This is a genomic window from Streptomyces sp. NPDC003027, assembly GCF_053591435.1.
Map to the genome: position 1 here is coordinate 111,480 of NZ_JBSFTU010000002.1, position 55,418 is coordinate 166,897.

General features: G+C 71.9%; 58 protein-coding genes (2 of these 58 cut by a window edge). 22 read left to right on the plus strand and 36 right to left on the minus strand.

Annotated features, from left to right (window positions below; all coding sequences use genetic code 11):
* Window positions 1-445, minus strand: partial view of a hypothetical protein gene (locus ACWDX6_RS02230; protein ID WP_451483046.1) — the 5' end (the start) only. It extends 680 nt beyond the left edge of the window; only the first 445 of its 1,125 coding nucleotides appear in the window; its start codon is at window positions 443-445; the stop codon falls past the left edge of the window.
* Between the two features lie 314 nt (window positions 446-759).
* On the opposite strand from ACWDX6_RS02230, the gene ACWDX6_RS02235 reads away from it, so the two are divergent.
* Complete coding sequence (locus ACWDX6_RS02235) at window positions 760-1,581, plus strand: endonuclease domain-containing protein (RefSeq protein ID WP_451483047.1); 822 nt, start codon at window positions 760-762, stop codon at window positions 1,579-1,581.
* A 20-nt stretch (window positions 1,582-1,601) separates the two neighbouring features.
* The gene (locus ACWDX6_RS02240) at window positions 1,602-1,910 is read left to right on the plus strand and encodes a hypothetical protein (RefSeq protein ID WP_451483048.1); all 309 of its coding nucleotides are present in this window, start codon (window positions 1,602-1,604) and stop codon (window positions 1,908-1,910) included.
* A gap of 47 nt (window positions 1,911-1,957) precedes the next feature.
* Here the strand turns inward: ACWDX6_RS02240 and ACWDX6_RS02245 are convergent, their stop codons facing one another.
* The 14 genes from ACWDX6_RS02245 to ACWDX6_RS02310 form a co-directional block, all read right to left on the minus strand.
* Entirely contained in the window at window positions 1,958-2,566 is a 609-nt protein-coding gene (locus ACWDX6_RS02245; RefSeq protein WP_451483049.1) for an OmpA family protein, read from the minus strand.
* Window positions 2,567-2,579: 13 nt separating this feature from the next.
* On the minus strand, window positions 2,580-3,161 hold the full coding sequence (locus tag ACWDX6_RS02250) for a hypothetical protein (protein ID WP_451483050.1): 582 nt from the start codon (window positions 3,159-3,161) through the stop codon (window positions 2,580-2,582).
* A gap of 21 nt (window positions 3,162-3,182) precedes the next feature.
* Window positions 3,183-3,833 (minus strand): pilus assembly protein TadG-related protein, encoded by a 651-nt coding sequence (locus tag ACWDX6_RS02255; protein WP_451483051.1) that lies wholly within the window; start codon window positions 3,831-3,833, stop codon window positions 3,183-3,185.
* Window positions 3,830-4,057, minus strand: a complete 228-nt coding sequence (locus ACWDX6_RS02260) for a Flp family type IVb pilin (protein WP_451483052.1) — start codon at window positions 4,055-4,057, stop codon at window positions 3,830-3,832. The genes ACWDX6_RS02255 and ACWDX6_RS02260 overlap by 4 nt, the downstream gene beginning before the upstream one ends.
* Window positions 4,058-4,165: 108 nt before the next feature.
* Window positions 4,166-4,876, minus strand: coding sequence for a response regulator (locus ACWDX6_RS02265; protein WP_451483053.1), 711 nt, complete (start codon window positions 4,874-4,876; stop codon window positions 4,166-4,168).
* Entirely contained in the window at window positions 4,873-6,132 is a 1,260-nt protein-coding gene (locus ACWDX6_RS02270; protein WP_451483054.1) for a sensor histidine kinase, read from the minus strand. The genes ACWDX6_RS02265 and ACWDX6_RS02270 overlap by 4 nt, the downstream gene beginning before the upstream one ends.
* A 124-nt stretch (window positions 6,133-6,256) precedes the next feature.
* Window positions 6,257-7,144, minus strand: coding sequence for a DUF5936 domain-containing protein (locus ACWDX6_RS02275; protein ID WP_451483055.1), 888 nt, complete (start codon window positions 7,142-7,144; stop codon window positions 6,257-6,259).
* Window positions 7,145-7,159: 15 nt separating this feature from the next.
* Complete coding sequence (locus ACWDX6_RS02280; RefSeq protein ID WP_451483056.1) at window positions 7,160-8,101, minus strand: type II secretion system F family protein; 942 nt, start codon at window positions 8,099-8,101, stop codon at window positions 7,160-7,162.
* A gap of 15 nt (window positions 8,102-8,116) precedes the next feature.
* Window positions 8,117-9,457 (minus strand): CpaF family protein, encoded by a 1,341-nt coding sequence (locus ACWDX6_RS02285; RefSeq protein WP_451483057.1) that lies wholly within the window; start codon window positions 9,455-9,457, stop codon window positions 8,117-8,119.
* On the minus strand, window positions 9,454-10,050 hold the full coding sequence (locus ACWDX6_RS02290) for a TadE/TadG family type IV pilus assembly protein (RefSeq protein WP_451483058.1): 597 nt from the start codon (window positions 10,048-10,050) through the stop codon (window positions 9,454-9,456). Before ACWDX6_RS02290 ends, ACWDX6_RS02285 begins: the two co-directional genes overlap by 4 nt.
* Window positions 10,047-10,433, minus strand: a complete 387-nt coding sequence (locus ACWDX6_RS02295; protein WP_451483059.1) for a TadE/TadG family type IV pilus assembly protein — start codon at window positions 10,431-10,433, stop codon at window positions 10,047-10,049. The genes ACWDX6_RS02290 and ACWDX6_RS02295 overlap by 4 nt, the downstream gene beginning before the upstream one ends.
* Before the next feature lie 3 nt (window positions 10,434-10,436).
* On the minus strand, window positions 10,437-11,741 hold the full coding sequence (locus tag ACWDX6_RS02300) for an AAA family ATPase (RefSeq protein WP_451483060.1): 1,305 nt from the start codon (window positions 11,739-11,741) through the stop codon (window positions 10,437-10,439).
* 7 nt (window positions 11,742-11,748) lie between these two features.
* Window positions 11,749-12,456, minus strand: coding sequence for a Flp pilus assembly protein CpaB (cpaB, locus tag ACWDX6_RS02305; protein ID WP_451483061.1), 708 nt, complete (start codon window positions 12,454-12,456; stop codon window positions 11,749-11,751).
* A 189-nt stretch (window positions 12,457-12,645) separates the two neighbouring features.
* Complete coding sequence (locus tag ACWDX6_RS02310) at window positions 12,646-13,500, minus strand: hypothetical protein (protein WP_451483062.1); 855 nt, start codon at window positions 13,498-13,500, stop codon at window positions 12,646-12,648.
* A gap of 359 nt (window positions 13,501-13,859) precedes the next feature.
* Between ACWDX6_RS02310 and ACWDX6_RS02315 the strand changes: the two genes are divergently transcribed.
* Both ACWDX6_RS02315 and cpt read left to right on the plus strand, forming a co-directional pair.
* Entirely contained in the window at window positions 13,860-15,563 is a 1,704-nt protein-coding gene (locus ACWDX6_RS02315) for a chitinase (protein WP_451483063.1), read from the plus strand.
* A 124-nt stretch (window positions 15,564-15,687) separates the two neighbouring features.
* Window positions 15,688-16,221, plus strand: coding sequence for a chloramphenicol phosphotransferase CPT (gene cpt, locus ACWDX6_RS02320; protein ID WP_451483064.1), 534 nt, complete (start codon window positions 15,688-15,690; stop codon window positions 16,219-16,221).
* A 32-nt stretch (window positions 16,222-16,253) separates the two neighbouring features.
* On the opposite strand, the gene ACWDX6_RS02325 is transcribed toward cpt, so the two are convergent.
* Window positions 16,254-16,436: a hypothetical protein gene (locus ACWDX6_RS02325; protein WP_451483248.1), complete on the minus strand. Its 183-nt coding sequence runs from the start codon at window positions 16,434-16,436 to the stop codon at window positions 16,254-16,256.
* A 402-nt stretch (window positions 16,437-16,838) separates the two neighbouring features.
* Between ACWDX6_RS02325 and ACWDX6_RS02330 the strand changes: the two genes are divergently transcribed.
* Both ACWDX6_RS02330 and ACWDX6_RS02335 read left to right on the plus strand, forming a co-directional pair.
* Window positions 16,839-18,182 (plus strand): M14 family metallopeptidase, encoded by a 1,344-nt coding sequence (locus ACWDX6_RS02330; protein ID WP_451483065.1) that lies wholly within the window; start codon window positions 16,839-16,841, stop codon window positions 18,180-18,182.
* A 150-nt stretch (window positions 18,183-18,332) separates the two neighbouring features.
* On the plus strand, window positions 18,333-19,187 hold the full coding sequence (locus tag ACWDX6_RS02335) for a TIGR04222 domain-containing membrane protein (RefSeq protein ID WP_451483066.1): 855 nt from the start codon (window positions 18,333-18,335) through the stop codon (window positions 19,185-19,187).
* Window positions 19,188-19,227: 40 nt separating this feature from the next.
* On the opposite strand, the gene ACWDX6_RS02340 is transcribed toward ACWDX6_RS02335, so the two are convergent.
* The 4 genes from ACWDX6_RS02340 to ACWDX6_RS02355 form a co-directional block, all read right to left on the minus strand.
* The gene (locus tag ACWDX6_RS02340) at window positions 19,228-20,661 is read right to left on the minus strand and encodes a GntP family permease (RefSeq protein WP_451483067.1); all 1,434 of its coding nucleotides are present in this window, start codon (window positions 20,659-20,661) and stop codon (window positions 19,228-19,230) included.
* Window positions 20,662-20,887: 226 nt separating this feature from the next.
* Window positions 20,888-21,298 carry a RidA family protein gene (locus ACWDX6_RS02345; protein ID WP_451483068.1) on the minus strand — a complete coding sequence of 137 codons (411 nt, stop codon included), beginning with the start codon at window positions 21,296-21,298 and terminating at the stop codon, window positions 20,888-20,890.
* Entirely contained in the window at window positions 21,295-22,044 is a 750-nt protein-coding gene (locus tag ACWDX6_RS02350; protein ID WP_451483069.1) for an IclR family transcriptional regulator, read from the minus strand. Before ACWDX6_RS02350 ends, ACWDX6_RS02345 begins: the two co-directional genes overlap by 4 nt.
* On the minus strand, window positions 22,041-23,195 hold the full coding sequence (locus ACWDX6_RS02355; RefSeq protein WP_451483070.1) for a sugar kinase: 1,155 nt from the start codon (window positions 23,193-23,195) through the stop codon (window positions 22,041-22,043). The genes ACWDX6_RS02350 and ACWDX6_RS02355 overlap by 4 nt, the downstream gene beginning before the upstream one ends.
* Before the next feature lie 150 nt (window positions 23,196-23,345).
* Here ACWDX6_RS02355 and ACWDX6_RS02360 point away from each other — a divergent pair, with 150 nt between their 5' ends.
* Together ACWDX6_RS02360 and ACWDX6_RS02365 are read left to right on the plus strand one after the other, a co-directional pair.
* Window positions 23,346-24,617, plus strand: a complete 1,272-nt coding sequence (locus ACWDX6_RS02360) for an alanine racemase (RefSeq protein WP_451483071.1) — start codon at window positions 23,346-23,348, stop codon at window positions 24,615-24,617.
* Window positions 24,618-24,627: 10 nt separating this feature from the next.
* Window positions 24,628-26,253, plus strand: a complete 1,626-nt coding sequence (locus tag ACWDX6_RS02365) for an N-acyl-D-amino-acid deacylase family protein (protein WP_451483072.1) — start codon at window positions 24,628-24,630, stop codon at window positions 26,251-26,253.
* Between the two features lie 122 nt (window positions 26,254-26,375).
* Here ACWDX6_RS02365 and mptB read toward each other — a convergent pair whose 3' ends face one another.
* A complete protein-coding gene (gene mptB / locus ACWDX6_RS02370) occupies window positions 26,376-27,758 on the minus strand; it encodes a polyprenol phosphomannose-dependent alpha 1,6 mannosyltransferase MptB (RefSeq protein WP_451483073.1) in 1,383 nt (460 codons plus the stop codon).
* A gap of 186 nt (window positions 27,759-27,944) precedes the next feature.
* Here mptB and ACWDX6_RS02375 point away from each other — a divergent pair, with 186 nt between their 5' ends.
* Together ACWDX6_RS02375 and ACWDX6_RS02380 are read left to right on the plus strand one after the other, a co-directional pair.
* Window positions 27,945-29,156 (plus strand): pyridoxal phosphate-dependent aminotransferase, encoded by a 1,212-nt coding sequence (locus ACWDX6_RS02375; RefSeq protein WP_451483074.1) that lies wholly within the window; start codon window positions 27,945-27,947, stop codon window positions 29,154-29,156.
* Between the two features lie 80 nt (window positions 29,157-29,236).
* Window positions 29,237-29,629: an SCO4983 family protein gene (locus ACWDX6_RS02380; RefSeq protein WP_451483237.1), complete on the plus strand. Its 393-nt coding sequence runs from the start codon at window positions 29,237-29,239 to the stop codon at window positions 29,627-29,629.
* Window positions 29,630-29,805: 176 nt separating this feature from the next.
* Here the strand turns inward: ACWDX6_RS02380 and ACWDX6_RS02385 are convergent, their stop codons facing one another.
* Window positions 29,806-31,638 carry a phosphoenolpyruvate carboxykinase (GTP) gene (locus ACWDX6_RS02385; RefSeq protein ID WP_451483075.1) on the minus strand — a complete coding sequence of 611 codons (1,833 nt, stop codon included), beginning with the start codon at window positions 31,636-31,638 and terminating at the stop codon, window positions 29,806-29,808.
* Window positions 31,639-31,845: 207 nt separating this feature from the next.
* Between ACWDX6_RS02385 and trhA the strand changes: the two genes are divergently transcribed.
* Both trhA and ACWDX6_RS02395 read left to right on the plus strand, forming a co-directional pair.
* Complete coding sequence (trhA, locus tag ACWDX6_RS02390; RefSeq protein WP_451483076.1) at window positions 31,846-32,520, plus strand: PAQR family membrane homeostasis protein TrhA; 675 nt, start codon at window positions 31,846-31,848, stop codon at window positions 32,518-32,520.
* An 8-nt stretch (window positions 32,521-32,528) separates the two neighbouring features.
* Entirely contained in the window at window positions 32,529-33,152 is a 624-nt protein-coding gene (locus tag ACWDX6_RS02395; RefSeq protein WP_451483077.1) for a TetR/AcrR family transcriptional regulator, read from the plus strand.
* Here ACWDX6_RS02395 and ACWDX6_RS02400 read toward each other — a convergent pair.
* The 4 genes from ACWDX6_RS02400 to ACWDX6_RS02415 form a co-directional block, all read right to left on the minus strand.
* Entirely contained in the window at window positions 33,118-33,663 is a 546-nt protein-coding gene (locus tag ACWDX6_RS02400; protein WP_451483078.1) for a glycosyl hydrolase, read from the minus strand. The genes ACWDX6_RS02395 and ACWDX6_RS02400 overlap by 35 nt on opposite strands.
* 72 nt (window positions 33,664-33,735) lie before the next feature.
* Complete coding sequence (locus ACWDX6_RS02405) at window positions 33,736-34,134, minus strand: hypothetical protein (protein ID WP_451483079.1); 399 nt, start codon at window positions 34,132-34,134, stop codon at window positions 33,736-33,738.
* A 1-nt stretch (window position 34,135) separates the two neighbouring features.
* Window positions 34,136-34,783, minus strand: coding sequence for a vitamin K epoxide reductase family protein (locus ACWDX6_RS02410; protein WP_451483080.1), 648 nt, complete (start codon window positions 34,781-34,783; stop codon window positions 34,136-34,138).
* Window positions 34,784-34,803: 20 nt separating this feature from the next.
* Window positions 34,804-35,307: a DUF5949 family protein gene (locus tag ACWDX6_RS02415; protein WP_451483081.1), complete on the minus strand. Its 504-nt coding sequence runs from the start codon at window positions 35,305-35,307 to the stop codon at window positions 34,804-34,806.
* A gap of 150 nt (window positions 35,308-35,457) precedes the next feature.
* Here ACWDX6_RS02415 and ACWDX6_RS02420 point away from each other — a divergent pair, with 150 nt between their 5' ends.
* Window positions 35,458-35,889, plus strand: a complete 432-nt coding sequence (locus ACWDX6_RS02420; RefSeq protein WP_451483082.1) for a tyrosinase family oxidase copper chaperone — start codon at window positions 35,458-35,460, stop codon at window positions 35,887-35,889.
* Window positions 35,873-36,739, plus strand: coding sequence for a tyrosinase family protein (locus tag ACWDX6_RS02425; RefSeq protein ID WP_451483083.1), 867 nt, complete (start codon window positions 35,873-35,875; stop codon window positions 36,737-36,739). Before ACWDX6_RS02420 ends, ACWDX6_RS02425 begins: the two co-directional genes overlap by 17 nt.
* Before the next feature lie 65 nt (window positions 36,740-36,804).
* Here ACWDX6_RS02425 and ACWDX6_RS02430 read toward each other — a convergent pair whose 3' ends face one another.
* From ACWDX6_RS02430 to ACWDX6_RS02450, 5 genes are all read right to left on the minus strand, one after another.
* A complete protein-coding gene (locus ACWDX6_RS02430; RefSeq protein ID WP_451483084.1) occupies window positions 36,805-37,074 on the minus strand; it encodes a chaplin in 270 nt (89 codons plus the stop codon).
* A gap of 289 nt (window positions 37,075-37,363) precedes the next feature.
* Window positions 37,364-37,852, minus strand: coding sequence for a hypothetical protein (locus tag ACWDX6_RS02435; RefSeq protein WP_451483085.1), 489 nt, complete (start codon window positions 37,850-37,852; stop codon window positions 37,364-37,366).
* Between the two features lie 190 nt (window positions 37,853-38,042).
* Window positions 38,043-38,861, minus strand: coding sequence for a hypothetical protein (locus tag ACWDX6_RS02440; RefSeq protein ID WP_451483086.1), 819 nt, complete (start codon window positions 38,859-38,861; stop codon window positions 38,043-38,045).
* Between the two features lie 417 nt (window positions 38,862-39,278).
* Window positions 39,279-39,560 carry a hypothetical protein gene (locus ACWDX6_RS02445; protein ID WP_451483087.1) on the minus strand — a complete coding sequence of 94 codons (282 nt, stop codon included), beginning with the start codon at window positions 39,558-39,560 and terminating at the stop codon, window positions 39,279-39,281.
* A 424-nt stretch (window positions 39,561-39,984) separates the two neighbouring features.
* A complete protein-coding gene (locus tag ACWDX6_RS02450; RefSeq protein ID WP_451483088.1) occupies window positions 39,985-40,227 on the minus strand; it encodes a chaplin in 243 nt (80 codons plus the stop codon).
* A 500-nt stretch (window positions 40,228-40,727) separates the two neighbouring features.
* Here ACWDX6_RS02450 and ACWDX6_RS02455 point away from each other — a divergent pair, with 500 nt between their 5' ends.
* The 8 genes from ACWDX6_RS02455 (at window position 40,728) to ACWDX6_RS02490 (ending at window position 50,225) form a co-directional block, all read left to right on the plus strand.
* Complete coding sequence (locus tag ACWDX6_RS02455; RefSeq protein WP_451483089.1) at window positions 40,728-41,888, plus strand: glycosyltransferase; 1,161 nt, start codon at window positions 40,728-40,730, stop codon at window positions 41,886-41,888.
* Window positions 41,885-43,339, plus strand: coding sequence for a sugar transferase (locus ACWDX6_RS02460; RefSeq protein WP_451483090.1), 1,455 nt, complete (start codon window positions 41,885-41,887; stop codon window positions 43,337-43,339). The genes ACWDX6_RS02455 and ACWDX6_RS02460 overlap by 4 nt, the downstream gene beginning before the upstream one ends.
* Entirely contained in the window at window positions 43,339-44,652 is a 1,314-nt protein-coding gene (locus tag ACWDX6_RS02465) for an O-antigen ligase family protein (RefSeq protein ID WP_451483091.1), read from the plus strand. Before ACWDX6_RS02460 ends, ACWDX6_RS02465 begins: the two co-directional genes overlap by 1 nt.
* Before the next feature lie 226 nt (window positions 44,653-44,878).
* Window positions 44,879-46,543 (plus strand): murein biosynthesis integral membrane protein MurJ, encoded by a 1,665-nt coding sequence (murJ, locus tag ACWDX6_RS02470; protein WP_451483092.1) that lies wholly within the window; start codon window positions 44,879-44,881, stop codon window positions 46,541-46,543.
* On the plus strand, window positions 46,452-47,261 hold the full coding sequence (locus tag ACWDX6_RS02475) for a polysaccharide deacetylase family protein (RefSeq protein ID WP_451483093.1): 810 nt from the start codon (window positions 46,452-46,454) through the stop codon (window positions 47,259-47,261). Before murJ ends, ACWDX6_RS02475 begins: the two co-directional genes overlap by 92 nt.
* Window positions 47,258-48,391 (plus strand): glycosyltransferase, encoded by a 1,134-nt coding sequence (locus ACWDX6_RS02480; protein WP_451483094.1) that lies wholly within the window; start codon window positions 47,258-47,260, stop codon window positions 48,389-48,391. Before ACWDX6_RS02475 ends, ACWDX6_RS02480 begins: the two co-directional genes overlap by 4 nt.
* Window positions 48,392-48,399: 8 nt before the next feature.
* Window positions 48,400-49,077, plus strand: a complete 678-nt coding sequence (locus ACWDX6_RS02485; RefSeq protein WP_451483095.1) for a lipopolysaccharide biosynthesis protein — start codon at window positions 48,400-48,402, stop codon at window positions 49,075-49,077.
* Complete coding sequence (locus ACWDX6_RS02490; RefSeq protein WP_451483096.1) at window positions 49,074-50,225, plus strand: GNAT family N-acetyltransferase; 1,152 nt, start codon at window positions 49,074-49,076, stop codon at window positions 50,223-50,225. Before ACWDX6_RS02485 ends, ACWDX6_RS02490 begins: the two co-directional genes overlap by 4 nt.
* A 33-nt stretch (window positions 50,226-50,258) precedes the next feature.
* Here ACWDX6_RS02490 and ACWDX6_RS02495 read toward each other — a convergent pair whose 3' ends face one another.
* The 5 genes from ACWDX6_RS02495 to ACWDX6_RS02515 form a co-directional block, all read right to left on the minus strand.
* On the minus strand, window positions 50,259-51,791 hold the full coding sequence (locus ACWDX6_RS02495) for a glycoside hydrolase family 26 protein (RefSeq protein ID WP_451483097.1): 1,533 nt from the start codon (window positions 51,789-51,791) through the stop codon (window positions 50,259-50,261).
* Between the two features lie 206 nt (window positions 51,792-51,997).
* Window positions 51,998-52,228 carry a chaplin gene (locus ACWDX6_RS02500; protein WP_451483238.1) on the minus strand — a complete coding sequence of 77 codons (231 nt, stop codon included), beginning with the start codon at window positions 52,226-52,228 and terminating at the stop codon, window positions 51,998-52,000.
* 228 nt (window positions 52,229-52,456) lie between these two features.
* Window positions 52,457-52,675: a hypothetical protein gene (locus ACWDX6_RS02505; protein ID WP_451483098.1), complete on the minus strand. Its 219-nt coding sequence runs from the start codon at window positions 52,673-52,675 to the stop codon at window positions 52,457-52,459.
* A gap of 229 nt (window positions 52,676-52,904) precedes the next feature.
* Window positions 52,905-54,944 (minus strand): thioredoxin domain-containing protein, encoded by a 2,040-nt coding sequence (locus ACWDX6_RS02510; protein ID WP_451483099.1) that lies wholly within the window; start codon window positions 54,942-54,944, stop codon window positions 52,905-52,907.
* A gap of 140 nt (window positions 54,945-55,084) precedes the next feature.
* On the minus strand, window positions 55,085-55,418 hold the 3' portion of the coding sequence (locus ACWDX6_RS02515) for a rodlin (RefSeq protein ID WP_451483100.1). It continues 56 nt past the right edge of the window; 334 of the gene's 390 nt are visible here — the last part of the coding sequence; its start codon lies off the right edge, out of view; its stop codon occupies window positions 55,085-55,087.

Consider the following 55,418-nt stretch of genomic DNA (forward strand, 5'->3'; position numbering starts at 1 on the left):
CGGTCGGGTACACGCCCCACAGGACGGCGAGGCTGATCCCGGCGGGGCGGCCCGCGATGTGTGTGCCGACGGCGCAGAGGCCCCATGCGGCGGCGAGTGACGCGGTCCAGGAGACGAGGAGGCCGGCGGTGGCGGCGTCGACGGGGAGGGCGGCGGACAGGGCCCGTTCGAGGAGGGGGAAGAGGGGGAAGAAGGCGAGGTCGGAGTGGACGCTGCCGTTGGGCAGGGTGACCTGGTGGCCGTAGCCGTGCTCGGCGATCCTGACGTACCAGACGGAGTCCCAGCGTCCGCTCAGCCGGTGCAGTCCGTCCTTGCCGGTGACGGCGGCGGCGATGCCGAGGACCGCGAGGCCCAGAAGGCGGGTGGCGGCGTAGCCGCCGAGCGCGGGCCAGGGGACGGCCACGAGGGCGGGCCACCGCCGTGCGGTTGGCTGAGCTGGGGACATGCGCTCGATTATGTCCGGGCCTGTCCACAGCTCCGAGGGCGGGCGACAGCTCCGAGGGCGGGCGACGAGAGCGGGTTGTCCACAGGGGATGCGGACAGCCCCTCGTTGGTGGACCGTTGGGGCATGAAGGGGGGCGGGGGACGTGGAGGGGGGCGGGGGACGTGGAGGACTTGGTGCGGACGGCCCGGGGCGGGGTGCTCCTGACCGAATGGGCGTATGCGGCCGGCTGGCCACCGGGGAGGCTGCGGGGACGGCTGCGGGGCGAGGGATGGCAGCGGATCTGCCGGGGGGCGTGGGCCGTTCCGGGAAAGGAGGTGGACTGGAAGGTCCGGGCGAGGGCGGTCCAGCTGCGACGGCCGGGGTGGGTGTGCAGCCACAGGACGGCGGCGGCGCTGCACCGCGTCGAGGTCCTGAACGGCGGCGCCTTGAACGGCGGCGTCCTGAACCGTGGCGGCGCGGAAGGGGAGGAAGGGGAGGAAGGGCGAGTTCTGGAGTTCACGATGCTGCGGCGGGGAGGCTGCGGGGCCTCCGCCAGGGCCGGCCTGCGCGTCCACACGACGGTGCTCCTCACCGAACGGGACGTGTCCGTACGGGCAGGGCTGCGGGTGACGACCCCGGCGCGGACGGTCGGCGACCTGATGCGGTGCGGCAGCCGTGAGGAGGGCGTGGTCGTGGCGGACTCCGCGCTGTCCCGCCGCACCGTCCGGGGCGTCCGCCGCGAACCGCTGGTCCGCCCCGACGATCTGGCGACCCAGCTGTCCCGCCGCCTCCCGGGCGCGCCCCGGGCACGGGCCATGCTGCCCCTGACCGACCCGGCGGCCGGCTCTCCCGCCGAGACGATCGCCCGCCTCCGCATGCGGGACGCGGGTCTCCACCCGGAGTCCCAGCCACTCCTCCACACCGCCTCCGGCCGCCCCCTGCGCCCCGACTTCCTCTTCCGCGAGGCGGGCCTGGTCGTCGAGATCGAGGGCTACGCCTTCCACGGCACCCGCCACGCCCACGCCCGCGACATCGACCGATTCAACGCCCTCGCGGAATGCCCGTCGGTCCGCCGGATCCTGCGCTTCACGGCCACGGAGGTCTTCCACCACCCGGACCGCATGATCGCCAGGATCCGGGCGGTACTGGCGACGTAGGCAGTGCCGGTTCGCCACGCATGGAGCACCACGCCAAAATCTCCGGCACGGCCGTCGTCCTGGCACTGGCCCTCCCGGTGGGCCTCTACCTCCTCATGGTCTCTCTGCTGCACAGCCTCCCGCTGTCCGCGGCCGACCCCTTCCAGCTGCTTCTGATCTCCCTCACCCTCGCCGTGCTGCTCGCCGCGGTCCTGCTGGCAGCCGCCGGCGTGGCCGTCGCGGTGTGTCTGCTCGTGATCACGCTCGTGCCGTTCGTCACCGTGATCGGCTACGAGACGATCGGCCACCGTCACCAACAGCGAATGCTGAGGAGATTCGGTACGCGGTAAGCAGGGCACCGCCCGCACCAGGCATCACAGCAGACCGTCAACTCGCATCAGTCGTCTGTCGTGCGGGGGAAGGAGATCTCCACGCGGCGGTTCTTCGTACGGCCCTCCTCCGTGCGGTTGTCGGCGATGGGGTAGTCCTCGCTGTACCCGCGGATGTCGAACGTCTTCCCAGGGTCGAGAGTCTTGGCCAACTCCTGCTGCACGGCGTTGGCCCGCTGCTTGGAGAGCTTGAGGCCGTGCTCGTACGTCCCGAGGTTGTCGGTGAACCCGAAGACCCGGACCTTGCTGGAGTGCTGCTGGTTGATCTCGGCGGCGATGGCGGCGATACGCGCGGCGGCGGCGCTGCTGAGCTTGGCGCTGTCCTTGCCGAACAGCACCTCGGCCTGGAGGGCGAACGTGACGTCCACGTTGGTGTCCTCCCGCCGCTGTTCACCACCCTCCTCCTCGACGATCTGCTTGATGTCGAGCACCTTGGCGGGCGCGAGGGTGGCCCCGTCGGGAAGCATGAGCTCGGGCGAGTTCGGGTCGATCGGAGGTGGCGGGGAGGAGCTGGAGGTGGAGTTGGGCGGGTCGTCGGCGAGGGCGGGGCCGGCGGTGAGCGTCGCCGCGAGGAGGGTGACGGCGGCGAGGGTGGCGAGGCGGTGGGGAGTCGTCATGGCGGCGCGCCCGTCAGGAGAGCTTGATGGTGCCGGGGCGGAAGGTGGGCAGCTGGAACGTGACTTCGGTGGTGGTGGGGGGTGGGGCGGGGAACTGCATGAAGACCTGCGTGGAACGGCCTGGGGCAAGACTGGACAGGCCGGAGGTGGTGAGCGGTCGGCCGTCCGTGTCCCGCAGTACGTAATAGCGCTTCTTCCCCGCAGCATCCACGAGGGTCGCGCCCCCCAACGAGTTGCCGTGCTTGACGATCTCGGTCTCGTCCCCTGCGAGTTGGGCCGGAATGACGCGGGGGGCATCAGAGGTGTTCGCCAGCTCCCCGCTGACGGTCAGGAAGCCTCCGGCGTCCCGCGCTGCCGACTGAACGGTGAGCTCGAGCCCCTCCTGTCCCTTGAGGACAGCCAGAACCTCACCGGGTTCCTCGGTCTGTGCCCCCTTGTCGCCATCGTCGGTCTTGGGAGCCGAAGAACTCACCGATGACTTCTGCGCCTGAGGTTCGTCACCGCTGCTGCACCCGGCAGCACCGAGGACCAGGCCAGTCGCGATGACGACCGCGGCCACCCCTCTACGGGCCTTCGTCGCGTACCGCACACTCATGAGACGGGGTTCCTTCGTTTGTCAGTCGGCCAGTCGAACACTGAAGAGATCGGCAACGCTCGGGAGCCTCGGGTCCTTGGGATCGATGTGCCAGTCGACACCGTCGCAGGAGAGGCCCAGGATCGGTGAATCGTCCGGTTCTGGCGGAGGCTCCGTCGGTGTCGGCTCGGGATCCGGCTCGGGCTCGGGCTCGGGCGCCTTGAACGTGCAGCGCGGCTCGATCACTGCCGTGGCGGTCGCCGTGGCGTGTTGCCGTTCCGTACCCGGAATGATCGACTCCCCCACCGTTCCGAGGGTGCGCACCGTGACGCGGAAACCTTCCTCGGCACCGCCAAGTCGCACACACTGATCGCCGAAGAGCTCAGCCTCGTTCTTCGCAGCGAACGCATCGGCTCGCTCGCAAGCCGCGTCCTCATCGAAGCGTCCGCCTTCCAAGTAGTCGAGCCACTCGGTGGGGTCGAGGATCACACCCAGCCATCCGTCACGAAGCTGATCCCTCGCGTCCTGCGCCGCTGCCAACGCGGCGGCGTCGGCAGCTGTCTGCGCTCCATTGCGTGTGGCGGCCGCCTGCCCGACCGCGAAGTACGCGAACGCAAGAAAGAGCAGGCCCGCCACCACCGTGATGTAGATGGGAAAGGCCTGCCCGGAGTCGTCCTTGCGACGACCAGTCACTCGCCCCCGCCGCCGCCGGTCAAGCTGGCGATCTTGGTACTGATCGCGTTCTTGATGTCCTGGCCGATGCTCGTGCCCGAGATCGCGATCACGATCGCCACCACCACCACGATGATCCCCAGGTACTCGACCGCCGTCTGCCCCCGGTCCTTCGACGCCGCGCGCGCCCAGGAGCCGGCGTAGACCCTGGTCCTGGCCACGGTCTTCAGCATGAGGTCGTTCATGGTGGTCCCCTCCGGTTCCGTACGGCGCCGCGTCGGTCTCGCCCCGCGCACCGTACGTGAGAGGGGTGTGCGTGCCACAGGGTCCGTGGGCCCAAAGGCGGGCCCACTTCATGAGGTGGTCCTTGTGCCGAGCCAGGCTGCTATCGCCTCGCTTCTTGTCGTGCTGTGGAGTTTCGCGAAGATGCGGTTGATGTGGTTCTTCACCGTCTTCTCGCTGATGAAGCAGGTGTCGGCGATCTGTCGATTGCTCAGGCCCGACGCGATCAGGTCCATCACCTCCGCCTCCCTCCGACTCAGACCGAAGCATGACACATCAGGTTGCACCTGCGAAGGAGAATGGACAGATTCCGTCCAGGCGCGGCTGGTTGAGCCGCCTCCTCTGTGTGCAGTCGCACCCACCACCCTCCCCCGCACCATCCCCAACAGCGCGTTCGCCGCCGTCGGCGTGAAGTGCGCCCGGCCCTCCCTCACATCGCGTACCGCCGTCACCAGCTCCTCCACCGTGAACTCCCCGTGCACCAGGTAACCCCCCGCCCCCAGCCGCAGCGCCTCCCGTACCACCGCGCTCTCCCCGCTGTACGTCAGCATCAGGACCGGGGCCAGGCGGACCAGGTGAGGGAGGGCCGTCAGGCCGTCCATGCCCGGCATGCGGACGTCGAGGAGGATCACGTCCGGGCGGTGGCGTGCCGTCGCTTCCAGGGCCGTGCGGCCGTCCGGGGCCTCCGCCACCACCCGGAGGCCCGGGTGGGCGGCCAGCAGGGAGGTGAGGCCCGCCCGGACCACCGGGTTGTCGTCGGCGACCAGCACGGTCAGCGTCATCGCGCGGCACCCCCGACCGGAAGCTCCAGGCGTACCTCCGTGCCCTTCACCGCCCCGCCCCTCCCGATCCTGATCCGCGCCCCCACTCCGGCCGCCCGTTCGACCATCCCCACCACACCGAAGTGCCCGGTCCGGCGCAGGCCTTCCAGGGTCGTGCCCGGGGGCAGGCCGGGGCCGTCGTCCCGCACGCTGATCCGGAGCAGGCCCGCGAAGACCCCGGCCGAGACGTCGATCCGGGTCGGCCGGGCATGGCGGCCGGCGTTCTCCATCGCCTCCGAGGCGATCGTGAGGAGCTGTCGGGCGACGGTGTACGGCACCGGCGGTACGGTCCCCTCGCCGACGCCCCGGTAGGCCGTCTCGATGCCCGAGCGCCGGCCGAAGTCACGCACCCGGTCGTGGAGTTCCGCGACCACGTCGACACCGCCCTCCCCGCTTCCGTACGACTGTCTGCGCAGGTCGGCGAGGAGCTCCCGCGACTCGGCGACCGCCCTGCGCGCCGAGCGGGCGACCAGCTCCGCCTGGCCCCGGACCGTCCGGGGGTCCGCCGTCACGGCCAGGGCGTCGGCAGCGAGCGCCAGGCCGTGCAGGGTCTTGGCCACCGAGTCGTGCATCTCGCGGGCGAGGCGGGCGCGTTCCTCCTCGACCGCCTGCGCGGCGGCGAGACGGGCCCGGGTCTCCGTGAGGGCCTGGGTGGCCGCCCCGAAGCGGAGGAGGAGGTTTCTGAGGGTCACGCCCAGGGCTCCCGTGATGACGCAGAGGCCGGGCAGCAGCAGCGCCTCGCCCAGGGACGTGTCGGCACGCCGGGGATCGGCGGCGTGGATCGCCAGGAGGATCAAGGACTGAAGGCAGGCGAAGAAGGCGGCGCCGCGCCAGCTGTAGACGATCCCCGCCAGCAGGGGCGTGCAGACGCTGACGTAGCCGAGGGTGCTGCGCGGGCCGGCCGTGACGAGCAGCAGCGCGCCGAAGAGGGTGTCCACCGCCAGCAGGGAGGGGTGCCGCAGGAGCAGCGGGCCGAACCGTTCCCAGTCCCTGAACAGCGTGTACGAGACCATGAACGTCACGAGCACGGCGGCGCCGACCAGCTTCTGGGCGAGGCCGGGGGCGGCGTTCAGGAGCGCCGCCGGGGCCGCCAGGGCGATCATCGCGAGCCGGAAGCCGAAGACCTGGCGGCACATGGCTTGGAGGGCGTTGACCTGGAGGTTCGGGGAAGGGGCGGGTCCGGGGCCGGCGTGCGTCCCGCTCACCGGGCCACTCACGCGCCCGTTCACGCGCAGCCGCACAAGCCCGCCCACCCGGTCGTTCACCCGCAGCCCCAGGCGCCCGCCCGCACGCCCGCCCAACCGGTCTCTCACCCTCAGACCCACGCGCCCGCCCACCCGTTCACTCGCCCGTGATCGAGCCGAAGTCGGTGCCCGTCCCCAGGAACAGGCCCGCGCCCAGCAGGATCATCGTCGCCGGAACCATCAGGGTCGTGATCACCATGGTCGCCTTGGGGACCGCCTTCGCCGCCTTCCTCCGGGCGTTCTGGGCGTCGGTCCTGCGCATGTCGTTGGCGATCTGGATCAGCGTGTCGACGATCGGCGCGCCCAGCTCCTCGCCCTGCTGCAGCGCGGTGACGAACTGGGCGACCTGTTCGGAGTCGTTGCGCCGGCGCAGCTCGTCGAAGGCCTGGCGGCGGCTGACACCCATGTCCATCTGGCGCAGGGTGATCCGGAGTTCGTCCGACCAGGGCCCCTCGTACTTGTCCGCGACCCGGTCCAGAGCCTGGCGGAAGCCGAGCCCGGCGCTGACGACGACGGCGAGGACGTCGAGGAAGTCGGGCAGCGTCCGCTCGATCTGGTCCTTGCGGATGCGGATGGCCGACCAGATGCCGACCTCGGTCCAGAAGACGCCGAACGCGAAGAGGAGCAGGGCGACGACGAGGTCGCCGTTGGAGAGCATGACCAGGCCGCCGAGGCCGCCGAGGAAGCCGTAGACGGCGCGCCGGGCTCCGTACCGGTCGATGGTCAGTCCGCCGGGGTTGCCCGCCAGGTCGATCCTGCGCCGGACCCGGTTGACCCGTTTGGGGCCCATCAGGCGCAGGACGGCGGGTGAGTAGCGCATGCCGAGCCGGTCCACGACGGAGTCGACGGCGCCGGTGCGCGTGGAGCCGACCTCCAGGGCGAGCCGGAGGTCGTCGGGGAGGCGGGCGTCCGCGCGGTAGAGGCGGATGCCGTGGAGGATTCCGGCGACGGAGAGGCCGGCGGCCAGGGCGAGCAGCAGGTCCATGACGACTCCCGGGCCTCAGACGTCGATCTTCGAGAAGCGGCGGATGACGACGAAGCCGACGACGTACAGGCCGAAGGCGAGGACGACGGCGAACTGCCCCAGGCCGGAGCCGGTCATCCGGTCGAGCGCCCCCGGCTGCATGTTGTCGATCATCAGCAGGGAACCGATGCCGATGACCGGTACGGCGTAGGCGGTCATGCTCACCTGGGACAGCTGGGTACGGACCTCCCGCCGGGTCTCCTTGCGCTCCTCCAGGGTCTCGGTGAGGTTGCGCAGGGAGGCGACGACGGTGCCGCCCGCCTTGTTGGCGAGGACGAGGGTGGTGACGAGGACGACGAGTTCGCGCGAGGGCAGGCGCTCGGCGAGTTCGCCGAGGGCGTCGTCGAGGGAGGTGCCGACGGCGAGCTGCTGGGCCACCCGCTCCAGTTCGTCGCCGGCCGGGGCCTCCATCTCGTCGGCGGCCATGCTGAGCGCCATCCGCAGGGCGAGCCCGGCGTGGGTGGCGTTGGCGAGGATGCGGGAGAGTTCGGGAAGCTGGTTGATGAACTTCTCGATCCGCTTCTGCCGCTGCCAGTCGAGGAACCCCAGGGCGACCCACACGCCGAGGAAGCCGCAGAGCGGTCCGAAGAACGGGGAGAGCAGGGACTGCCCGGTGATCCACAGCGCGGTGACGGTCGCCGCCATGGCCACGAGGAACTCGCCGGGGGTCAGGTCCAGGCCGGTGGCGGAGATCCGCAGTTCCAGCCGGCGGCCGAAGCGGGTACGCCGGACGCGGCGGTCGATGGCCCGGAAGCGGCGGCGACGTCCGCGGCCCGCCGCCTCCGGTTCGCCGGTCTGGGCGAGCCGGGCGACGAGGGCGGCGCGCTGGGCGGACCCGCTCGCGTACAGCTGCGTACCGATCACCCCGAGGACGCCGCAGAGCAGCGCGACGCCGATCGTCAGCAGGGTGGGATTCATCCTTCGTCGCCTCTCCTACTTCGCTTCTCGGGTGGCGAGCTGTTCGTCCGACCCGGCCACGCCGAACGCCTGGGGGATCGGCTGGCCGGCGAGGTAGAGCCGTTCGGCGACCCGCCGCGGCAGCGGGTGGTAGGTGAACTCGCCGTGCACCCGCCCGTCGGCGGTGAGCGGCTGGGCGCGGAACCGGCAGACGGTGGCGAGCGTGAACCGCTCCCGCCCGTTGGACGCCAGGACGGCGATCTCGGTGATCCGGCGGGTGCCGTCGGGGTGCCGGGTGAGCTGGACCAGGACGTCGACGGCGCTGTTGATCTGGTCGCGGAGCGCCTCGAAGGGGACCTTCACCTCCGACATGGAGGCCAGGGTCTGGAGCCGCATCAGCGCGTCCTCGGCGGAGTTGGCGTGGACGGTGGCGAGCGAGCCGTCGTGGCCGGTGGACATCGCCTGGAGCATGTCGAGCGTCTCACCGCCCCGGACCTCGCCGACGATGATGCGGTCGGGGCGCATGCGCAGGGAGTTGCGGACGAGGTCGCGGATGGTGACCTGTCCCCGGCCCTCGATGTTCGGGGGCCGGCTTTCGAGGCGGATGACGTGGGACTGCTGGAGCTGGAGTTCGGCCGAGTCCTCGATGGTGATGACCCGTTCGCCGTCGGGGATCAGCCCGGAGAGCGCGTTGAGGAGGGTGGTCTTACCGGTGCCGGTCGCGCCGGAGACGATGACGTTGAACTTCGCCTGCACGAGCCCGGCGAGCAGCAGCAGCATGTGCTCGTCGAGCGAGCCGAGGCCGATCATCTCCGTGAGGGTGTACGCGCGGGGGAAGCGGCGGATCGTCAGGGTCGCCCCGGTCAGGGAGAGCGGCGGGATGATCACGTTGACGCGTTCGCCGGACGGCAGCCGGGCGTCGACCATGGGGTTCGACTCGTCGACCCGCCGGTTGACGGTGGAGACGATCCGCTCGATGGTCTGCATCAGCTGCTCGTGGGAGGCGAAGCGCAGCGGGAGGAGTTCGACCCGGCCGGCTCGCTCGATGAAGATCTGGTCGGGGCCGTTGACCATGATCTCGGTGATGGACGCGTCCTCGAGGAGTGGTTCGAGGACGCCGAGGCCGAGCGCCTCGTCGACGACGCGGCGGATGAGCTGGGCGCGTTCGACGGTGGAGAGGACCGGTCCCTCACGGCTGATGATGTGCCCGAGGACGCGCTCCAGACGGGCCCGGCGCTCGGCGGCGGCGAGCGCGGACATCTCGGTGAGGTCGATCTCCTCCAGGAGCTTGGCGCGGAAGGAGGCGACGAGGTGACCGTCCTCCCGGCCGCCCGAGCCGCTCTCCTCGGGGGCGTTGATACGGGCCCGCAGACTCATGAGCCGTCCTCCTCGGGCGTGGAAGCGGGTTCGTAGGCGTACGTGAACTCAGACGCGGGCGCGGACCCGGACGCGGGCGCGGACCCGGACCCGGACCCGGCCGCGGACCCGGGCGCGGACTCGGACCCGGACCCGGACCCGGACCCGGTCGCGGACCCGGACCCGGTCGCCGACGCGGACTCGGGCATCGGCAGGGTCGCCGTCTTCCGTACCGTCCCGAAGTCCCAGAAGGGCACCACCGACGGGATGTCGACGGTCACCGTCGCCGTGACCTGTCCGTCCCCACCAGGCGCGGAGACGGCGCTGCGTTCGGCGATCCAGTCGCTCATCGCCGCGTGGCCGGCCGCTTCCGGATCGAGCTCCGTGTCGTCGTGCGTGGCCGCGCGGGCCGCGGCCCGCGCGCCCGTCCCCGCCTGCTGGGCGGCGTACGCGGCGAGGCCGAGCTGGATGCCCGCGAGAGCGACGAGCAGCAGGATGGGCAGGAAGCCGAGGTACTCGACGGCGACCTGCCCCCGGTCCCGGCCACGGCACCGGTCCCGGGAGCCCCCGCCCCCGGCTCGCTCCCTGCCCCCGGCTCGCTCCCCCCGCCTCACGGCCGGCCCCGTTCTTCTCGTACGGCTCCAGCCTCGCCCGGCACCGTGAACGGGAAGGCGATCGCCCCCGGGAACAGCACCGGTACCCGCAGGCCGACCCTCGCACGGACCATGTCGCCCTCCTCGTCGCAGGTCACAGCGGCGCCGTCCGCCCACGCCCCGTCCAAATGCCGCTTCCCCGCCTCCCCGCAGTCATCGCCCACGGCCGCCGCCCGGGCCGCCTCGTCGGCCGCGTTCCCCGCGAGCGTGAAGGTGTAGCCGACCAGCACGCACTGCCAGAGCAGCACCAGCGTGAGCAGGATGAGCGGGACCATGCCGAGGAACTCGACCGCCACCTGCCCTCTGTCGTCGTCCCGGTACGGCACGGGCCCGGCGGCCGGCACGGCTCAGCGCCCCTTTCCGCCGCGCCGCAGCAGCCCGATCGAGCCGCGGTCGCTGCCGCGCGTCACTCGGGCGAGCTGCTTCCCCGGCCGGCTCCCGCCGGCCGCCCCGCCCGTCCCGCCCGCGCCGCCCTGATCCGCCGCCTTCACCAGGCCCAGCTCCCCGGCCAGCGACCACAGCGCCTGCTTCACCGTCGAGCGCGAGTCGAGGTCGTGCAGCCGGCCGGCGTCGACCACGCCCTGGAGCTCCTTGAAGTGGGCGGGTACCACGACCCCCGCCATCCGGGTGCCCGTGATCTTCTGGATGAGGCCGGGCTGGATCTCGGTGGAGCGGGTGTAGCGGTTGACCAGGCAGACGCTCTCCTCCGCCTTGCGGATCTGGAGGCGGTCCCACATCCGTACGACCCGCTTCGCCGCCCGTACCGCGACCACGTCGGGGGTGGTGACGAGGACGGCCGCGTCGGCCATCTCGACGGCGGCGGCGTTGGAACCGGTGAGATAGGTGCCGCAGTCGACGACCACGACGTCGTAGCGGGAGCGGAGGGCGCCGACGATCTGGCGTGCGGAGCGGTCGCTGACCTCCTCGCCGCGCTCGCCGTCGCCGGGGGCGAGGAGCAGCGCGAGGCCGGTCTCGTGGGTGTAGACGGCGTCCTGGAGGACGCGCGGCGAGAGGTCGTCGACGGCCGCGAGGTCGGCGAGGGAGCGGCGGAACTGGACGTCGAGGTAGGAGCCGATGTCGCCGCCCTGGAGGTCCATGTCGACGAGGGCCACGCTGTGGCCGGACGTCTGGGCGGCGAGGGCGAGCTGGACGGCCGTGACCGTGGTGCCGACCCCGCCCTTGGCCCCGCTGACGGTGACGACCCTGCCGCCCGGTCCGGTGAAGACGTCGGCGCCCGCGCCGAGGTGGCGTCGGACGCCCACGGACCACTGGGCGGCGGCCTGGACCCGGCTGGCCAGCTCCTCGTACCCGAGGGGGAGCGTGACCAGGCCCCGCGCGCCGGAGTCCATGGCCGCCGAGAACAGCACCGGGCTGGCGTCGGCGGTGATGAGGACGACACCGACGGCGGGGAAGCGGAGCGCGACCTCGCGGATGAGTTCCAGGGCGGGGACGGGGCCGATCCGTTCGTGGACCAGGACGACGTCCGGCAGCTCGTCGAGGGACGCGGCGGCGAGCCGGGCGAGGGTGTCGACCAGTCGGGTGGAGTCGCCGACGGGCGGGAAGGGCTCAGCGTCGGGGAGCCGGCTGAGCAGCGTGGTGACGGACCGGGCCGCGTCGGGGTCGCCGACGGCCGGCAGGATCCTGGTGGTCATACCGGCCTCACTTGTCCTTGTCGAGCGTGTAGGTGCGGTCGCCGGGCTTGAGGGCCGGCTCGCCGCCCGGCGCGACGAGCGCCAGCCGTACGTGCTCGGCGAAGGACTCGGCGTAGGCGACGCGCTGGGTGTCGAGGGTGTTCAGGGCGAAGGTGATGGGGACGGCTTCGGTGGCGCGGCTGCCCCGGTCGTCGCGGTCGGCGCTGATCGGCGTCAGCTTGCCGACGTCGATGACACGGGCGTTGCTGACGATGACCTTGGACTGGTCGGGCTGCCCGTCGCGTTCGCCGGCGAAGGTGGCGTAGATGTTGACCGTGGCACCGGCCGTGATCTTGCCGGCCACGCCGGTGGCGGCGTCGATCATGATGGCGATCTCCTGCTGGCCGGGCTGGAGCGCCGGGCGTTCGACGATCATGTCGCTCTGCAGCAGGGAACCGGCTTCGAGCCGGGTGACGGCGATCTTTCCCTCGATCTGGGTGAGGTCCCTGACGGCGTTGGCCGAGAGCCATCGCTCGGGCATCGAGATCTTCTGGAACTGCCTGGTGCCGAGCGGCGTGTAGGGCTCGATGTCCTTGGCGACGCGGTACGCCGTCACCTCGGGACCGACCTTGGAGTTCACGTCGCTGATCACCGAGAGGACTCCGGCGAACGCGCCGAGGGCACACAGGACGGACAGCAGAAGAAGTAGGACGCCACGGCGCTGGCGGGAGTTCATTGCCGTACAACCTCGATCGGAGACGTGTGACTCGGCGGACAGGGACCGTAGGACGGAGCAAGCGACGGGACGGGCGCGGGGACGGGCGACGATACGAGCGACGGGACGGGCGAGGGCGCGTACGACGGAACGGGCGAGGGGACGTACGAGGGGTCGTACGGCCGGGGGTAGGGCGGCGCCATCGCGCGACTACGGGACACGGGCGGCGGGTGCCTGGTGGTCGGCCGTGGGCAGCGGGGCGGAGCAGAAGCCGCAGCGGTCCCCGATGAGCTCCATCGCGCACCAGTGGCAGGTCTCGCGCCGTACGGAGGAGACCAGTTGGTGCAGCACCGGCAGGTCGGGGAGGTAGGCGGCGAACTCGACGAGCCGTCCGGTGCCCCACCAGCGTGGCGACTCGGCGGGCAGCGGCGCCTCCCGCACCGCCCGCACCTGCCACCCCGGTACGAGCGTGGCGGTGGGCCATTCGGTCTGGAGCTGGCCCCGGGCCAGCACCAGCTCGGTGGCGAACTCGGGTCCGGCCGGCGGCGGGACACCCGGTCCGATCCTGTCGAGCTGGGGGACGGGGCCGGCGAGCACGGCGAACTGGGCGCCCGGCATCCACCCCTTGACATGGGACTTCAGGCTGACCGGTACGCGGTCGAGCCTGGCGACGGAGCCGAGGACGGCACCCGCGTAGATGTAGTGGGCAAGCAGCCGCGCCGCCGAGGCGACGACGCCGGGGCTGAAGTCGCAGACGGAGAGCTGGCGCAGCTGGCGCGCCAGGACGGCGGTGCCCAGGGGCGGCAGATCGGACTTCACCAGGGCGATCCGGTCGCTCTCCAGGAGGGAGCGGATCGCGTACAGCCGCTGCTCCGTGGCGGTCGGCACGGAGGAGGGGAAGACCACGATCACATAGCCGTGGCGGTCCACGAGCAGCTGGAGTTCGGCGACGGCGGAGGCGAGCGGCTGGGTCTCGGGAGCGGGCAGCACGGCGGCGGCGGGGGTGCGCTGATCGGTCGGTGGCAGCACCAGGTCGGCGCTGGTGACCGCGATCGCTGTCGACACGTCAGACCCCCCTCCATGTCACTCACTGCGTTCACCGCATTACTGCACAGCGCGGCCGCCCCTGCACCTTATCCACGACCCCCGGGGTGGTGAACAGACAATCCGCCAAGCGGCAGGGAGATTTCTGGGCCCGGCGTAGGTCCGCGCTGGGCCCAGGACTGGGCCCGGCGGGCGGCCCGCGGCCGGGCCGTGGCGGGCCTCACCCTGGGTCCGCGCCATGGGTCTCCGGGCCCAGGCGTCAACTCGCCTTCTGTGCACAGGTATTGACAACTCAATTGGTCTGGACCAACTTGGTCCCTCAGCGGTGGCCACCGTTCCGAACTCCTCCAGACCCCCGACTCCCCCACCGGAGGCAGCAAGTGGACCGCACCACCACACGCTCCCGCAGATGGTTCGGCAGCGTCCTCGCGCTGGCCGTCGGCTCCGGGCTCGTCCTCGTCGGCGGCGCCGGCACCGCCCAGGCCGCGGACGTCAACGTCGCCAAGAACGCGGGCTTCGAGTCCGGTACCGCCAACTGGACCTGTTCCGCCGGCAGCGGCACCGCCGTCTCCTCGCCGGTACGGACCGGAGCCGGCGCCCTCAAGGCCACCCCCGGCGGCCAGGACCACGCCAAGTGCACCCAGGTCGTGACCGTCAAGCCCAACTCGACGTACCGGCTGAGCGCCTGGGTGCAGGGCGGGTACGCCTACCTCGGCGCCAGCGGCACCGGCACGACCGACGTCTCCACCTGGACCCCGGACAGCTCCTCCTGGAAGCAGCTGACCACCACCTTCACCACCGGGGCGAACACCACCACCGTCACCGTCCACACCCACGGCTGGTACGGGCAGGCGGCCTACCACGTCGACGACGTGAGCGTCTTCGGGCCCGACGGGGGCGGCGGCACCGACCCCGACCCGGTGGTCCCGGCGGCCCCGGCGGGTCTCGCCGCCGGCACCGTCACCTCCTCCTCCGTCGCCCTGACCTGGAACGCCGCCACGGGTGCGACCGGCTACAACGTCTACCGCGGCGGCACGAAGGTCCTTTCCGTCAGCGGCACGTCCGCCACCGTGACCGGGCTCGCCGCCGACACCGCGTACCAGTTCCAGGTGACCGCGACCAACTCCGCGGGCGAGTCCGCCAGGTCCGCCACCGTCTCCGCGCGGACCGCCAAGGTCACCGACCCGGGCCCCGGCCCGGCCGTCCCCAAGCACGCGCTGACCGGTTACTGGCAGAACTTCGACAACGGGGCGGCCGTCCAGAAGCTGCGGGACGTGCAGGCGCAGTACGACATCATCGCCGTCTCCTTCGCGGACTCGACCGCCACGCCGGGCCAGATCGTCTTCAACCTCGATCCGGCCGTCGGCTACGCCTCCGTCGCCGACTTCAAGGCCGACATCGCCGCGAAGAAGGCCGCCGGCAAGTCGATCGTCATCTCCGTCGGCGGCGAGAAGGGGAACGTCACCATCAACAGCGACGCCTCCGCGACCGCCTTCGCCGACAGCGCGTACGCCCTGATGCGGGAGTACGGCTTCAACGGCGTCGACATCGACCTGGAGCACGGCATCAACTCGACGTACCTGACGAAGGCGCTGCGCCAGCTGTCCGCCAAGGCCGGTCCGTCCATGGTCCTGACCATGGCCCCGCAGACGATCGACATGCAGAACACCGGGACCGAGTACTTCAAGACGGCGCTCGCCGTGAAGGACATCCTCACGGTGGTCAACATGCAGTACTACAACAGCGGCTCCATGCTGGGCTGCGACGGCAAGGTGTACAGCCAGGGCTCGGTGGACTTCCTCACCGCGCTCGCCTGCATCCAGTTGCAGGGCGGCCTCGACGCCTCCCAGGTCGGACTCGGAGTGCCCGCCTCGACCCGCGGCGCGGGCAGCGGCTATGTCGACCCGTCGATCGTGAAGAACGCGCTGGACTGCCTGACCCGTGGCACCGGCTGCGGTTCGTTCAAGCCGTCGCGGACCTGGCCGGACCTGCGAGGCGCGATGACCTGGTCGACCAACTGGGACGCGACGGCCGGCAACGCCTGGTCGAACGCGGTCGGCCCGCACGTGCACAACCTGCCGTAGACCCCGGTCCGGCTCACGCCGTGGCGCCGCCCCTCTCCCGGCGGCGCCGCGCGTGTCGCCGGGCGGGGGCGGGCTTGCGGAAAATGGCTTCGACCGCCGTGACGGCCGCGTCTACCGTGACCTGGTGACGACTCAGGTGATCGTGTTGAACGGCGGCTCCAGCTCGGGCAAGTCGGGGATCCTCCGCTGCCTGCAGGCGGTCCTGCCGGACCCGTGGCTCGCCGCCGCCGTCGACTCGCTGGTCGAGGCGATGCCCGCGTCCCTCCAGACCTCGGATGCGGGAATCGACTTCGCCGCGGACGGCGGCGTGCACGTCGGCTCGGCGTTCCGCGAGCTGGAGGCGGCGTGGATGGAGGGGGTCGCCGCGATGGCCCGTGCGGGCGCCCGGATCATCGTCGATGACGTCTTCCTCGGCGGAGCGGCGTCCCAGGAGCGGTGGCGGAAGGCGCTCGACGGGCTGGACGTGCTCTGGGTCGGCGTCAGGTGCGAAGGCGCGGTCGCCGCGGGCCGCGAGGTGGCACGGGGCGACCGACCCGTGGGAATGGCCGCCAAGCAGGCGGAGACGGTCCACGAGGGTGTGTTCTACGACCTGGAGGTCGACACCACCCGCACGGAGTCCCTGGAGTGTGCGAGGGCCATCGCCGCCCACGTCGCCTGACCGGGAACACCGGGGTCCCGCCTGCTGCTCGTTCACCCGCCCGAGCGGGGCATGTACCGGTCGAGTACGAGATCGAGCTGGTCGATCCGCCTCTCACCCTGGCCGCGCGGCTGTTGACCTCGCACCCGCTCGGGATCGGCGGCGAGTTCCGGCCGGGCGACCTTGACGGCGACCGCCCGTCCGCCGCGCGAGCGCGCCAAATACACGGTGCCCATGCCGCCTTCGCCTAGGGTCTTTCGTTTGGATCAGGCCGGATCAGGGAGCGGGGTCTGGTGCATGGGGTCTCCCCAGGCCCGCCAGGGCCGAGGGGACGGATCGCAAGGCGGAGGAGGGAGTCAACGCGGTGGGGGCACCGCCCGTGCCCGAAGGGCTACGGGGGGGTTGGCGACCGCGACAACGCGGCGAGGCGCGGTGCCAGGGCACGCGAGCCCGGCATGATCCGAACGAGAGGCCCTAGCTTGTGCTCGACCTCGTACGTACCGATGAGCGTCCCGACGCGGGACAGTATGGCCGAACCTGACGTCTTGACCGGTGCATGCCAGGGCCTCACGATGTGGCCTGGACACCCGCACCGGTTTTCTGTCGCACACCCCCACACTCCCCACCCAGGAGACAGCATGCGACTACGCATTCGCGGAAGAAGGTCCGCCACCCTCGCGGCCCTGCTGGCGCTCGCCGTGGCGGCGCCCCTCTCCGCAAGCGCGACCCCCGCCGGGCCAGACCCCGCGCCGGCCGCCGCCACCCCCGCCGAAGAGGTGATCCGGCAGTACGAGATCACCGGCCCCTCCACGCCCGCCGCCCGCACCGCCCTCGCCGCCACCGGGGTCTCGGTGGACGAGGTCGACGGCCGCTCGGTCGTGGTCAGCGCCAACGCCGAACAGCTGCGGCGGCTCAAGGCCCTCGGCCACAAGGTCACCGCCCTGCCCGCCCCGCCCACCCGGACGGTCGAAGGGCTCGGGATCAAGCCCCTCGACTTCCCCTCCGCCGACTCGAAGTACCACAACTTCGCCGAGATGAACGCGGAGATCGACCAGCGCCTCGCCCAGTACCCGGCCATCATGAACAAGCGCGTGATCGGCAAGACGTACCAGGGCCGGGACATCGTCGCCATCAAGATCAGCGACAACGTCGGCACGGACGAGGCCGAGCCCGAGGTCCTCTTCACCCACCACCAGCACGCGCGCGAGCACCTGACCGTGGAGATGGCGCTCTATCTGCTGCGCGAGCTCGGCGCCGGCTACGGCAAGGACTCCCGGGTCACCAACGTCGTCGACAGCCGCGAGATCTGGATCGTTCCGGACCTCAACCCGGACGGCGGCGAGTACGACATCGCCTCCGGCTCCTACCGCAGCTGGCGCAAGAACCGGCAGCCCAACGCCGGCTCCAGCTACGTCGGTACGGACATGAACCGCAACTGGGACTACAAGTGGGGCTGCTGCGGCGGCTCGTCCGGTTCCCCGAGCTCCGCGACCTACCGCGGCGCCGCCCCGGAGTCGGCCCCCGAGGTGAAGGTCGTCGCGAACTTCGTCCGCTCGCGCGTGGTCGGCGGCAAGCAGCAGATCAAGGCCGGCATCGACTTCCACACGTACAGCGAACTGGTGCTGTGGCCGTTCGGCTGGACCAACGCCGACACGGCGCCGGGCATGACCCAGGACGACCGGGACGCCTTCGCCGCCGTCGGGCGGAAGATGGCCGCCAGCAACGGCTACACCCCCGAGCAGTCCAGCGACCTCTACATCACGGACGGGTCGATCGACGACTACCTGTGGGGCTCGCAGAAGATCTTCGGATACACCTTCGAGATGTATCCGGCCTCGTCCGCGGGCGGCGGCTTCTACCCGCCCGACGAGGTGATCGAGCGCGAGACGAGCCGCAACAGGGACGCCGTCCTGCAACTCCTGGAGAACGCCGACTGCATGTACCGCTCGATCGGCAAGGCGTCGCAGTACTGCACGAGTTGAGGCCGTGACGCCGCCCCGCTGAGATCGAATCCGTGAACTCCCTGTCCCGGACCCGTCCGGGACAGGGAGGCCGCGCGGATACTGTTCGCGGCGACGGCTACGACCGGAACGTCCACGGGACGTACAAGGTCGACGGGGGAGGAACGCGCTGTGTACGACAACGGTCTGATGGCTCTCGCACCGCTCCTGGCGAGCGGTGCGTCGCTGCTCGGTGTGCGGCGGAAGAGGGCCGAGAGCGATGCGCCCGTGGAGCCCACGGGCGCGCCCGACCCGGCCGATCCGCTGCCGATGGCGCTGCTCGCCGGAGGCCCGAAGCGGGTGGCGGACACGGTGCTCTTCGGTATGCACCAGGCCGGTCGCCTCGTCCTCGACGGGAAGAAGGCCCGCGCGGGCAGGACCGGGGCGTACGGCTCCGGGCCGTGGGAGCGGTTCGTGGCGGAACGGGTGGCCCGGGGCGAGGTGAACGCGCACCGGCTGCACGAGAAGCTGGCCGAGTCGGATCCCCTGACGGCCCTGGACGAGGCGCTCGTGAGGGACGGACTGCTCCATCCGCTCGCCCCGCTGCGGGCCTGGCGACGCGCGTGGTACCTGCACGGCCTGGTCTGTGCCGTCTCGGCCTTCGTCGCGGTGGCCGCCTCCGACCGGGAGGGCGGCGCGGCCTGGCTGAACCCGGTCTCGCTGTGCGTCTTCGCCCTCCTGATCGTGGGCCTCCCGTGGGCGCCCTTCGGCAGGTTCACCCCGGAGGGGCGGCTGACCCCGGCGGGCGCGGCGGCGCTGCGGCGGCTCCGGGAGGCGCACCGCCACCTCGACGGCTCCTCCTGGGCGAACGCCCCGGCCTGCGGGCACGAACACCCCCACGCCGACCCGGAGGGGGTCGGCGTGGCGCTGTTCGGCACCAACGGGATACGGGACAAGGCCCTGCGCCGCGCGATCCTCAAGGCCAACGAACGGCCCTCGTCCGGCGGCTGCGGCAGTGGTGGCGGGTGCGGGGGCTGCGGCGGCTGAGCGCTGGGGCCCGTCTTCCGGATCTTGTCGAAAGAAGGCCCTAGACCACGAGGCTGAGCACCGCCGCCACCGCGAACCCGGCCAGGGAGAGCACCGACTCCAGGACCGTCCAGGACTTCAGCGTGTCGCGCTCGGAGATCCCGAAGTACTTCGCCACGATCCAGAACCCGCCGTCGTTGACGTGCGAGGCGAAGATCGAGCCGGCCGAGATCGCCATGATGACCAGGGCCAGGAAGGCCTGGGAGAAGTCGCCGCCTTCGACCAGCGGCAGCACGATGCCGGCCGTGGTGACGATCGCGACCGTCGCCGAACCCTGGGCGACCCGCAGCACGAGCGAGATCAGATAGGCGAGGACGATGACGGGCAGGCCGACGTCGTTGAAGGTGTCGGAGAGCGCCTGGGCGACCCCGCTGGCCTTCAGGACGGCGCCGAACACTCCGCCGGCGCCGACGACCAGGAGGATGTTGCCGACCGGCTTCAGCGACGAGGTGGACACCTGCTCCAGGGACGTGCGCGACCATCCGCGCCGGACGCCGAGCAGGTAGTACGCGAGCACCAGCGCGATCGTCAGCGCGACGAACGGGTTGCCGAAGAACTCGACCACGGACCGGAGGGTCGACGGGTCGAGCGCGATGGAGGAGAAGGTCGCGGCGAGGATCAGGATGAGCGGCGTGCCGATGATGAAGAGGACCGTGGAGAGCGAGACCGGCGCCTCGGAGGCGCCGCCCGCGCGTTCCGCCGCGACCTTCGCCCTGGCCTCCTCGGCGGCCTCCAGCATGTCGTGCGGGACCTCGACGAAGATCCGCCTGCCGATCCAGGAGGCGTAGGCCCAGGCGGCGAGGACGGCGGGGAGGCCGACGACGACGCCCATGAGGATGACCCAGCCGAGCGAGACGTGCAGCAGACCGGCGGCGGCGACGGGGCCCGGGTGGGGCGGCAGGAACGCGTGGGTCATGGAGAGTCCGGCGAGCAGCGGCATGCAGTAGAGCAGGACCGACTTGCCCGACCGCTTGGCGGCGGCGTACACGATCGGCGCGAGGACGAAGATGCCGACGTCGAAGAAGACGGGGATGCCGAAGATGAGGCCGGTCAGGCCCATCGCGAGCGGTGCGCGCTTCTCCCCGAAGAGGCCCAGGAGGCGGCTGCTGAGCACCTCGGCGCCGCCGGAGACCTCGAGTATCGCGCCGAGCATGGTGCCCAGGCCGATGATGATGGCGACGTGGCCGAGGATGCCGCCCATGCCGTTCTCGATGACGGACGTGGCCGCCGACTTCTGCACCGTGCCGAAGAGTTCGGTGACGGAGAGGCCCGCGGCGAGGCCGACGCCGAGGGAGACGGCGAGGAGCGCGACGAAGGGCTGCAACCGGACCTTGATGATCAGGACGAGCAGCAGGGCGATACCGAGCGCCGCGACGGTCAGCAGGCCGGCGGTGCCGGGTATCAGGAGCAGGAGACCACCGGTGTGGGGCCGCATGGGGAGCACCTCGTTTTCGGGTAGGGGGGAGCGCGGCACGGCGTTCCGGGGACGAACGCCGTGCCGTGAAGCGGTGGTTCCAGCGGAATCAGCTCGGGTTCAGAGGGAGCGGCTCGGGTTCAGGGACCAGGTCGGGTTCAGGGACCAGGTCGGGTTCAGGGACCAGGTCGGGTTCAGGGACCAGGTCGGGTTGAGGGACCAGGTCGGGTTGAGGGACCGGCTCGGGTCAGCCGAGGACGGCGAGGGCGTCGATCTCGATGAGGAGCCCCTCGGGGAGGCCGACGTAGACCGTCGTGCGCGCGGAGGCGGGCGCCTTGAGCCCCTGCTCCTCGAAGTACGCGTTGTAGATCTCGTTCATCTCGGCGAAGTGGTCGACGTCGGTGAGGTAGACGCGCGTCATCACCACGTCGTCCCAGCTCGCGCCGCCCTCCTCCAGGATCGCCTTGACGTTGGCGAAGGTCTGGAGGGTCTGTTCGCGCAGCGTCGGACCGGCGGGCGTGGGGGCCTGGCCGGCGACGGCGGGCAGGAAACCGACCTGGCCGGCGACCTGGAGGATGTTGCCCTTCCTGACTCCGTGCGAGAACTTCGCGGGCGGGGCGGTGTGGGTGGCGGGGGTGAGCGCGATCTTCTCGGTCATGTCCGGTCCTTGCCTGAATAGTCGCGGCTGATGGCGTCGGCGGTGCGGCGCACCAGCGGGAGGAGCGTGAGGAGTTCCTCGGCGGTCACGACCACGTTGGGCGCCGAGACCGACATGGCCGCGGCGACGCGGCCGTCGGCGCCGCGGATCGGGGCGCCGACGCAGTTGATGGACTCCTCGTGGCCACCGAGGTCGGTGGCCCAGCCCTGTTCGCGCACGGTCGCCAGCTCCTGGAGGAAGGCGGCGGCGTTCGGGGTCGAACGGGGCGTGTACTGGGGGTAGTCGAGCTTGGCGGCGACGGAGCGCCGCTCGGGCTCGGGCAGGTCGGCCAGCAGCAGCTTGGCGACGGCGGCGACGGTGATCGCGACGGGCTTGCCGATACGGGAGTACATCCGGACCGGGTAGCGGCTCTCGACCTTGTCGATGTAGAGGACCTCGCCCTCCTCGTACACCGCGAGGTGGACGGTGTGCCCGATCTGCTCGTTGAGCGCGACGAGATGAGGGTGGGCGATCTCGCGGATGTCGAGGTTCTCGACGGCCTCCTGCGCGAGGGCGAAGAGCCGGGCGCCGAGGCGGTAGCGCTGGTCCTGCTGGCGGTAGACGAGGCCGTGCTCGTGCAGGGTGCGCAGCAGGCGCAGGGCGGTGGACTTGTGCACCCCGAGCCGGTCGGCGACCTGCCCGAGGTCGGCGGGGCCCTGGGCGAGCAGCGGCAGGATGCTCAGCGCGCGGTCGACGGTCTGGCTCATGGCGTACGTACCTCTTCCTGGTCGTCCCCGTGATCCCTTGTCCAGCCGGGGCCGAGGTGAAGTCTCTCCCAGGCGGTGTCGTCGAGAGCGACCAGCCGGTCGGCGTACGCGGTCCAGGAGGGCCGCTGCGCGGGGGCTCCGTGAGAGGTGGGCGGATGCCCGACATCCCCGGGCACGGTGAGCACGGCGGCGGCCGTCAGGTGCCCGTGCCGGATCCGCTCCCGTACGCCGAGCCCGCGCAGCGTCCCCGACAGGAAGCCGGCGGCGAACGCGTCCCCGGCCCCGACGGGCGCGACGACGTCGACGGTCGGTGCGGGCACGAAGGTGACGGTGTCGGCGGCGGGGGCGGGGTCGGACCCGGCGGGAACCTCCGGCCGGTCCGGCACCCGAGAGCGAAACTCCGGGGTACGGGAGGGCTCCTCGCGGCGCTCGAAGGCGATCGCGCCCCGCCCGCCCCGCTTCACCACCAGCACGCGCGGCTCGGGCAGGGCCTCCCTGATCGCCTCGGGCCCTCGGAGCCCCCACGCCTGCTCCGCCTCGTCCTCGCCCACGAACACCACGTCCGCGCCCCGCGCCAGCTCCCGCAGGACGCCGCCGCCGTGAGGCCACAGCCCCGGCCGGAAGTTCACGTCGAACGACACCAGCGGCCGTCCGGCCCGTCGCGCGGTCAGGGTGCGCGTCAGCGCCAGGCAGTCGTCCGACAGCGCCGCCGTGATCCCGGACAGGTGCAGGATCCGGCCGTCGGTCACGTCCGCGTACGGCACCGTCGTCGGCGACATCGCCGACGCCGCCGATCCGGCCCGGTAGTACACGACCTCGTGCTCGTCCGCCGAGCGGTCCGTGGCGGTACGGAAGTAGATCCCGGTCGGCCGCAGCGCGTCGCGCCCGACGGCCGACACATCGACGCCGTACGACGCGATCGCCTCGACCAGGTGGTCGCCGAAGCCGTCGCGCCCCACTCTGCTGACCCACTTCGCCCGGTGTCCGGCCGCGGCCAGCGCGCAGGCCACGTTGGACTCGGCGCCGCCGATGGTGCGGGCGAAGGACGGCACATCGGCGAGACGGCCCGGCCGGGAGGGCAGGAAGGTGACCATGGACTCCCCGAGACAGACGGCGTCCACAGGCGCGTCCACGGGCGGGGTTCCGGTCACTCGGAGGCTCCTCGGCGATCGAGCGGGTCCATTGACCCGGCGTTGGCCCGGATGTTAGACAGCAGCGAGCGATATACGCAATGGCCGTTGCACATACTGCAACGTGTACAAAGGGGCGGAGACAGCGTGCTGCGGAAGAAGGAGAGGCCCATGCCCATCGAGCCCCTGGCGGACGAACGCGTCGACCACCGTTTCAAGGCCCTCCCCCCGGACGCCGAGGGCCTCACCGTCGGCGAGCTGGCCGCCCAGCGCCGCAACCTCTTCACCGGCGGATTCACCACTCCCGTCCTCGCCCTCTCCGCCGAGTCCGTCGAGCACAACCTGCGCCTTCTGGAGACCTACGCCGAGCGCCACGGACTCGCGTTCGCCCCGCACGGCAAGACCTCCATGGCTCCGCAGCTCTTCGCCCGCCAGCTGGAGCACGGCGCCTGGGGCATCACCGCCGCCGTCCCGCACCAGGCCCGCGTCTACCGTGCCCACGGCATCGCCCGGATCTTCCTGGCCAACGAGCTCGTCGACGCGGCCGCCCTGCGCTGGCTGGCGGCCGAACTCGACGCCGACCCCGGCTTCCGCTTCGTCTGCTACGTCGACTCCGTCCGCGGCGTCGAGCTCATGGACGCGGCCCTCACCGAGGCGGGCGCCCGCCGTCCGGTCGACGTGGTCGTCGAGCTCGGCGCCGGCGAGGGAGCCCGTACCGGCGCCCGGACCGCGGCCGACTGCACCGCCGTCGCCGACGCGGTCGCCGCCACCCGCACCCTGCGGCTCGTGGGCGTCGCCGGCTACGAGGGCGAGGTCCCGCAGGCCACCACCGAGCGGGTACGGGAGTGGCTGCACCGGCTCGTGTCGCTCGCCGCCGAGTTCGACAAGGCCGGCCGCTTCTCCCCGGACACCGAGGAGATCGTGATCAGCGCGGGCGGCAGCGCCTGGTTCGACGCCGTCGCCGACGTCTTCGCCGAGATCCCCGAACTCTCCCTTCCTGTCCTGAAGTTGCTGCGCTCCGGCGCGTACGTCTCGCACGACGACGGCCACTACCGCCGTCTCACCCCCTTCAACCGCGTCCCGGAGGAGGGCGCCCTCCAGCCCGCCTTCCGGCTGTGGGCGCAGGTCGTCTCCCGCCCTGATGCCGAGCAGGCGTTCACCAACGCGGGCAAGCGGGACGCCGCCTACGACCTGAACCTGCCCGAGGCACAGGTCGTCCGCTCCGCCCGCGACGGCTCCCAGCGTCCGGCGCACGGCATCACCGTCACCGGCCTCTCCGACCAGCACGGCTGGCTGCGGACGGAGCCGGAGGCCCGGATCGAGGTCGGCGACTGGCTCGGGATGGGCCTGTCCCACCCCTGCACCTCCTTCGACAAGTGGCAGTTGATCCCGCTGGTCGAGGCGGACGGCACGGTCGTCGACTACATCCGTACGTTCTTCTAGGGGAGCCCCCGTGGACCTCGTCATCCGTGACGCGGAGGTCGTCGACGGCAGCGGTCGCACCTCCTACCGCGCCGACGTCGCCCTCGACGGCGGCAGGATCGCCGCGATAGTGAAGGAGGGCGCGGCGGCCGGCTGCCAGCGCCCCACCGCCCGCCGCGTCCTGGACGCCGACGGCCTCGCCCTGTCGCCCGGCTTCATCGACATGCACGCCCACAGCGACCTCGCGCTGCTGCGCGACCCCGACCACAGCGCGAAGGCCGCCCAGGGCGTGACCCTCGAAGTCCTCGGCCAGGACGGCCTGTCGTACGCGCCCGTCGACGACCGCACGCTCGCGGAGGTCCGGCGGGCGATCACCGGCTGGAACGGCGACGGATCCGACATCGACTTCGACTGGCGCACGGTCGGCGAGTACCTGGACCGCCTCGACCGCTCCCACGGCGGCCAGGGCATCGCCGTCAACGCGGCCTACCTCGTCCCGCAGGGAACGGTCCGGATGCACGCGGTCGGCTGGGAGGACCGCGAGGCGACGCCCGAAGAGCTCGACCACATGCGGCGCCTGGTGGCGGAGGGCATGGAACAGGGCGCGGTCGGCATGTCCTCCGGCCTCACGTACACCCCCGGGATGTACGCGGCCGACGCCGAACTCACGGAGCTGTGCCAGGTCGTGGCGCGGTACGGCGGCTACTACTGCCCGCACCACCGCTCGTACGGCGCCGGCGCGCTCCAGGCGTACGAGGAGATGGTCGCCCTCACCCGGGAGGCCGGCTGCGCCCTCCATCTGGCCCACGCGACGATGAACTTCGGCGTGAACAAGGGCAAGGCGCCCGACCTCCTGGCCCTGCTCGACCGGGCGCTCGACGAGGGCGCCGACATCTCCCTGGACACCTACCCGTACACACCGGGCTGCACGACCCTGGTCGCGATGCTCCCCAGCTGGGTGGGCGAGGGCGGCCCGGACGCCGTCCTCGCCCGTCTCCGGGACGACGCGACGGCGGAACGCGTCCGCCACGACCTGGAGGTCGCCGGCTCGGACGGCTGCCACGGCGTGCCGATCGAGTGGGACACGATCGAGATCTCGGGCGTGAGCGACCCGGGTCTCGCCTCCTACGTCGGAAAGACGATCGCCCGGTCGGCGCGGGAGCGCGGCGAGGCCCCGTGGGTGACCGCCCGCCGGCTGCTGGTCGACGACCGGCTGGGCTCGACGATCCTCCAGCATGTGGGCCATGAGGAGAACGTCCGGACGATCATGCGCCACCGGGTCCACACCGGCGGCTCGGACGGCATCCTCCAGGGCTTCAAGCCACATCCGCGGGCGTACGGCACGTTCCCGCACTACCTCGGCCGGTACGTGCGCGAGCTCGGTGTCCTCTCCCTGGAGGAGTGCGTGGCCCATCTGACCTCCCGCCCGGCCGCCCGGCTGCGCCTGCCGGACCGGGGCCTGGTCCGCGAGGGATACCGCGCCGATCTGGTCCTCTTCGACCCCGCGACGGTCGCGGCGGGTTCGACGTTCGACGCCCCGCGGACCTTGCCGGCGGGCATCCCGCACGTGCTGATCGACGGCCGCTTCGTGATCGAGGACGCCCGGCGGACGGACGTCCTGGCGGGCCGCGCGATCCGCAGGACCCCGACGCACTGACGCGGGCCTCAGCCTCCGTTGCGGGCATTCGTTCCGCTGGGGCGGAACGGGTGGGCACAACGGACGGCGCCTTCGCGGGCGCCTCCGTCCCTGGTGCCTGTCCACCACGGGGGCCGGCGCCGCTACGGCACCGCCCCCGCGGCCCGGCTCTCCCGCCCGGCCTCCTCCACCTCGGCGGCCCGCGCCCACGACTCCCGCCGCATCCACAGGAGCCCCAACAGCAGCACCACCCCCGCCATCGCGAACCCGTACCACGGCGTGCGCCCCGACGGCGCCGTCTCGTACACCAGCGCCGCCGACAGGACGACCAGCAGCTGCCCCGCCCGGCTCCGCCACGCCACCGCCGCGACCACCACCGTCCCCCACAGCAGGTACCACGGCTGCACCATCGGCGACAGGACCACCAGGGCGATCAGCGACAGCCCGAGCCCCGGCACCGGGTCGAGGCGTCCCCGGTAGGCGCGCCACGCGAGTGCGGCGATGACGGCGAGCGCGGCGACCAGCCCGAGTGTCTGCACCACACCCTTGACCGGCTCGGGATCGTCGCCGAACAGCAGCCCGAGCCCGAGCCCGATGTCGCTCGTCACCGACAGCGCCGTGTGAATGGTCCCGGCGACGCTCTGCGTACGCAGCCAGCCGAACCCCGTCCCGGCGACGAGCGTCGCCCCGGCGGCGACGGCCCCCGCCACCACCCCGGGCAGCACGAGCCCCTTCACCAGGCCCCGCACTCCGTGCCCGCGCGCCACCATCACGCCGATGAAGAGCAGCGCCACCGCCGCCGGCGACTTGACCATCATCGCGAGGCCCACCAGAACGCTGCCGAGCACCCACCGCCCGCGGACCGCGAGCACCACCCCGCTCAGCATCAGACCGATCATGAGGCCGTCGTTGTGCATCCCTCCGACGACGTGGATGAGCAGCAGCGGGTTCAGCGCGCCCAGCCAGAGCGCGCCCGGGCCGCCGCCGAGACCCCGTACGGCCCAGACGATCAGCGCGAGCGCGGCCAGCGCGATCAGCCGCATCCCCAGCACGGCGGGCACGATCTCCCCGCCGGTCAGCTGCACCACACCCTGGGCGAGGGCGAGGAAGACCGGCCCGTAGGGGGCGGGGGTGTCGGTCCAGTGCCCGCCGACGCTGTCGGCGGCGTCGGCGCCGAGGTCGCCGGGGCCCAGGACGGCGGGGCCCGCGCCGTAGACGTCGTGGCCTTCGAGGACCATCGCGCCCTGCGCGATGTAGCTGTAGACGTCGGCGCTGTACAGCGGGGGCGCGAGCACGAGCGGCGCGGTCCACCAGGCGAGCGTCACGAGGACCCGGTCCCGTATCCCGTCCGCGAGCAGCCTCCCGTACCTCCACCAGGCGGCCACGAGCAGGGTCAGGCCGAGGTAGGCGAGGACGGTCGCGGCGACGGCGGTTCCGGAGCCCCGGGGCACCCAGATCCCCCACGGCTCACGCACCGGCAGGGTCCCGGCCGCGTACCCGCCCGCGGCGATGGCGAGCGATCCCACCGCACCCAGCCACCGGCATCCGGAGGCACTCGCACTCAACACCCACATGACGGGTCAACCTATCCTGACGTGCGGCGCTCCCTCCGGCCCGTCACCCCTTGGGGGGCTTGGCCGGGGGCGGTCCCAAAGGCCCGACGTGTCCCAAAACACGAGGCGCGGTGTCCGCCCCCGCCGTAAGCTCGCGTCATGCAGGTGATCCAGTCCACGAAGCTCGCCAACGTCTGTTACGAGATCCGGGGCCCGGTGCTCGAAGAGGCGATGCGGCTGGAGGCTGCCGGTCATCGCATCCTCAAGCTGAACACCGGGAACCCGGCCGCCTTCGGTTTCGAGTGCCCGCCGGCGATCCTCGAGGACGTGCTGCGCAACCTCGCCGACGCGCACGGCTACGGCGACGCGAAGGGGCTGCTGTCCGCCCGCCGCGCGGTGATGAGCCACTACGAGACGAAGGGCATCCCGCTCTCCGTCGAGGACATCTATCTGGGCAACGGCGTCTCCGAGCTGATCCAGATGTCGATGCAGGCGCTCCTCGACGACGGCGACGAGGTGCTGGTCCCCGCGCCGGACTATCCGCTGTGGACGGCGTCGGTCTCCCTGGCCGGCGGCACGGCCGTGCACTACCGCTGCGACGAGCAGGCGGACTGGATGCCGGACCTCGCCGACATCGAGCGGAAGATCACCGACCGCACCAAGGCGATCGTGATCATCAACCCGAACAACCCCACGGGTGCCGTCTACGACGACGAGATGCTGCGGTCGCTCACCGAGATCGCCCGCCGCCACAACCTGGTCGTCTGCTCGGACGAGATCTACGACAAGATCCTCTACGACGGCACCACGCACACCCCGACGGCCGCCATCGCTCCGGACCTGCTGGTCCTGACGTTCAACGGCATGAGCAAGAACTACCGGGTGGCGGGCTTCCGCTCCGGCTGGCTCGCGGTCTGCGGCCCCAAGGCGCACGCCACCTCGTACATCGAGGGTCTGACGATCCTGGCGAACATGCGGCTGTGCGCGAACATGCCGGCGCAGCACGCGGTGGCCGCCGCCCTCCAGGGCCGGCAGTCGATCGAGGAGCTGGTCCTGCCGGGCGGGCGGCTGCTCGAACAGCGCGACACGGCGTACGAGCTGCTGACGCAGATCCCGGGCGTGACCTGTGTGAAGCCGAAGGGGGCCCTGTACCTCTTCCCGCGTCTCGACCCGAGCGTCTACAAGATCAAGGACGACCGGCAGATGGTCCTGGACCTGCTGCGGGCCGAGAAGATCATGGTGGTGCACGGCACGGGCTTCAACTGGCACGAGCCGGACCACTTCCGGATCGTCACGCTGCCCAACGCCAAGGATCTGGCGGACGCGGTGACCCGCATCGGCACCTTCCTCGACGGCTACGGCCAGCACTGACCACCCGACCCGGACGGCGCTCAACTTTAGACGGAATCTAAGCTAGGATGGTCGCAGAGCTACTGCAGGAGGCCGTCCTCATGTACGAACCGATCCGCACCAAGTCGGTCCACCGGATGGCCGACGACGACCAGCACGCCTACCCCCACCGCTCCCGCGAGGAAGAGCTGGACATCCAGCTCGCCGGACACCTCTCCGCCCTGCTCGCCGTCACGGACGAACTGGGCGACGCGGCGGCCGGCGAACGCATCGCCCAGCAGGTGGCGCGGCTGCGTGGGGCGCCCCCGGCCCGCCACGCGGGACTGAGCGGCTCGTCCGCCCACTCCCTCCACCGCCGCGCCCACGCCCTCGCCGGCCGGGCCCTCGTCGTCGCCGCGTCCCGGGCGGACACGGCCGCCGCGATCCTCGCCGCCGAGCGGATGGACGCGCACACCGCCGCGCTGGCCTCCCCCGGACTGGTCAGCGCCCCCTAGACGGCCCCGGGCCGCGTGCCGGGGAGGCGCGCGGCCCGGGCGCCACTCACGCCAAAAGGCCGGCCCCGGAAGCTGTGAGGAGCTTCGGGGGCCGGCATGCGTCGTGACGGGCCGTCGTGACCCCACTGGTCAGGGCGGTTGTCGTGGGCAACCCGTCACGAGCCGGTGGTGCGGGTTCAGCCCAGGCGCTCGACCAGCGCGCGGTACTCGTCCCACAGTTCCTTCGGCGTGTGGTCGCCGAAGGTGTTCAGGTGCTCGGGGACCAGGGCGGCCTCCTCGCGCCAGACGTCGCGGTCGACCTTGAGCAGGAACTCCAGGTCCTCGGCCGGCAGGTCCAGGCCGTCGGTGTCGAGCGACTCGACGGTCGGCAGGATGCCGATCGGGGTCTCGACGCCCTCGGCCTTGCCCTCCAGGCGCTCCACGATCCACTTCAGGACACGGCTGTTCTCGCCGAAGCCCGGCCACACGAACTTGCCCGCGTCGTTCTTGCGGAACCAGTTGACGTAGTAGATCTTCGGCAGCTTGGCCTGGTCGGCGTTGGCACCGACCTTGATCCAGTGGGCCATGTAGTCGCCCATGTTGTAGCCGCAGAACGGCAGCATCGCGAAGGGGTCGCGGCGCAGCTCGCCGACCTTGCCCTCGGCGGCGGCGGTCTTCTCGCTGGCCACGTTGGCGCCGAGGAAGACGCCGTGCTGCCAGTCGAAGGACTCGGTGACCAGCGGAACGGCGCTCGCCCGGCGGCCGCCGAAGAGGATCGCCGAGATCGGCACGCCCTTCGGGTCCTCCCACTCGGGCGCGATGATCGGGCACTGCGAGGCGGGGACGGTGAAGCGGGCGTTCGGGTGGGCCGCCGGAGTCTCGGACGCGGGCGTCCAGTCGTTGCCCTTCCAGTCCGTGAGGTGCGCCGGAGCCGTCTCCGTCATGCCCTCCCACCACACGTCGTTGTCGTCGGTCAGCGCGACGTTGGTGAAGACGGCGTTGCCCCACAGGGTCTTCATGGCGTTGGCGTTGGTGTGCTCGCCGGTGCCGGGCGCGACGCCGAAGAAGCCGGCCTCGGGGTTGATCGCGTACAGCCGGCCGTCCTCGCCGAACCGCATCCAGGCGATGTCGTCGCCGACGGTCTCGACCGTCCAGCCGGAGATCGTGGGCTCCAGCATGGCGAGGTTGGTCTTGCCGCAGGCGGACGGGAACGCGGCGGCGATGTACTTGGCACCCTCCGCCTCACCCTGCGGCGGGGTGAGCTTGAGGATCAGCATGTGCTCGGCGAGCCAGCCCTCGTCGCGCGCCATGACGGACGCGATGCGCAGGGCGTAGCACTTCTTGCCGAGCAGGGCGTTGCCGCCGTAGCCGGAGCCGTACGACCAGATCTCACGGGTCTCGGGGAAGTGCGAGATGTACTTGGTGGTGTTGCAGGGCCACGGGACGTCCTGCTGACCCTCCTCCAGCGGGGCGCCGAGGGTGTGGACGGCCTTCACGAAGAAACCGTCGGTGCCGAGCTCGTCGAGGACGGCCTGGCCCATGCGGGTCATGGTGCGCATGGAGACGGCGACGTAAGCGGAGTCGGTGATCTCGACGCCGATGGCGGAGAGCGGCGAGCCGACGGGGCCCATGCAGAAGGGCACGACGTACATCGTGCGGCCCTTCATGGAGCCGCGGAAGATGCCCTTCTCGCCCGCGAAGATGTCCTTCATCTCCGCCGGGGCCTTCCAGTGGTTCGTCGGGCCCGCGTCCTCCTCCTTCTCGGAGCAGATGAAGGTCCGGTCCTCGACGCGCGCGACGTCGGAGGGGTCGGAGGCGGCGTAGTACGAGTTCGGGCGCTTGATCGCGTCCAGCTTCTTGAACGTGCCCTTGGCGACGAGCTCCTCGCACAGGCGCTCGTACTCGGCTTCGGATCCGTCGCACCAGACGATGTCGTCCGGCTGCGTGATCGCCGCGATCTCGTTCACCCAGGAGACGAGTTCCTGGTGCTGGGTGGGGACGGTGGTGGGAGCCGCGTTGTCGCGCGCCACGATTGCTCCTTGATGAGGGGTTTTTAGATGTCGGCCCCTTGGGGGCTGCGACCCGGATGCTTCTCGTATGGAGACGCTCGCGCTCATCCGGTGCCGACCGCACTCATTTGATCATCCGACGCAAGTGCCCATATGTCCAGAGGGCCGCCCACGTGAGCATCGCCACTCCTCTTCGCCGCTTACGGGGGCGTCGGTAGCATTCTTGTCATGACTTCAGCCATGCCGTCGGTCAACGAGATCGAGCAGTTCGTGAAGCCCCGGCTGAGAGGCTGGCTCCACGCGGGGATGTTCCCCGCCGTGGTCGTCGCGGGTGTCGTCCTGGTCGCCCTGGCGGAGTCGCCCCGCGCCCGGATCGCCTGTGGCGTCTACGTCCTCACCGCCTGTCTGCTGTTCGGCATCAGCGCCCTGTACCACCGGGGGAACTGGGGCCCGCGCGGCGAGGCCATCCTGCGCCGCCTCGACCACGCCAACATCTTCCTGATCATCGCGGGCACCTATACCCCGCTGACGCTGCTGCTTCTCCCCGATTCCACCGGGCGGCCGCTCATGTGGGCGGTCTGGGTGGCGGCGGCGGCCGGCATCGCCTTCCGGGTCTTCTGGGTCGGCGCCCCTCGCTGGCTGTACACGCCCTGCTACATCGCGATGGGCTGGGCCGCCGTCTTCTTCCTGCCGGACTTCATGCGGGCGGGCGGCATCGCCGTCCTCGTGCTCGTCGTCGTCGGCGGACTGCTCTACAGCGCGGGCGGTGTCATCTACGGCATCAAGCGCCCCAACCCGTCCCCGCGCTGGTTCGGCTTCCACGAGGTCTTCCACTCGCTGACGCTCGCCGCCTTCATCGTCCACTACGTCGGCATCTCGCTGGTGGCCTACCAGCACGCCTGAGCGGGACAATGACGGCCATGGCCGCCGACACTCCCCCACGCCCCAGCCTGCGCGAACGCAAGAAGCTCAGGACCCGGGCGGCGATCCGGAAGGCCACCTACCGGCTGGCCGCCGAGGGCGGCTGGGAGGCGACCACCGTCGAGCGGATCGCGGCCGCCTCCGACGTCTCCCCCTCCACCGTCGTGCGCTACTTCCCGGTCAAGGAGGACATCCTCCTGACCAGCGAGCAGGATCCGCTGGTGGAGGCCCGGCTGCGGGCCCGCCCCGCGGACGAGGAGCCGCTGGAGTCGCTGCGCGCCGTGATCCTCGACGCGGTGGCGGCGGCGCTGGCCGACGAGCCCGAGGAGACCCTGCTGCGGGCCCGCCTCATGGTGGAGGTCCCCGCCGTACGGGCCCGGCTCACCGAGACCACGGCCGAGACCGGCCGGCGCCTCGCCGGGGCCATCGCCGAACGCACCGGCCGCGCCGCGGACGACCTGGAGGTACGGGTCTTCACGGCGGCGGTCCTCGGCGCGCTGCGCGAGGCGACCGTCTACTGGGCCGAACGCGGCCGGCGCGACGACCTGATCCCGCTCCTGAACCGGACCGTCGACGCTCTCAAGGGCGGCCCGGCGCTCCGAACGCACCCCTGACGACCTTCCCCGACTCCGGGTTGTCCGGGCAGCCCCACACTCCGTGCGGGCAGTAGTCCGTGAAGGTCTGGTAGACCGGCCGGTGCCGCGCGAACCAGTCGAGCATCCCGCGCACGTACGCGGGATTGTCGCCGTTGCGGAACAGTCCCCACTCCGGGTACGAGACGGGCTTGCCGTGCGCCGCCGCGAACCGCACATGGTCCGCGAGCCCGTACTCCTCCCCCACCTGTCCGGCGAAGTCCAGCCCCTCCGGCTGGTCGTAGGCGTCCATCCCGATGATGTCGACATACGCGTCACCCGGATAGCAGCGCGGCCACTCCACGGCGTCCCGCCCCCGGCTCGCGGTGAAGTCGAAACGGAAACGCTGCCCGGACACGTCCCTCAGCACGCCCACGACCCGCCGCCAGTACGTCTTCCAGGTCTCCGGGTCCGGTCCGCAGCGATGGCTGTAGGTGGTGCCGTTCATCTCCCAGCCCAGGACCAGGACCGCGTCGGCCAGCCGGTGCTCCACGAGCCGCTCCCCCAGGGTGCGGAAGTGGCCGTCGTACGCCCCCGCCGCCCCGCGCCGCAGCCCCGCCCGGACCTAGTCGTCCGGCAGGCCGTCCTCGCTGCGGTCGAGCAGCGGCACGTTCAGGACGAAGAGCCGCCCCGGCCCCGCCTCCTTCCACCGCGCCCACGGCTCGAACAGCGCCGGGTGCCCCTCGATGTTGGACCAGCGGTCGCCGGGCAGATACGTGTGCCCGACGGTCAGGGAGCCGCCGCCGAGCCAGCGCTGCACCTCGCCGATCCGCCGTACCCCTGTCGCGTCGGAGCCGGTGAAGAAGCCCGAGGGCACCGTCAGCGGCGCCGGCTCCGCCTCCGGCACGGCGGGTTCCGCGCTCCGCCGGGTGCCCGGCGCCAGCCGGTCGGAAGGCAGGACGAGCACGAGAACGGCCGCGAGCAGCACGATCAGTGCGGCCCGCGGCCGGCGGGAGAGGGTCACGTCAGCTGGTCCAGAAGTCCCACCACCGGGTCAGGACCAGCATCCCGATGACCCCGAGGTGCAGGACGGGCAGGGCGAAGGTGAACTCCCCGAAGAAGCCCTTCAGCGCGGCCGGCGCGGGCAGCAGCCCGGTCCGCACGTTGTGCGAGGTGACGTACCAGAACATGACGATGGTGGCGGCCCAGGCCAGGCAGCACCACAGACACAGCGAGTTGATCTCGTACAGCGACTGGTACATCAGCCAGGTGCAGAAGCCGACACCGAACAGCATCCCGGCGTTGAGCCCCAGCCAGAACCAGCCGCGGTAGCGGGCCCCGGCCAGCAGCCCGGCGCCGACGGCGACGACCATCGCGTACGTCACGAGACCCAGCATCGGGTTCGGGAAGCCGAACACCGCCGCCTGCTCGCTCTTCATGATGTTGCCGCAGGAGACGACCGGGTTGAGGCTGCACCCCGGCTGGAAGTCCGGATCCTCCAGGAGCAGGAACTTGTCGAGCGTGATGACCCAGGCGGCCAGCACGCCGGCCGCACCGGTGACCACGAGCAGCCAGGCCAGGGCCCGGCTCGCCGCGGCCGGTCCGTGCGTCGCCTCGTCCTGCGCGAGCTGCCGCTGCCCCGGCACCCCGCCGCGTACGTTCGCCGTCGCCATGACGCCGCTCCCTTCCCCGCTCAGCCCTGCAGCCGCCGCACCGGCAGCACGGCATGCCCTCCGGTCGCCAGGGGGTTCTCGCCGGAGAAGAAGGACCGCAGCTGGTCCTCCGCGACCGGCTCGCCGGGCGCGGCGTCGGGCCAGGGGCGGACGGAGCAGACCAGATAGGCGTGTCCGAGCTCCTTGGCGGCCGCCTCCCACTCCGCCGGCACCGAGCACTGGACCTTCAGGAACGGCAGGGTGAGGACCGCCTGCCCCGCCTCGACGAGGAGGTGGGCGTCGACCCGGGAATCCTTGGACGCGTCGACCACCGGCCCGCCGACGGTCAGGCCCATGTCCTCCACGGCGGCACGCATCGCTTCCGCTCCGGCCTCGGGACCCTCACTGCCGTTGCCGAGCGAATACACCATCAGATACGCGGTCGCGGGCTTGTCTTCGGTGGCGCCCATGGTCCAGAGGACGGTCGAGAGGGTTCCCAGGGGGGAGTCGCTGCGCGCCTCGGAAACGACATTGGAAGAAGTCATGGGTCCGGATGCTAGTGGCCGCATGCCCGCCATTCCGCACCGAATTCACCCGAACGGCCGACATTCATCCCTGAGCCATTTCCCCCGCAACGAAGTCGGGATTTCATCGTTGTGCCCTGAGGGCATTTGCCGAGCATCAGGAGATCACTCATGATCGTCCCGCGCCGCGTCGCACTGCGCTTCCTCTTCCCCGCGACCCTGGCCGCCTTCACGGGCGGCGCGCTCGCACGAGTCGCCGCCACGCCCCGCGAAGGGCACCCCGCCGCCCCGACCGCCTCGGGCGGCACCGCCGACGCCTTCGACGCCTTCGACGCCTTCGACGAGATGTACCGGGGGCGCCGCATCCAGGGCCGGGCCACTGCGAGCGGTGCGCCGGAGGTCCTCGTCGACGGCCGGCCGCTGCATCTGATGCGCTGCGCGGACGGCGGCTATCTCACCCCCATCGATCACTACCAGTCCTGTCCGACACCACTGGAGGCCACCCGCGCGGCCGTCGACGAGCTGGGGTCCGCGCCGCTGACCCGCTACGCCGCGGCCCACGGCGTCCACCCGGGAGGGAGCCAGCGTGGTCCACACACGTAAGAACCAGCGCGATCTGACGGGCGCCGAGCGGAGGAAGTTCGTCTCCGCCGTCCTGGAACTCAAGCGCCGGGGGACGTACGACGAGTTCGTCCGTACGCACATCGAGTACTACGTATCCGACGGCGAGGGCCGCCTCCGCGTGGCCCATATGACGCCCAGCTTCCTGCCCTGGCACCGCAAGTTCCTGCTGGAGTTCGAACGGGCGCTGCGACGGATCGACCCGACGGTGACCGTGCCGTACTGGGACTGGACCCGCGACAACACCCCGGCCGCGTCCCTCTGGAACGAGGACTTCATGGGCGGCAACGGCCGCCGGGGCGACCTCCAGGTGATGACCGGACCCTTCGCCCACGCGGGCGGGCGCTGGACCGTGAAGCACGGCATGACCGAGAACCGCTTCCTCACCAGGGACTTCGGCCGCCCGTCGGACCCGATCACCCTGCCCACCAAGGCGCAGCTGGACGAGGTGATGCGGGAGACGGTGTACGACGTGGCGCCGTGGAACTCGACGAGCGGCTCGGGCTTCCGCAACCGGCTCGAAGGCTGGGCACCGGGCCGGGGCAACGACCGTCATCGCATCCACAACCGGGTGCACCGCTGGGTCGGTGGCCTGATGCTGGGCGGTGCCTCGGTCAACGACCCGGTGTTCTGGCTGCACCACTCCTTCGTCGACCTGCTGTGGTCACGCTGGCAGCAGCGCAACCCGCGCGCCGGCTATCTCCCGGCGAAGCCGCCCCCGCTGGGCGACTCACAGCACCGCCGGATCGCGGCCCTCCACGAGCGGATGGGGCCGTGGGGCGTCACGCCGGCCCAGATGCTCGACCACAGCGCGCTCTACCGGTACGCCTAGCCGGCGGGCATACGTCAGCGGCCCCCCGGCAGCTGTGCCGGGGGGCCGCTCGGTGATCCGGGGGATCAGCCGCCGTAGCCACCGTCGCCGTGGCCGTCGACGTTCGCGCACTGGTTGCCGAACGCCGGGTTGATCAGGCCGATGACGGTGACGGTGTTGCCGCACAGGTTGATCGGGACGTGGATCGGAACCTGCACCACGTTGCCGGAGGCGATACCGCTTGAGTTGACGGCTACGCCCTCCGCGCCGGAATGGGCGACGGCCATGCCGGCTCCGCTGAGGGCAACAGCACCCGAGCCGGCGAGGACAGCGGCAGCCTTCGCGATGCGAGACATCAAGAACTCCTTGGACGTGGAAAGGCGACCGCGAGAATCACGGCCGTCATTCGTGTTAACGCCGAAAAGGCGTGTGAGTAACGCCCTTTAGGCCGGATGGAACAGAACGAGGAGAGGGAAGGCCCGCGGATCTGGGTCCGCCCACCGTCGGATACGGCGGAGCGACACCCGGACCCGCGGGCCACGGCCATGCGACAAGCCTTCTGTTGTAACGATCAACGACCCCTCGGGTGGCGGGGAAGAATCGTGTCTTCACCCGCCGGGTCACCGGTCGCACAGAAGAACGCCGTCAGGCCGTCGGCTGCGCCAGACCCAGCTGGGAGTCCAGCGCCCCCGTCACGGCGGGGGCGATGACGCCGGCCTTCGGCGACGTGAGCCCGGGCATCCCGCCACGGTCGGCGTGCGGCTGGGTGAACGGGTTCCCGACCAGGGCACCGGGCGTGGTCGCCGCCATCTTGGAGCGGGGGGTGGTCAGCAGCGCCTGGCCGAGCTCGCTGCCCTCGATGACCTCCGGCAGCGGGGCGGCGACGACGCTCTCCGGCATGGTGGTGTCGAGCGGCACCGTGGGCAGCCCGATGTCGGGCAGCGAACCCGCCCGCCCGGGGTGGTAACCGGTGGGAGCGCCGGGCATGGGCAGCGGGGCGGCGGTGGAGATCGTGGGAGCGTCCATGGGAATCACCGGCTCCAGCCCCTGGAACGGCACATTCACCGGTGCCTCGACGGCGGCCGCGGGGGCGGCCATGGCCGCGGAGGCGAGAGCGGTCACGAGGATTCCCATGCCGGCTTGAGATCGCAGATTCATGACTGCGTACGCCCTTCAGAGCAGATGACAAGAGTGCGGTGTTGCTGTGTCCTGTGAACGAGCGGTCCGGGCCGAACGTCGCGAAATTCCCCTGTCTGCCGTAACGCCGCAGCCCCCCACCGGTGACGGGTGGGGGGCTCGGTTGACGGCACGTCAGCACGGCGCGTCAGTGACGGCGCTCCCGACGTCCGGCGGCCGCGAAGCGGCCCGCGCGGAGACGGACGACCGTTCCGCCGAGGAGCAGCGCCGCGCTCGTGGCGGCGGCGGCCCACAGCGCGGGGTCGCTGCCGGTGTCGGGGAGTTCGGGCTTGCCCGGCTCCCCGGGCGGGGTGGAGGGGGGTGTGGAGACGGGAGGCTCGGTCGGCTCCTCGCACCCCGGCTCGGGCTCCTCGCACTCGCCCGGCGGCGTCGCCGGCGGAGTCGTGGGCGGCTTGGTGGGGGGCGTGGTGGGCGGCTTGGCCGGAGGGGTCGTCGGAGGCTTGGTGGGCGGCTTCGTCGGAGGCGTCGTCGGAGGCTTGGTCGGCTCCTCGCACCCCGGCTCCGGCTCCTCGCACTCGCCAGGAGGGGTCGTCGGAGGCTTCGTGGGAGGCGTCGTCGGCGGCTTCGTCGGAGGCTTCGGTTGGTCACCGGGGCCGCCCGGGTGGTCCGGGTTGCCGGGGTGGTCCGGGTTTCCCGGGTGGTCCGGGTTGCCGGGCGGCTTCGGGTGGTCCTCGTCCGGGACGTCGTCGTCGCCGTAGCCGTCGGGGTCGACAACGGCGCGCGTGCACAGATCGCCGACCGCCGCGGCCGCCGCCTCGCCGAGCTCCATGGGGTGGCCGCACAGATCGGAACCGGGCGTGAGCTGGAGGTGGTGGCCCGTGCCGCGGCCGGGGCCCTCACCCGTACCGGGCGTGGTGTTCGCCGCCACGGCGAAGCCGCCGGTCAGCGACAGAATGCCCGTCGCGGCGGCGGCAGTGATGAGTTTCCTGCTGATGATGGATCGCATCCCGCTCTTCCTCTGGAGAAAAGGAGAGACCGGCGGGGGACCCCCCTCGCTCCGACCGGCCTGTCCACGCACTCGGTACGTCAGCCGCTGAGGGACTGACAACGGAACGTGAGGCTCAAGGACACCGGGCGGACGCTCCGCGGCGACTGCGACACGAGGTCGAGCGCTGCCGTCCTCGGACTCTCCATGGGCCAACCTTCCGTGGGTTGGCGAGAGCGTAGGAGCGGCAGGCGGTGAAGAACCGGGGCCACACGGCGGGCGATCAGAAAATCATTCGATCGGCCGACCGCGTGGCGTAACGGTGAACGCCGATGGCAGCGTCCGCCGGGACCGGGCGGAGGAGAAGGTGATGCGGGGGGTCGACGCCCGCGGGCACGGTCCACGCGCTGCCCGCGGGGGTGAGGACTTGAAGACCCGTCAGTTTCCGATCGGGAGACCACCGAGCAGCGACGCTGCCTGGTCGGTCTTGTTCAGGGAGCCCGTGGTGTTCCCGACCTTCTTGACCACGGAACCCTCCGTGGCGCTGCTCAGCTCGTCCGTCGTCAGGCCCTTGCCGGCGAGCCCCTGGCCGGCGATCGAACCGAGCCCGCCGTCGAGGCTGGTGGGGACGGCGGCCGACTCGACGGCCATCGCGGGGGCGGCGGCGGCCAGGGCCATCACAGAACCGGCGACGACCGCGGCAACCTTGGTGGGCTTCATGGGGTGAGTCCTTCCTCTATGGCGTCTCTCGCAAGCAAGTCGCTTGCCGCACAGTCCTCTTGGCCGATTCCTGTACGTCGTTCCGCCTTCTGTAACGAGGGGTTCGCTCCCCGGAAACTCCGGCGGGAGGGATTTCCCGGCACAGCACCCGAACGAAGGTCCGCGGTCGTATTTGCCGACCGGGCGCGTGAGCGCCGGGCCACCGGACTGCCTGCGGCTATAGCACTCCGCGACGAGGGAACTACTGAGCGCCACCCCTTCGTTCGAGTGAATCCCTCGTCCTGACCTGTCCCTGCCGGGGGCGTACGCCGTTGCACCGGGCGGCGCACACGGATGCGCCCCCGAACGAGCGGAAGGCCGACGCACCGCACCCTGGACGGGGCGGTGCGCCGGCCTCGGAAGGACGGCGGTGCGGCGTGCGAGATCAGGCGTTGACGCAGGTGTTGCCGAAGGCCGGGTTCAGCAGGCCGACGATGTTGATGGTGTTGCCGCAGAGGTTGATCGGCACGTGGATCGGGACCTGCACGACGTTCCCGTTCAGGAGCAAGCCCGTGGAACCCACGGCCGCACCCTCGGAGTGGGCGTCGGCAACGGCGACACCGGCGGCACCCGCGACGGACGCGGCGACACCGATGGTCAGGACTGCAGCCTTCGCGATACGGGACATGGGGAAGCGCTCCTCGAATGTAGGGAAATCACTGAGACCTGACGGTCGATGCGGACGGCTTCGTCCGACTCCCTCAACAACGCGGTTCCATTTCATTGGTTGCTCTCCCGAACGGGTGACGTTCAACCGATCTTTGGGCCATGGGGGTGCCGAATGGCGGACCGATCGGAGAGAGGAGCAACACGCCCGGCCGGGAACCTGCCTGGTGGATACGGAAGTTCGCTTTTCCGGACATCTAATGCTTACTATCGCCCGGCGTTGGGGTTATAACGTTCAAGAAAGTTGCTTCCGGCCCAGCCGCACGTTCACTCATTTCGTGCGGACGAACTCTTCTTCTCTCCCGATCTCCACGGGTCTTCCCTTCCTCCTCTCATCAAAGCGGAGAACCTGTATGCGGAATTCAGCGGTTGGTGCGGTGCGCCGCGGTCTGTCGGGCGTCCGCGTCTCGAACTCTTCGGCCGAGGCGGCCGAGACCTTCCGGCTCGAAGCGCTCTTCTGACGTGCGGCCTTCACGGAAATCGGATTCCTCTTCCCTCACCGTTCTGCACGCGGTCCAGCCCGGTGACGCCGGAGTCGCCCGTGTCGTCACGGACCTGGTCCGCGCCCAGCTCGGCTCGGGAATGCGGGTGGCGGTCGCCTGCCCGCCGGACACCCCGCTCGCCGGCGCCGTCCGCGCCGAGGGTGCCTCGGTGCACGTCTGGCGCGCCGGGCGCGAGCCCGGCGCCGCGCTGGTCCGGGAGACCCGCGACCTCGCCCGCCTGATCGGCACCGTCCGCCCCACCCTGGTCCACGCCCACAGCGCCAAGGCCGGGCTGTGCGCCCGACTCGCCCTGCGGGGCCGGATTCCGACCGTGTACCAGCCGCACGCCTGGTCCTTCGAGGCCGTCGACGGCACGGTCGGCGCGCTCGCCCGGAGCTGGGAGCGCTGGGCGGCGCGCTGGACGCAGCGGATCGTCTGCGTCAGCGAGGCCGAGCGCCGCACGGGCGAGCAGGCCGGCGTCCGGGCGTCCTGGTCGGTCATCCACAACGGCGTGGACGTGGCCAGGTTCGGCGGTGCCGGCGCGGAGCCGGAGCCCGGTGTCTCCGGGGGCGACGGCGGCGGCCCTCTCGTCGTCTGCGTGGGGCGGCTCTGCCGGCAGAAGGGTCAGGACGTGCTGCTCGCCGCCTGGCCCGCCGTCGCCGCCGAGTTCCCCACGGCCCGCCTGGTGTTCGTCGGCGACGGGCCGGACGGCGAGCGGCTGCGCGCCGGAGCGCCTGCCTCCGTCCGGTTCGCCGGCGCCGTGGCGGACACCGCCCCCTGGTACCGCGCGGCCGACCTGGTCGTTCTGCCGTCCCGCTGGGAGGGCATGGCGCTGGCGCCCCTGGAGGCCATGGCGAGCGGCCGGCCGGTCGTGGTCAGCGATGTGGCCGGGGCGCGCGAGAGCCTCCCACCCGGCCACGAACCCCTGTGCCTGGTCCCGCCCGAGGACCCGGCCGCGCTCGCCGCCGCCGTCGGCCGCCTTCTCGGCCGGCCGGACCTGCGGCACTCCCTGGGCCGCCAGGCCCACGAGCACGTACTCAGCAGATTCGATGTGCGGCGCACCGGCGCGGCCGTCGCGGACGTGTACCGCGAGCTGGCCGGAGTGCGGTGCACCGAGCACAGAGAGCCGATTGCCCAGTGACCACGGAAAGCACCAGCATCCCTCCCGCACCGGGCCCCTGGCCCTCGGCGACCCACGCCGGCCCCGGTCTCGCCGCCCTCGCCCCGCAGCGCGGCCGGCCGGACCGGCTGGCGCTCCCGCCGCGCCGCCCCGCGCCGCCGCGGTTCGCCGCCGTACCGCTGATCGCGGCCGACGGTCTGGCCGTGCTGCTCGCCGTCGGGCTCATGCCCGCCCCGCACACCGAGCTCCGGCTGCTGCTCCTGGTCGCCGGGCTGGTCCTCGCCCTCGACGCGTACGCGGGTCTGCACCGGCCCGGCCCCCTCGCCTCCGTCCTGGACGAGCTGCCCGCGCTCGCCTCCCGTGCCGGGATCGCCTGGTGCGCGGCGGCCGCCGCCGTCGCCGCGTACACCCCTGGGCGGGCGATCGGCCCTGCCGCGCTCTGCTCCGCCTTCGCCACGCATCTCGCCGCCGTGTGCGTGGCGCGCGGCATGGTCCACGCCCGCAGGCGGCGGATCGCCCGGGCGCAGCCCCGGTCGGCGCTGGTGGTCGGCGGGCCGGGTGCGGCGCGCCGGTTCGCGGCGGCGGTCGGGCAGCATCCGGAGTACGGCATCAGGCCGGTGGGGATCGTGACCACCCGGCAGGACGGCGGGGCTCCGCCGCACCCGACGGAGACAGGGCTTCCGGTCCTGACGACCACGGAGGAGATCCACCGGGCGGTCATCCAGACCACCGTGCGCGACGCGGTGTTCCTGACGGAGGACCCCGGTCTGGTGACGCTCTTCCAGCACTACGGCTGCACGACCTGGCGGGTGGGCGGCGAGGGCCAGGACGGGCCGATGAGCGACCACCTGTGGGGGTACGGCTGCCGTCGGCTCGTACCGCTGTCCGAACGGCGCGGTCTGGCCGCGAAGCGCGCGCTCGACGTGGCCGTGGCCGGGCCCGCGCTGGCCTGTGCGCTGCCGGTGCTGCTGCTGTGCGCGCTGGCCGTGCGGCTCTCCGACGGGCCGGGTGTGCTGTTCCGGCAGGAGCGGGTGGGGCAGAACGGGCGGCTGTTCACGCTGCTGAAGTTCCGTACGCTCCGCCCCGCCGACGAGAACGAGTCGGCGACGCGGTGGAGCGTGGCCGACGACCGGCGGATGAGCGCGGTCGGGGGCTTCCTGCGGCGGACCTCGCTGGACGAGCTGCCGCAGCTGTGGAACGTACTGCGCGGGGACATGAGCCTGGTCGGGCCCCGTCCGGAACGGCCGTACTTCGTGGACCGGTTCAGCCGCATCCACGCCGGATACGCGGCCCGCCACCGGATGCCGGTCGGGCTGACGGGACTGGCGCAGGTGCACGGGCTGCGCGGCGACACCTCGATCGAGGACCGCTGCCGTTTCGACAACCACTACATCGACCACTGGTCGCTCTGGCAGGACGTCCGCATTCTGCTGCGCACCGCGGCCGGTCTGGTCCGACCGGCGGGAAGCTGATGACGGCGACGGCCGCGGCGGTCGCCGCCCCGCCCGCCGACGTACGCGACCTGGCGCGCAGGGCCGGGGCGTTGTCCCCCGTCCTGGCGGTGATCGGACTGCTGCTCGTCCCGGCCGGCGGTGGCGCGGAGGGCGGCACCGGCGGTACGGGCACGGTCGCGGACGCGGCCTCCGGGCTCCTCGTCCTGATCTGCCTGGTGCGGGTGGTTCGCGGCGGAGCGCGGCCGCTGACCCGGTGGGCGGCGATCGTGCTCGGTCTGCCGGTCCTCGGGATCTGTCTGGCCGCCATCACCTCGAACGACCCGGCGGCCAGCCTGCCGGGGGTCGCCCGCTACGTCCAGGTCTTCGTGCTCGTCCCGGCGGCCGTGCTGCTGACGATCCGCGACCGGCGGGACTTCGCGGTGGTCGCGTGGGCGCTGGTCGCACTGGCGCTGGTGCAGGGCGCGGTCGGGGTGACGCAGTCGCTGACCGGGACCGGCGCCTCGTACATGGGCGAGGACGTGCGGGCGGTGGGGACGTTCGGGCCGACCGACGTGATGGGGATGGCCACGGTCGTCTCGTACGGTCTCGTCGTCGTCACCGGCATCGCGCTGGGCAGCGGGCGGGGGCGGACCCGGACGGTGGCGCTGGTCTGCGCGGGTCTGCTCCTGCTGCCGCTGATCCTCTCCTACAGCAGGGGCGCGTGGATCGCGACGGTGCTGGCGTGCGCGCTCCAACTGCTGCTCTCCGGCCTGCGGCGGGCCGGGCGGGTGGCGCTCACCGTGGGCGCGCTCGCGGTGGTCCTGGTCGGCGGGCTCGGGATCGGCTCGACGATGGTGAAGGAGCGGGTCGCCAGCATCACGCGGGTGACGGCCGCGCCGGACCAGTCGGTGACGGACCGGTACACGATGTGGGCGGCGGCCGGGCGGATGTGGCGCGCGGAACCGCTGACCGGGGTGGGTCTGAAGGGCTTTCCGCGGTACCGCGATTCCCACGCCTCGCTGGCGCTTTCGTCGGGCAGTGACACGGCGGGCGCGGGGTCGGCGTTCCAGCGTCAGCCGCTGCTGTCGCCGCACAACATGTACCTGCTGGTGCTGAGCGAGCAGGGCCTGGTGGGGCTCCTCGCGCTGGCCGGGAGCTGGGCGACGCTCCTGGTGGGGGCGTTGCGACGGCGCGCCAGGGGCGCGGACTGCGCGCTGGTGGCGATCGGACTGCTGTCCTGGCAGCTGGTCGACTTCTTCTACGCGGACATCGGCGGGCCCTCCACGGTGCTGCTGTCGGTGGTGCTCGGCCTGGCGGCCTGGTGGTCGCTGGCGGAGGTGAAGCGTGCGTGACCCCTGGCGGGGTGACCCGGAACCGACGGACGCGTTACCGCGAGGCGGGGGCGCGACTCTCCACCCGCAACCGGGCGCGGACCCCGGCCCGGCGCCCGCCGCGCCAGAGCCGGGCGCCGACGGAGGCCCGGCGCCCGCCGCGCGACAGCCGGGCACCGACGGAGGCCCGGCGCTCACCGCGCGGCAGCCGGGCGCGGTCGGCGCGTCTCGGCGGGGCCGGCGGCGCGTGGCGGCGTCGCCGTCCGGGCGGTTCCTGGCGCGGGCCGCCGCCGTCACGGCGGGGCTCACCGCGGCCGGGGCGCTGCTCGGTCTCGTACGGGACCAGATCCTGGCGCACTTCTTCGGCGCGGGCGCCGAGACCGACGCGTTCCTGGTCGCCTGGACCGTCCCGGAGTTCGCCTCGACGCTCCTCATCGAGGACGCGATGGCGCTGATCCTGGTGCCGGCGTTCAGCCGCGCCCTCGCCCGGCGCTGCGGCGGCACGGCCGACGACCCCGTCCGTGCCCTCGTACGCACCACGCTGCCCCGGCTGGCGCTCACCGTCAGCGCCGTCTCCTCGCTGCTGATCCTCGCCGCGCCATTCCTCGTCGCCGCCCTCGCGCCCGGGCTTCCCGATCCCCGGCTCGCCGTCGACTGCACCCGGCTGACCGCCACCTGCGTGCTGACCTTCGCGCTCGCCGGCTACTTCTCCGCCGCGCTGCGCGCGCACGGCCGCTTCCTGTCACCGGCCGCCATCTACGTCGCGTACAACATCGGGATCATCGGCACGATCGTGGTGCTGCGCGAGCCCTTCGGCGTCCGGTCCGCCGCGGCCGGCGTCGCTGTCGGCGGCGTGCTGATGGTGCTGGTCCAGGCACCCTTCCTGCTGCGGGAGTTGCGGCGCCCGCCCGTGGCGAAGGAGGCGGCGCCCGATTCGACCGGCACGGGCGACGGACGGCTCCTCGTGCTGGCGCTCATCGCGCCGGTCATCGTCTTCGCGCTCTCCCGCCAGTCGCAGATCCTCGTGGAGCGCTTCCTCGCCTCCCCGCTCCCCGCCGGCGCCATCTCGCATCTCAACTACGCGCAGAAGATCGCGCAGATGCCGATGATCCTCTCCCTGATGCTGTGCACGGTCAGCTTCCCGGTCGTCGCCCGTGCCATGGCGTCCGGTGACACCGAGGGTGCCCGCCGGCGCGTCGAGCGGGATCTGCTGCTCGCCGCCGTCGTCGTCCTCGGCGGCGCCTCGATCGTCATCGCGGCGGCCCCGCAGATCGTCGAGATCCTCTTCCAGCGCGGCGCGTTCGACCGCAGCGACACCGCGGCGACCGCCGCCGTGATGCGCGTCTACGCCCTCGGACTGCTCGGCCAGACGATGGTCGGCGCCCTGGTCCGCTGCTACTTCTCGGCCGCCCGGCCGCTCTGGTACCCGGCCACCGCGATGGCCGCCGGTCTCGTCGTGACCGCCGTCGCCGGAGTGCCGGGAGCCCGGCTGTGGGGCGCCGTCGGCATCGCCGCCGCCAACGCGCTCGGGATCACCCTGACCGCGGTGATGCTGCTCCTCGGGGCGCGCCGCCAGTCCATCCCCCTCCGGATCCGCCCCCTCGGCGAGGGGCTGCTGCGGCTGGCCACGGCGGCCGCCTGGGCCACCGGCGCCGGCTGGCTCTGCTCCACGCTGATCGGCCCGGCCGTCCTCTCCCTCGCCGTCACGACGCTGGTGGCCGCCGGCGTCTTCCTGCTCTTCCTCGCCTGCGCCCCCCGCGCGCCGGACATCCCGCCCCTCACCCGCACCGCATCACGAAGGCTCGCCCATGCACGCTGTCATGGCGCCCCGCGCCGCCGCGATTCGCCGTCTGCTGCCGACGCCGCCCCTGTGGGTGGCGATGTACCACTCGATCGCGGACACCCCGGATGATCCGTACCGGGTGACCGTCTCCCCCGAGCGATTCGCCCGGCAGCTGGACTGGCTGAGCGACCGGGGACTGCGCGGCGTCTCGGTGCGTGAGCTGCTCCGCGCGACCGCCGCCGGCCGCGCGAAGGGCCTGGTCGGCCTCACCTTCGACGACGGGTACGCCGACTTCCTCGACGCGGCCCTTCCCCTGCTGCGCCGCCATGACTTCACCGCCACCGTGTACGTCCTGCCCGGCCGGATCGGCGGGGTGAACGGCTGGGACGGCGAAGGGCCCCGCAAGCCCCTGCTGACCGAGTACGGCATCCGGCGCGCCGCCGAGGCCGGTATGGAGATCGGCTCGCACGGCCTGCGGCACGTCTCGCTCCCCACCACCGACGACGCCGCCCTCGCCGAGGAGACCCGGCGCAGCCGCACCCTTCTGGAGGAGATCACCGGCGGGCCGGTGGACGGCTTCTGTTACCCGTACGGTCATGTCGACGCCCGGACGATCCGGGCCGTGCGGGAGGCGGGCTACCGCCACGCCTGCGCCATCGACCCCGGCCGGCTGGCGAGCGCGCACGCGCTGCCCCGGGTCCACATCGACGAGCGGGACACCTCCTGGCGGCTCACCGCCAAGCGCGTCCTGCACCCCCTGCGCCGCCGCGGGCCCGCCGACCTGCGCCGTACGCGGGCCGCTTCGCCGGCGCCGGCCACGAGCCCGGCCGGGGCGGAGGCGCGATGAAGGTCCTGCACATCATCACCGGCCTCGGCATCGGGGGCGCCGAGCAGCAGCTCCGGCTGCTGCTGCGTCATCTGCCGACCCGCAGCGAGGTCGTCACCCTCACCAATCCGGGGCCGGTCGCGCGCGGCATCGAGGCCGACGGCATCCCCGTCACCCACCTCGGCATGGCGGGCAACCGCGATCTCGGGGCCCTGCCACGGCTCGTCCGGATCATCCGCGCCGGACGCCACGACCTCGTCCACACGCACCTCTACCGCGCCTGTGTGTACGGCAGGATCGCCGCCCGCCTCGCCGGGGTCCGTACCGTCGTCGCCACCGAACACTCCCTCGGCGACACGCAGATCGAGGGTCGTCCGCTCTCCGCCGGCACCCGTGCCCTGTACCGGGCGACCGAGCGGCTCGGCACCGCCACGGTCGCCGTCTCACCCAGCGTCGCCCGCCGCCTGGCGGAGTGGGGCGTGGCCCCCTCCCGTATCCACGTCGTCCCGAACGGCATCGAGTCGGCCCGCTTCGGCTACACGGAGGACGCCCGGCGTCTCACCCGGAAGCTGCTCGGCCTGCCCGAGGACGCGTTCGTCGTCGGCGGGGTGGGGCGGCTGGCGCCCGGCAAGCGGTTCGACCTCCTCGTGCGGGCGGTCGCGTCGATGCCGGAGGCGCGGCTGCTCCTGGTCGGCGAGGGCGAGGAGCGCGAGCGGCTCCTCACCGCGGCCCGCGCGTACGGGGCGGCCGACCGGGTGCTCCTCGCGGGGGCGTGCGAGGACCCGCCGCCCGTCGGCGGCGACGGGCCCGATCTGCCGTCGCTGCTCGCCGCGATGGACGTCTTCGTCTCGACCTCGCCCGACGAGGCGTTCGGACTCGCGGCCGTCGAGGCGCTGGCCGCCGGACTGCCCGTGCTGTACGTGGCCTGCCCGGCGATCGACGACCTGCCGCCCGGCGCGGCGCCCGGGGCCCGGCGGATCGGCCCGTCCGTCCCCGAACTGATCAGCGCGCTGGGCGGTGTCCGGGACGCCCGGCCCGTCCGGCTGCCGCCGCCCGCGGCCGCCCGTCGCTACGACATCGCCCACAGCGCCCGGCAGTTGATGTCCCTCTACGAACAGGCCGTCCACGGCACCCCTCCTCCCTCGAAGTGAGCCAGTCCATGAACCCGTCACGTTCCGCCCTGGGAAGCGCTCTGCGCAGCCCCCGCCGATCGTGGGTCCTGCCCGCCGCCGTGCTGGTCGGCGCCGCCCTCGGGGGCGGTTACGGCGTGCTGAAGACCCCGGAGTACGAGGCGACGAGCTACGTCGTCGTGGTCCCCGGCGAGAAGTCGGACCCGGCCGCGGCCGTCGGTTTCGCCCAGGCGTACGGCAGGGTCGCCACCGACCTCGCGGTGACCGGCGACGCCCAGGTGTGGGCCGGCGTGCCGGCCGCGACCCTGCGCTCCAGTGTGCAGGCCGCTACCTCCCCCGACGCGCCGATGATCTCCCTCACGGCGCGGGCGTCCCAGCCGGCCGAGGCGGTCTCCATGGCCGACGGCGTCGCCCGCGCGCTGGTCCTCAACAGCACGCATGTCTCCGGCAGCACGGGGGTGAAGGTCGTCCAGTTCTCCCGGGCGACCAAGCCGGTGGAGCCCGTCTCGCCGTCCGCGCCGCTGTCCGCGCTGGTCGGCGCCTGCGCGGGCGGTCTGCTGGGCGGACTGGCGCTGCTGGTCCGGCCCCGGCGCACCGTCCGTGCCGAGGCCCGCCACTCACGGCAGCCGTCCGCCGCCGTCCCCGGCCCGTCCGCCGCCACGCCCGCGGCGGCGACCGCACACCGGCCCGAACCGGAGTCGGTGTGACCGCCGGCGGCACGCACGGTCTGCGAAGCGAGGTCTGCCGGGACGGCGCGGAGTTCGGCCGGCTCGCCGAGCGGTGGACCTCGCTGTACAGGCGGTGCTCCACGGCGACCCCGTTCCAGTCCCACTCGTGGCTCCACTCCTGGTGGCTGTCGTACGGCACCCCGGGCGCGCTGCGGCTGGTCCTCGTACGGCGGGAGGACGGTGAACTGGTCGCCGCCGCGCCCCTGATGCGCGCCCGGCGGCCGCTGCCCGTCCTCACCCTGCTCGGCGGCGCCATCACCGACTTCACCGACGTGCTCATCGACGACGCCTGCCCCGAGGCCACCCCCCTGCTGGCCCGGGCGCTGGCGGAGGTGGCGCGCGGCGCCGTGATCGACCTGCGCGAGGTGCGGCAGGGGGCGGCGGCCGAGCGGATCCACGCCTGCTGGCGCGGGCCGCGCCGCCGGCTCGCCGACTCGCTCTGCCTGGAGCTGCCGGCGGTGCCGATGGACGCCCTGCTCGCGCGGATCCCCACGGGGAAGGCCCAGCAGCGGGTGCGCGCCAAGCTGCGCAAGCTGGACGCCCTCGGGATCGACGAGCGGGTCGTGACCGGCGAGGAGGTGCCGGCGGCCCTGGAGCGCCTCCTGACCCTGCATCAGCGGCAGTGGCGCGACCGGGCGGTGACCATGGAGCACACCAGCGACCGGTTCGCCCGGCATCTCGCGCGGGCGGTGCGGCCCATGGTCGAGCGCGGGGACGCGATGGTGACCGAGTTCCGGCTGGCCGGGGACGTCGTGGCCGCCGACCTGACCCTGATGTCGCCACGGCTTGCCGGGGGGTATCTGTACGGCGCCGATCCCGTGCTGCGCGCCCGGAAGGTCGACGTGGCGACGATGCTGCTGCGGCACGGGGCACGCCAGACGGGCGGGAGCGGCCGGGTCACGTTGAGCCTGCTCAGGGGCGACGAACCGTACAAGCGGCACTGGCGGCCGGAGAGCGTCCCGAACCAGCGGCTGATGATGAGCGGCTGGGGTACGGCTCCGCTGCTGTGGCTGCTGGCGGGCGCGGCGGGCGCACGGCGCTGGGCCGCGCGGCAGGCGCGGGAGCGGGCATGGGTGGGGCGGCTGGTCGGACGGCTGCGAGGACGGACGAACGGCGGCGGAGGCTGATCGCCTCCGCCGCCGTGGCGGGCCTTTCTCCGGTCAGAACACCCACAAGGCGTTCATGAATCCGGTCCAGCCGTCGTCGGCCTCGTCCTTCCAGCTGCTGTCCTTGGGGACGCAGATGGTGCCACCGATCCAGCTCTCCACCCACGAACCCAGATTGATGGTCCAGCACTGCGGCTCGGGCTTGGGCTCGGGCTTGGGCTCGGGCTTGGGCTCGGGCTTCGGTTCCGGCTTCGGTTCCGGCTTCGGCTCAGGCTTGGGCTCCGGCTTCGGTTCCGGCTTGGGCTCGGGCTTCGGTTCCGGCTTCGGCTCAGGCTTGGGCTCCGGCTTCGGTTCCGGCTTCGGTTCCGGCTTCGGCTCAGGCTTCGGTTCCGGCTTCGGTTCCGGCTTCGGCTCAGGCTTCGGTTCCGGCTTCGGCTCAGGCTTCGGTTCCGGCTTCGGTTCCGGCTTCGGTTCCGGCTTCGGCTCGGGCTTCGGCTTCGGCTTCGGTGGGATCTCCGGCACCTCGGGGACCTCGGGCAGCTCAGGAACCTCCGGCACCTCCGGCACCTCGGGGATCTCCGGCTCGACCCCGTACAGCATCTGCCGGAAGACCTGCGCCGACCTCGGGTTGTCCCCGCACTGCCAGACGCCGTGCGGGCAGTAGTCCGTGATCGTGTGATACAGCGGCTTGTGCTCGTCCATCCATTCGAGCATCCGCCGCATGTACTCGGCATTGTCGCCGTTACGGAAGAGCCCCCATTCCGGGTAGGAGATCTCCTTGCCGCGCTCGGCCGCGAAATCCACCTGCTTCTGCAGCCCGTACGGCTCCTTGACGTGCCGGTCGAAACCAGCCCCCGTCGGCTGGTCGTACGAGTCCATGCCGATGATGTCGACGACGTCGTCACCCGGATAGCATTCCGTCCACGGAATGGCGTCCGTCCCCCGGCTCGGGGTGAAATCGAAGCGGAACTTCTGGCCGGGAACGGAACGCATGGTGGTGACGATCCGGTTCCAGTACTTCTTCCACGCCGTGGGATCCGGCGCACACCGGTGCGTGTAGGTGGTCCCGTTCATCTCCCAGCCGAGGACGATGACGGTGTCCGCCGCCTTCAGGCCGACGAGCCGCTCGGCCAGCGTCCGGAAGTGATGGTCGAAGTAGCCCGCCGCACCGAGCTGGAGCTGCCGACGGACCTCGTGGTCGGAGACCCCGGCCTCGTTCCGCTCCAGCATCGGCACGTTCAGGACGAACAGCCGGTCCTTCCGCTCGTTGCGCCACTGCGCCCAGGCGTCCAGGAAGCCAGGGGGACCCTCGATGTTCGACCAGAGGTCGCCGGGAAGGTACGTGTGGCCGACGCGCAGCTCGCGCCCGCCGAGCCACCGCTCCAGCTGGGAGATCCGGCTGACGCCGACCGGGCCCGATTCCAGGAATGCTCCCATCGCGGTGGACAGGGACGGCGCGGGGTCTTTGGCCGGGACGGGTTCGGCGGCGTGCACGGGGGAGGACAGCACGACTGAGCCCGATGTGAGGAGACCGGCGGTGAGCACCCCCAGCCACACTCTCGATGTCTTCCGCTTTCGATGGGCCATGGCCACTCCTTCTGGAATCACACAGTTTGACGATCCGTCAGTCTGATACTCCGAAAGTATTCCTAATGGGCTGACCGTGGACGCGGTCACGATCCGATCAGTAGCCCATCGGGGGATTTTCATCGCCCGGTTGGTGCACCCGGGCATGGAAAAGGCCGGTCCCGGACGGCGTGGTGGCGCCTTCCGGGACCGGCCCTGAGGATGCGTCAGGCGTTGACGCAGGTGTTGCCGAAGGCCGGGTTGACCAGGCCGATGAGGTTGATGCTGTTGCCACAGGCGTTGATCGGCATGTGGATCGGCACCTGGACGACGTTTCCGGAGGCGAAGCCCGACGAACCGACGGCCGCGCCCTTCGCTCCCGCGTCCGCGAAGGCGGGCGACGCCGCACCCATGGCCATGACGATTCCGGCGACGACGACCGCAGCCTTCTTACACATCATTTCGTCTGGATCCTTTCTGCGGCGGAAGACTGTTCACGGATTTCGTGATGCGCGGGCGCATTCATGCTCCCGGCCTCCGCTGCACACATCTCGACGACCATGCCATATAAAGGAGACCGGCAGATCGTCGGATCGACGCCATTCACTCCATCGCACTCATCGGAATCCCCCGAATGCCGCGCGTACGGCACGGCGGGCACTCCGGTGGACGGACACCGCTGCCGTTCAACGCGGCCAGATGGGCGTATTCATCAGCCGTTCCCACTCCAGGTCCGGCATACCCGGAACCGTACGGCCGTCGCGCGCCCAGCGCTGGACCATCGAGGAATAGACGGGCGACGGGGAGGACCCGGTGTCGATCCGGGTGGCCGGTGGCGGGTCCGCCACATAACGGCTCCTCGGAATGAAGGCCATCCGCTCCCATTTACCTGGGTCGGGCGCCATCTTCTCCCTCCCATCCACTGCGGGCTCCCTATCATTCCACAGCCCCCGCAGGAGGGTGATTCGTCCCGCCGATGTCACGTCGCGTACCTGTGTGCGAGGGAAATCGATTTAACGTGCGGACATCCCCATTATTCGAACGATCGACGTCCGCCGGTTCATGGACAGCGTGAACCGGCCGGAGGGCGGGGCGCCGACTGCACCGGGGTGCCGCCGAAGGACCCCGCCACGGTCAGCGGGACAGCACGCGGGCCAGCTCGGCCGGGTCCGTCGTCGGCGCGTCACAGGTGAAGTGGCGGCAGACGTACGCGGCCGCTCCCCCGTCCACCAGAGGACGGTCCTTGAGCAGCGGGAACTCCTCGCTGTCCGGGGCGCCGAAGGCGACGACCGCGCCGGGCGCGGGGGACAGCAGCGCGGTGCGGTGCAGGGCACGGGCCGGGCCGTCGTCGGAGGCGTCACCCGCCGGGCCGACCACCGCGATCTCCCGGGGCCCGTCGAGCAGCGCCTCGGCGGTGGCCAGACCCCAGCCGATGAACCGGGGCGCGCGCGGCCCCAGCGCCTTGACCACCCCGAGCGCGCCCTCGGCGGCGGCCCGGTGCGCCTCGGAGCCGGTGTGCGCGGCATAGGAGAGCAGCGCGCCGGCGGCCGCCGTCCAGCCGGACGGGGTCGCGTTGTCGGTCGGATCCTGAGGCCGGCGGATCAGGGCCTCGGCATCGTGCGCGGTGTCGTACAGCGCGCCGCCCTCGGCGACGAACTGGTCGAGGACGATGTCGAGCAGGAAGCCGGCGAACTCCAGCCACACGCCCTCCCCGGTGACCCCGGCGAGCGCCAGGAACCCCTCGGCGACATCGGCGTAGTCCTCCAGGACGCCGGCGTTGGCTCCGGCGTGACCGTCCTTGGAGGTACGGGAGAGCCGCGCGCCCTCGCCCATGTGGAGGCGTACGAGCAGATCGGCGGCCTCCGTCGCACGCTCGACCAGGTCGGGCCGGTCGAAGAAGGCGCCGGTCTCGGCGAGGGCGGCGATCGCGAGCCCGTTCCAGGCGGCGACGATCTTGTCATCGCGTCCGGGGCGCGGGCGGCGGTCACGGGCGGCGAGCAGCCGTTCCCTGACCGAGGCGATCCGGCCGGCGTCCGCCACCCCCGCCTCCCGCGGGAGCTGGAGGACGGAGGCCCCCTCCTCGAAGGTGCCCTCCTCGGTCACCCCGAAATACCGGGCGGCGTACCGGGCGTCCTCCTCCCCGAGGACCTCGGCCAGCTGCTCCGGCGTCCAGACGTAGTACGCGCCCTCGACATGCCGCCCGGTCCCGTCGTCACTGTCGGCGTCCAGCGCGGAGGCGAAACCGCCTTCCGCCGTGCGCAGTTCGCGGACCATGAAGTCCGCGGTCTCCAGCGCCACCCGCCGGGCCAGGTCACTGCCGGTGACCCGCCACAGATGCGCGTACACCCGGCACAGCAGGGCGTTGTCGTACAGCATCTTCTCGAAGTGCGGTACGACCCAGTCGCGGTCCACGGAGTAGCGGGCGAAGCCGCCGCCGAGCTGGTCGTAGATACCGCCGCGGGCCATCGCCTCGCAGGTGTCGGCGGCCATCTGGAGCGCGCCCTCCGCCCCCGTACGGGCGTAGTGGCGGAGCAGGAACTCCAGCGCCATCGACGGCGGGAACTTGGGTGCGCCGCCGAAGCCGCCGCGCGTGGCGTCGTACTCCCTGGTCAGGCCGAGGAGCGCCTCGGCCAGCTCCTGCTCGCCGGGGACGCCGGAGCCGCCGAAGGCCAGGGAGCGGGAGGAGAGGTCCTTGACGATCTTTCCGGCGACCTCGGCGACCTCGTCGCGGCGCTCGGTCCAGGCACGGGAGACGCCCTCCAGGACGTCACCGAAGGACGGCATGCCGTGCCGGGACTCGGGCGGGAAGTAGGTGCCGAAGTAGAAGGGCTCGGCGTCCGGGGTGAGGAAGACGGTCATGGGCCAGCCGCCCTGTCCGGTGGCCGCCTGCACGGCCTCCATGTAGACGGCGTCGACGTCGGGGCGTTCCTCGCGGTCGACCTTGACGGACAGGAAGTGCTCGTTCATGTACGCAGCGGTGTCGTCGTCCTCGAAGGACTCGTGCGCCATGACATGACACCAGTGGCAGCTGCTGTAGCCGACGCTGAGCAGCACGGGAACGTCGCGGCGGCGCGCCTCGGCGAACGCCTCGGGCGACCACGGCCACCAGTCGACCGGGTTGTCGGCGTGCTGGAGGAGGTACGGGGACGTCTCATGGGCCAGTCTGTTCGGCATACCCCCATCCTCGCGCACACGGCGGGGCCCCGCCCGTACGCCACCGGAGTGGCGTGCGCGCGGGGCCCCGGTACGGCGGGCGGCCCCGCCCCTCGCAGCGGATCAGCGAGGGGCGGGGCCGCTCAGCGGTGAAGCGGACGTCACTTGGCGTCGGTGTTCGCGTTCTCCGACAGGACGTCGATGAGGTCCGACAGCGGGTTGTTGTTCTGCTGCTGCACGGAGTTCTGAACGCACGTCATGTTCTGCTTCGGGCTCAGGATGTCGTCCACATTGACGGCAACGATGTTGACGATCGGCACCTGAGCGGTGATGTCCTGGACGTCGAAGCAGTGCAGGACGCCGCCGTTGACGAGACCGAAGTTCGGGCTCATGTAACCACCGGTGTGGGTGCTGCCGATCGACTGCTTCGACTGGTTGCCGATGATGTTGGCGCTGTTCGAACCGTCGTCACCCGCCGCGGACGCCGTGGCAGCA

Coding starts and splice junctions, on each gene's coding strand:
- ACWDX6_RS02240 (WP_451483048.1), top strand. CDS start 1,602: ATGGAGCACCACGCCAAAATCTCCGGCACGGCCGTCGTCCTGGCACTG.
- ACWDX6_RS02245 (WP_451483049.1), bottom strand. CDS start 2,566: ATGACGACTCCCCACCGCCTCGCCACCCTCGCCGCCGTCACCCTCCTC.
- ACWDX6_RS02410 (WP_451483080.1), bottom strand. CDS start 34,783: ATGGCGACGGCGAACGTACGCGGCGGGGTGCCGGGGCAGCGGCAGCTC.
- ACWDX6_RS02435 (WP_451483085.1), bottom strand. CDS start 37,852: ATGGGAATCCTCGTGACCGCTCTCGCCTCCGCGGCCATGGCCGCCCCC.
- ACWDX6_RS02480 (WP_451483094.1), top strand. CDS start 47,258: ATGAAGGTCCTGCACATCATCACCGGCCTCGGCATCGGGGGCGCCGAG.
- ACWDX6_RS02250 (WP_451483050.1), bottom strand. CDS start 3,161: ATGAGTGTGCGGTACGCGACGAAGGCCCGTAGAGGGGTGGCCGCGGTC.
- ACWDX6_RS02375 (WP_451483074.1), top strand. CDS start 27,945: ATGCAGGTGATCCAGTCCACGAAGCTCGCCAACGTCTGTTACGAGATC.
- ACWDX6_RS02345 (WP_451483068.1), bottom strand. CDS start 21,298: ATGACCGAGAAGATCGCGCTCACCCCCGCCACCCACACCGCCCCGCCC.
- ACWDX6_RS02440 (WP_451483086.1), bottom strand. CDS start 38,861: ATGCGATCCATCATCAGCAGGAAACTCATCACTGCCGCCGCCGCGACG.
- ACWDX6_RS02485 (WP_451483095.1), top strand. CDS start 48,400: ATGAACCCGTCACGTTCCGCCCTGGGAAGCGCTCTGCGCAGCCCCCGC.
- ACWDX6_RS02475 (WP_451483093.1), top strand. CDS start 46,452: ATGGCGCCCCGCGCCGCCGCGATTCGCCGTCTGCTGCCGACGCCGCCC.
- ACWDX6_RS02500 (WP_451483238.1), bottom strand. CDS start 52,228: ATGTGTAAGAAGGCTGCGGTCGTCGTCGCCGGAATCGTCATGGCCATG.
- ACWDX6_RS02465 (WP_451483091.1), top strand. CDS start 43,339: ATGACGGCGACGGCCGCGGCGGTCGCCGCCCCGCCCGCCGACGTACGC.
- ACWDX6_RS02380 (WP_451483237.1), top strand. CDS start 29,237: ATGTACGAACCGATCCGCACCAAGTCGGTCCACCGGATGGCCGACGAC.
- ACWDX6_RS02350 (WP_451483069.1), bottom strand. CDS start 22,044: ATGAGCCAGACCGTCGACCGCGCGCTGAGCATCCTGCCGCTGCTCGCC.
- ACWDX6_RS02430 (WP_451483084.1), bottom strand. CDS start 37,074: ATGTCTCGCATCGCGAAGGCTGCCGCTGTCCTCGCCGGCTCGGGTGCT.
- ACWDX6_RS02300 (WP_451483060.1), bottom strand. CDS start 11,741: ATGACCACCAGGATCCTGCCGGCCGTCGGCGACCCCGACGCGGCCCGG.
- ACWDX6_RS02445 (WP_451483087.1), bottom strand. CDS start 39,560: ATGAAGCCCACCAAGGTTGCCGCGGTCGTCGCCGGTTCTGTGATGGCC.
- ACWDX6_RS02340 (WP_451483067.1), bottom strand. CDS start 20,661: ATGCGGCCCCACACCGGTGGTCTCCTGCTCCTGATACCCGGCACCGCC.
- ACWDX6_RS02360 (WP_451483071.1), top strand. CDS start 23,346: ATGCCCATCGAGCCCCTGGCGGACGAACGCGTCGACCACCGTTTCAAG.
- cpaB (WP_451483061.1), bottom strand. CDS start 12,456: ATGAACTCCCGCCAGCGCCGTGGCGTCCTACTTCTTCTGCTGTCCGTC.
- ACWDX6_RS02450 (WP_451483088.1), bottom strand. CDS start 40,227: ATGTCCCGTATCGCGAAGGCTGCAGTCCTGACCATCGGTGTCGCCGCG.
- ACWDX6_RS02505 (WP_451483098.1), bottom strand. CDS start 52,675: ATGGCGCCCGACCCAGGTAAATGGGAGCGGATGGCCTTCATTCCGAGG.
- ACWDX6_RS02275 (WP_451483055.1), bottom strand. CDS start 7,144: ATGGACCTGCTGCTCGCCCTGGCCGCCGGCCTCTCCGTCGCCGGAATC.
- ACWDX6_RS02285 (WP_451483057.1), bottom strand. CDS start 9,457: ATGAGTCTGCGGGCCCGTATCAACGCCCCCGAGGAGAGCGGCTCGGGC.
- ACWDX6_RS02495 (WP_451483097.1), bottom strand. CDS start 51,791: ATGGCCCATCGAAAGCGGAAGACATCGAGAGTGTGGCTGGGGGTGCTC.
- ACWDX6_RS02260 (WP_451483052.1), bottom strand. CDS start 4,057: ATGAACGACCTCATGCTGAAGACCGTGGCCAGGACCAGGGTCTACGCC.
- ACWDX6_RS02280 (WP_451483056.1), bottom strand. CDS start 8,101: ATGAATCCCACCCTGCTGACGATCGGCGTCGCGCTGCTCTGCGGCGTC.
- ACWDX6_RS02415 (WP_451483081.1), bottom strand. CDS start 35,307: ATGACTTCTTCCAATGTCGTTTCCGAGGCGCGCAGCGACTCCCCCCTG.
- ACWDX6_RS02265 (WP_451483053.1), bottom strand. CDS start 4,876: ATGACGCTGACCGTGCTGGTCGCCGACGACAACCCGGTGGTCCGGGCG.
- ACWDX6_RS02510 (WP_451483099.1), bottom strand. CDS start 54,944: ATGCCGAACAGACTGGCCCATGAGACGTCCCCGTACCTCCTCCAGCAC.
- ACWDX6_RS02395 (WP_451483077.1), top strand. CDS start 32,529: ATGACGGCCATGGCCGCCGACACTCCCCCACGCCCCAGCCTGCGCGAA.
- ACWDX6_RS02330 (WP_451483065.1), top strand. CDS start 16,839: ATGCGACTACGCATTCGCGGAAGAAGGTCCGCCACCCTCGCGGCCCTG.
- ACWDX6_RS02325 (WP_451483248.1), bottom strand. CDS start 16,436: ATGGGCACCGTGTATTTGGCGCGCTCGCGCGGCGGACGGGCGGTCGCC.
- ACWDX6_RS02420 (WP_451483082.1), top strand. CDS start 35,458: ATGATCGTCCCGCGCCGCGTCGCACTGCGCTTCCTCTTCCCCGCGACC.
- trhA (WP_451483076.1), top strand. CDS start 31,846: ATGACTTCAGCCATGCCGTCGGTCAACGAGATCGAGCAGTTCGTGAAG.